Raw genomic sequence first — 48,362 nt, 5'->3', positions numbered from 1 at the left:
CCACACAGATTGTCTGATAAATTGTTAAAGAGCAGTGCCGCTTCGCTTTTCGCAGCGGCGCGGGGTGTGCATATTACGCTTTCCCGCTTCAGAGTCAAGCGTTTATTTTCGCTTTTCTCTGTTGGCGTTCATCTCTGAACCCCGCTAACCCGGCGGCCTGTAAGCCGTTGTTCCGTGTCAGTGGAGGCGCATTATAGGGAGTTATTCTGACGTGACAAGAGGAAATTTAAAAAAACTTTTCATCCGCGTTTTTTTTCACCAACAGACGTGAAATCAAGCTACAAATTGTTCTATTTGATGTATCTGCAACCACAATCACATTCGAGGTGGCATAATTATCAGCATGAATCTTTAAGGAATGAACGCGATGCCATTAAGCGCACAACAGCTGGCCGCCCAAAAAAACCTGTCGTATGTGCTGGCAGAAAAGCTGGCTCAGCGGATTTTAGCGGGTAAATATGCCCCGGGTAGCATCCTGCCGGGCGAAATGGAGCTGGGTGAGCACTTTGGGGTGAGCCGGACCGCCGTGCGCGAAGCGGTGAAAACCCTGACGGCAAAAGGTATGGTGCTTCCACGTCCTCGCATTGGCACACGCGTGATGCCACAGAGCAACTGGAATTTTCTCGATCAGGAGCTGCTCTCCTGGTGGATGACGGAAGAGAACTTTCATCAGGTCGTCGATCACTTTCTGGTGATGCGCAGCAGCCTTGAACCTCAGGCGTGTCTGCTTGCCGCCACGCTAGGAACGGCAGAGCAAAAAGCGCAGCTTAACGCGTTGATGGAAGAGATGGTGTTCCTGAAAAAAAACTTCAACCGCGAACGCTGGGTTGAGGTCGATATGGCCTGGCATGAACATATCTATATAATGAGCGCCAATCCGTTCCTCACCTCTTTTGCCTCTTTATTCCATTCGGTGTATCACACCTACTTTACCTCTATTACGCACAACGAAGTGGTAAAACTGGATTTGCATCAGGCGATAGTGGATGCCATTCAGGAAAGCGACGGGCAGCGAGCCCTGAGCGCGTGCCAGGCATTGCTGGCCGCGCCCACCCACCAGCAGGTAAATAAATGACGAAGAAAAAAGCGCGCAGCATGGCCGGATTGCCGTGGATTGCAGCCATGGCGTTTTTTATGCAGGCACTGGATGCCACCATCCTCAACACCGCCCTTCCCGCTATTGCGCAAAGCCTCAACCGTTCCCCGCTGGCGATGCAGTCCGCCATCATCAGCTACACCCTGACGGTCGCCATGCTGATCCCGGTCAGCGGCTGGCTGGCCGACCGCTTCGGCACCCGCAGAGTTTTCATGCTGGCCGTCACGCTCTTTACGCTCGGTTCGCTGGCCTGTGCGCTCTCCTCGTCCTTAACGGAGCTGGTCATCTTCCGCGTATTACAGGGTATTGGCGGCGCGATGATGATGCCGGTGGCGCGCCTTGCCCTGCTGCGCGCCTATCCAAGAAGCGAACTGCTTCCCGTGCTCAACTTCGTCACCATGCCGGGACTTGTCGGCCCGATACTTGGCCCGGTACTCGGCGGCGTGTTTGTGACCTGGGCAAGCTGGCACTGGATCTTCCTGATTAATATTCCCATTGGCGTTGCGGGACTGCTGTATGCCCGCAAATATATGCCGAACTTCACCACTCCAAGGCGCAGCTTTGACATGGGCGGCTTTTTCCTGTTTGGCCTGAGCCTGGTGTTATTTTCCAGCGGGATGGAGCTGTTTGGCGAGAAGATCGTCGCGACGTGGATGGCGCTCTCCGTTATCCTCGGCGGTATTCTGCTATTCCTTCTTTATATACGTCACGCGCGCCGTCACCCGACGCCGTTAATCTCCCTGGGGCTCTTTAACACCCGAACGTTTTCCGTCGGGATTGCGGGCAACATCGCGTCTCGTCTGGGAACCGGCTGCGTACCGTTCCTGATGCCGTTGATGCTGCAGGTCGGTTTCGGCTACCCGGCCCTGATCGCTGGCTGCATGATGGCGCCCACGGCAATGGGCTCGATTCTGGCAAAATCCACCGTGACGCAGGTGCTGCGCTGGTTTGGCTATCGTAAAACGTTAGTTGGCGTGACGGTCTTTATCGGTCTGATGATCGCGCAGTTCTCGCTGCAGTCCGCCGCGTTACCCGTCTGGATGCTGATCCTGCCGCTGTTTGTGTTAGGCATGGCGATGTCGACGCAGTTCACGTCGATGAACACCATCACCCTCGCCGATCTGACTGACGAGAACGCCAGCAGCGGCAACAGCGTGCTGGCGGTAACGCAGCAGCTGTCGATCAGCTTAGGGGTTGCCGTGAGTGCAGCGGTGCTGAGGTTTTATGAAGGTTTCGACAGCGCAAATACCGTTGAGCAGTTCCACTATACCTTTATCACCATGGGCGCACTTACCGTGGTATCGGCGCTGGTCTTTATGCTGTTAAAACCGAAAGACGGCCGAAACCTGATTAAAGAGCGTCACAAAGAAAAGGCTAAACCGAACCGCGTTCCATCAGAACAGGAGTAAGCTGCAGGCGCTGCTGTTGCAGCGTGGGCTGCGCCATACGGTGGATCAGCACATCGATGGCCAGCTCGCCCAGTTCATCCTTCGGCTGATGAATGGTGGTCAGCGGCGGCGTCATGTAACGGGCAAGTTCGATATCATCGTAGCCAATCACCGCCATATCGTCCGGCACGCGTAGCCCCGCCTGATACAGTGCCTGATAGGCACCAAACGCCATCGCATCGTTACCAATAAAAACCGCCTGCGGACGCTGCGCCTGCGTCAGGAGTGTCTGCATGGCCTCGAAGCCACCGTTAAATTCAAAGTCGCCGGTGATCCGGTAGCCATCAGGAATGGCGAGCCCGGCTCGCTCCATAGCTGAGAGATACCCTTCCAGACGCAAACGCGCCGGGGTTTTGTCCAGCGGACCGGTAATACAGGCGATGCGGGTATAGCCTTTATCGATCAGATACTGAGTCGCCATATCACCGCCCAGCAGGGAGTTATCCTGAATGAGATCGCTGGTTCCGTCGAACGGCGCCCAGTCCATCATCACGGTGGGAATCGAAGGGTAGCGCTGAATAATCTCTTTCGAAGGCTGGTGCGTTTCGGTGCAGAGCAGCAGTAGCCCGTCGACGCGTTTTTGCATCAGCGTTTCCAGGTTGCGGTTCATGCGCTGCTCGTCCCCTTCGGTATTGCACAGCACCAGGCTGTACCCGCGCTCGAAGCAGCTGCGCTCCACGCCGCGAACCAGTTCTGAATAAAAGGGGTTGGTACTGGCGGTAATCAGCATACCGATGGTGCGCGTCTGGTTGAGCTTAAGGCTGCGCGCCAGCGCTGACGGCGCATAGTTGAGATCTTTTACCGCGGCTTCAACTTTCTCCCGAATCGCCTCGCTGACGAAGCGATCGTTGTTAATAACGTGAGAGACCGTCGAGGTAGAAACGCCCGCCATGCGGGCGACATCTTTCATTGTGGCCAAGCGTTACCCCTGCTGACTTAAGAATTCATCGATCTCTTTTCGCCACGGAACGGAAGGCTGGGCGCCCTTGCGCGTCACCGCAATCGCGGCGGCAGCGTGTGCGAAGCGGATAGCGTCATCCATTCTCTTGCCTTCCAGCAGCGCGGTCACCAGCGCACCATTGAAGGTATCTCCCGCTGCGATGGTGTCAATCGCTTTGACCTTAAAGCCCGGCACGCGGCGGCCTTCGCCATTGACGCTTGCCCACACCCCACGGCTGCCCAGGGTGATAATCACGGTGCCGATGCCCTTATCGTGCAGTGCACGCGCGGCTTTCGCGGCATCATCATCATTTTCAACGCGAATGCCCGTCAGCTTTTCGGCTTCGGTTTCGTTCGGCGTAATGATGTCCACCAGCGCCAGCAGCTCGTCTGATAATACACGCGCAGGGGCCGGGTTAAGTACGACAGTGGTATGATTTTCATGCGCAATGTTGGCGGCGGCCAGCACGCTTTCAACCGGTGACTCCAGCTGCATCAGCAGGGCTTCGGCTTCAGCGATGATTGTACGCTGCGCTTCAACGCGATCCGTCGTCAGTGCGGCGTTAGCGCCAGCATGAATACCGATGACATTCTCACCTTCAGCATTAACGAAAATCAGCGCCACGCCGGTAGATTCCCCTGCCACAACGCTAACCGGTGCGATATCAATGTTGTCGCTTGCCAGCTGTTTACGTACGCGCTCGCCGGTATCGTCATCCCCCGTACAGGCGATAAACGCAATATTCGCCCCGCTGCGACCGGCAGCGACGGCCTGGTTTGCGCCTTTACCGCCAAAAGCGACCTGATACTGGCTACCGGTGACGGTTTCGCCCGGGGTCGGGAACGATTCAAGGTTAAGAATGTGATCGGCATTGATGCTGCCAAGGACGACGAGGTTGCCTGCGGTTTTCATGGTTGGGTTGTCCATCTGAGAGCGCCACCGGTGTTACCCGGTGGCGTATGCCACACTTTTCTTTATTGGTGTCCCTCAGGCAGCCAGCGACTGCCTGATTCGCCTTTTACTGCTTGATGACCAGCTTCAGGTCAACCGGATATTTGGCCTGAACTTTTTCGCCCTTCAGCACTTTGTCGGCAGTTTCAACGCCAGTCGCGCCAATCTGCTCAGGCAGCTGAGCGATGGTCGCAGCCAGTTTGCCATCATTTACCGCTTTTTCACCATCCGGCGTGCCGTCAAATCCGACAACCATCACATCAGATTTACCTGCGGTCTGCAGGGCACGCAGCGCGCCCAGCGCCATTTCGTCGTTCTGGGCGAATACCGCCTGCACGTCAGGATGTGCGGTCAGCAGGTTCTGCATGACGTTCAGGCCTTTAGTACGGTCAAAGTCTGCTGGCTGGCTCGCCAGCACGTTGAATTTGTGCGCAGCCACGGCCTGCTGGAAGCCTTCACCACGCTCACGCGCGGCGGACGTACCGGCAATCCCCTGCAGTTCGATAACTTTCGCGCCTTCACCGGCTTTCTTCGCGATGTAATCACCGGCGATTTTACCGCCCAGCACGTTATCAGAAGCAATGTGGCTCACCACGTCGCCTTTGGTTGCCTGACGGTCCAGGGTGATGACCGGGATCTTCGCCTGGTTTGCCATCTTAACGGCGTTACCTACGGCGTCAGAGTCGGTTGGGTTGATCAGCAGAATTTTGGTGCCGCGAACGGTTAAGTCCTGAACGTTAGCGAGCTCTTTCGCCGGGTTGTTCTGGGAATCCAGCACCACCAGGTTGTAGCCCAGTTTGTCCGCCTCTTTCTGCGCACCGTCCTTCAGGGAGACGAAGAACGGGTTGTTAAGGGTAGAGACAACCAGCGCAATGGTATCTTTCGCCATGGCGTTAGCACTTACGGTTGCGCTCAGCGCGACAGCAGAAACCAGGGTAGCCAGTTTTTTCATGTTCATATCTAAGATGTCCTGTAGTGTCGTCAGTTACTGTTTTTTGTTGTCTACCAGTACCGCCAGCAAAATCACCACTGCCTTAACGATCATCTGGTAATAGGAGGAAACACCTAACAAATTCAAACCATTATTCAGGAAACCGAGAATCAGTGCGCCGATCAATGTCCCAACAATGCGACCTTTACCGCCCGCAAGACTCGTACCGCCCAGAACCACTGCCGCGATAGCATCCAGCTCATATCCCGTACCCGCCGTCGGCTGCGCGGAAGAAAGACGCGCCACTTCGATGATACCGGCCAGTGACGCCAGCAGGCCGCACAGGGAGTAAACGATAATTTTGACTTTATTAACGCTGATACCGGACAGGCGCGTTGCCGCTTCGTTACCGCCCAGCGCATAGATATAACGGCCCAGACGGGTGTGGTGCAGCATGTACCACGCCGCCAGGAAGACGATAGCCATGATCCAGACCGGCGTCGGAACGCCCAGCGGGCGACCAATACCGAACCAGCCAAACAGATCCGCGTTATCGGTGAAGCCGGTGTTGACCGGGCTGCCGTTGGTGTAAACCATGGTCACACCTCGCAGCAGCAGCATCATCACCAGCGTGGCGATAAACGCCTGAACGCGGCCTTTTGCCACAATCACGCCGGTGACGGCGCCAATCGCCGCGCCTGCCGCCAGGGCAGCAGCAACGGCCACCAGCGCGTTGACTTCAATGCCGACAATCGAAGCGGCGATCGCACCGGTGAGCGCCAGCAGGGAACCGACGGACAGATCGATACCCGAGGTCAAAATCACCAGCGTCATGCCGACCGCCATAATGGCGTTCACCGACGTTTGCTGCAGAATGTTGAACAGGTTATTCACGGTGAAGAAATTCGGGCTCATGGTCGACACAATCGCGATCAGCACCAGCAGGGCAATCAGCGATTTTTGCTCCATCAGCCACGCCTTTGTGAAATAGCGGCGACCAGAAACAGCCTGGGTAGTCATCTTCTTACTCCTGATTCACGCGATTAAGCTTGCCCACAGCGGCAGCCATCAGAACTTCCTGGGTGGCCTGCTCGCGAGTGAATTCACCGCCGAGATGCCCTTCATGCATGACGATAATGCGATCGCTCATGCCTAATACTTCTGGCATCTCGGAAGAGACCAGAATGATGCTCAGACCGTCGGCCTTGAACTGGTTAATCAGCTGATAGATCTCTTTCTTCGCCCCCACGTCCACGCCGCGGGTGGGCTCGTCGAGGATCAACACTTTCGGGCGCGTCATCAGCCCGCGGGCAATCGCCACTTTCTGCTGATTCCCGCCGGACAACAGGCCAATCGCCTGCTCCATCGACGGGGTTTTAACGTTAAAGAGGCGGATAAAATCGCTGACCGCCTGCTGCTCGTCTTTGTGCTTCAGGCTGCCGCCGCTATGGCTGAAATAGCGCAGCGCAGTCAGGGACATGTTCTCTTTAACCGACATGCCGAGCACCAGGCCGTCGCGCTTGCGGTCTTCGGAAATGTAGACGATGCCGTTTGCAAGACCATCCTGCGGGGAGCGGGTGACCACTTCATGACCGTCGAGGGTGACATAGCCGCTGGTGCGCGGCAGCGCGCCGTACAGCACTTTCATCAGCTCGGTACGTCCCGCGCCCATCAGGCCCGCCACGCCCAGGATCTCGCCCTGGCGCAGGGTAAAGGTCACGTCGTTCACGCCCGGACCGCAGAGGTTATCTACCTTCAGGCGGATCTCGCCAGGCAGCTTATCCAGATGCGGATACTGGTCTTCAAGCTTACGTCCCACCATCATTTCGATGAGCGTATCTTCGGTCAGCGTGGCCACTTCGCGCTCGGCAATAAATTGCCCGTCGCGGAAGACGGTGACGTCATCGCAGATTTCGAAGATCTCTTTCATGCGGTGAGAGATATAGACAATCCCGCGCCCCTGCGATTTCAGCTCGCGGATCACGCGGAACAGGGATTCGGTTTCGGTATCGGTCAGGGCGTCGGTCGGTTCATCCATGATGATGACTTTGGACTCAAAGCTCAGCACCTTCGCGATTTCCACCATCTGCTGGTCGCCAATAGAGAGATCGCCGACCAGGCGGTCGCTCTTAAAGCGCAGGTTTAGCTTCGCCAGCAGCTTGTCCGCTTCGGCATACATGGTTTTCCAGTCGATCTTGCCGAAGCGGTTCACAAACTCGCGGCCAAGGAAGATGTTCTCGGCAATCGTGAGCTGTGGGATCAGGTTCAGCTCCTGGTGGATAATGCCAATACCGGCTTCCTGAGAGGATTTCGGGCCATTGAAGGTGGTCTCTTTACCCAGCCATAGCAGCGAACCCGCATCGCGCTGGTAGATACCGGTCAGCACCTTCATCATGGTGGATTTGCCGGCGCCGTTTTCGCCCACCAGCGCCATCACGCGCCCGGGGTAGACGTTCAGCGCCGCGCCGGAGAGGGCTTTTACGCCCGGGAACGACTTATCGATCCCTTTGAGTTGCAGTAATGCGTCCATGATGGCCTCAGAAGGTGACGCCAGCACAGAGAATGATATTCGCATACGGGGAGCACTCCCCGCTGCGAATCACCGCCTGACTATCTGCGGTTTGTTGTTTGAACTGTTCGTGCGTCGTGTAACGAATTTCGATGGTGTTTCCCTGGTGTTGTTGCAGTTGCTCAATAAACTTAAGCAACGTTTCGTGGAGTTGCGGATTATGTTGTTTGATTTCCGCCGCGAGAATGGCCGCCTCAACCTGCATCTCCGCGGTCACGACTTCCAGTACCTGCATAAACGAAGGAACGCCCTGCGTTAACGCCATATCAATACGGGTTGTGCTGCGCGGAACCGGTAAGCCTGCATCGCAAACCACCAGCGTATCGGTATGCCCAAGACGGGAAATAACCGATGAGATTTCTGAGTTAAGTACCGTGCCTTTCTTCATTTTCTTGCTCCACTAGCGAAACGTTTCGCTGGAAGTAGTGTAGCGCCAGAAATGTTCAGAAAACCATCATCACGTAACAGAATTGTGATCAACGTCGAAACGTTTCGCTAAGTGAAATATGGAGACAATTATCGTGGGTTGGCAAGGGGTTTGGTAGGCCGGGTAAGCGAAGCGCCACCCGGCATTTTCAGAAGGGATTAGATCTCGACCTGCGTGCCCAGCTCAATCACGCGGTTAGGCGGGATCTCAAACTGGTCAGGCGCGCGCAGGGCGTTACGCTGCAGGATGAGATACAGCTTGCCGCGCAGGCGCAGATACCACGGCCGCTTGCCGATGATCAGCGACTCGTGCGACATAAAGAACGACGTCTCCATCATGCGGCAGCTCAGCCCTTCCAGGCCGCAGCGGTGGAACACCTCTTCCACGTTTGGCGTTTCACGCCAGCCGTAGCTCGCCACCACGCGCCAGAAGGTCGGAGAAAGCTGCTCAATCTGAACGCGACGCACGTTGTGAACGTAAGGTGCATCTTCGGTGCGCAGCGTCAGCAGGATCACGCGCTCGTGCAGGACCTTGTTGTGCTTGAGGTTATGCATCAGCGCAAACGGGATGACGTTCAGCGCGCGAGACATATACACCGCGGTGCCCGGCACGCGGACCGGCGGGGATTTTTCCAGAGAAGCGATCATCGCCTCCAGAGAGTTCCCGTGCTCGTGCATGCGGCGCAGCAGGCGGAAACGCTCGCTTTTCCAGGTGGTCATAACGATGAACATCACCAGACCGAGCGTCAACGGCAGCCAGCCGCCGGAGACAATCTTGTCGAGGTTCGCAGAGAACAGCGGCACGTCGATGCACAGGAAGCCCACCAGAATCATCGCCACAAGGAATTTATTCCAGTGCCAGTTTCGGTACGCCACCGTGGTGGAAAGAATCGATGTCAGCACCATCGTACCGGTTACCGCAATACCGTACGCCGCCGCCAGGTTGCTGGAGTGCTCGAAGCTGACGATCACAATCACCACCGCGAAGTAGAGCAGCCAGTTAACGAACGGGATGTAGATCTGGCCCGACTCCATCTCAGAGGTATGGATGATGCGCATCGGTGAGAGATAACCCAGACGCACGGCCTGGCGCGTCAGAGAAAACACCCCGGAAATCACCGCCTGAGAGGCAATGACGGTCGCCAGCGTCGCCAGGATCAGCATCGGCACCAGCGCCCAGTCGGGCGCCAGCAGGAAGAACGGGTTCTTAATCGCTTCCGGGTTCTTGAGCAGCAGCGCGCCCTGGCCGAAGTAGTTCAGAACCAGCGAAGGCAGCACCACGATAAACCATGCCACGCGAATTGGCAGTTTCCCGAAGTGGCCCATGTCAGCATACAGCGCTTCCACACCGGTGATGGAGAGCACGACGGCACCCAGCGCCACGAAGGAGACCACTTTATATTCGAGGAAGAAATGCACGGCCCAGTAAGGGTTTAGCGCATGCAGCACTTCCGGGTTGGCGATAATGCTGCGCAAGCCAAGCGCCGCCAGGATCAGGAACCAGGCCAGCATAATGGGTGCAAACAGTTTGCCCACCAGCCCCGTACCGTGCTTCTGGATCGCAAACAGCAGCGTCAGCACGATTATCGCCAGCGGGACGACCCACGTATCAAGCTGCGGCGCGATAATCTCCAGCCCCTCTATCGCCGAGAGGACCGAAATCGCGGGCGTTATCACCACTTCCCCGTAGAAGAAACTGCCGCCAATCAGGCCGATAATCACCAGCACGGAGGTCATTCTGGCCGAAGTATTGCGTCCGGCAAGGGACATCAGAGTCAGGATCCCACCTTCACCTGCGTTATCAGCACGCATAACGAAGGAGAGATATTTAACGGAAACCACCAGGATCAGTAGCCAGAAAATGAGGGACAGGAAGCCAAACACGGCATCGCGTTCAACACCAAAACCAAACTGGCCGGACAGACATTCACGAAGCGTATAAAGCGGGCTGGTGCCAATATCACCGTAGACAACCCCGATCGCCGCAAGCGTTATTGCGGGTAATGATTGCTTATTATCAGTGCTCATAGACTAGTCTTTTCGTTTAAATAACAAATGTGTTCCTGGTCCCTTGGTCCACAAAAAGCGCACAGTATGCACGATTCATTGCAAAATCGTACCCCTAAATGCAACCGCATTAATGTAGCGCAAAGAAAATTGCGCCGCACTTCAGTCTATTACCAGCCCTGACTGAAACGTCTATACTCGCTTCAATTAGCCGCCACGACGGCGAAAGGATGCAAAACTATTATGGCTCACTCACATTTATTAGCAGAAAGAATTTCCCGCCTCAGCAGCGCGCTGGAGAAAGGCCTTTTCGAGCGTAGCCACGCCATTCGCCTCTGTTTACTGGCGGCGTTGAGCGGTGAAAGCGTGTTTCTGCTTGGGCCGCCGGGCATCGCCAAAAGCCTGATTGCCCGCAGGCTTAAGTTTGCTTTTCAGAACGCCCGCGCGTTTGAATACCTGATGACCCGCTTCTCCACCCCGGAAGAGGTGTTTGGCCCCCTTTCTATTCAGGCGTTAAAAGATGAAGGGCGCTATGAGCGTCTGACGGCGGGATATCTGCCTGAAGCTGAAATTGTCTTTCTGGATGAGATCTGGAAAGCGGGACCGGCTATTCTGAACACCCTGCTGACGGCAATAAACGAACGTCGGTTCCGCAACGGGGCCACCGAAGCAAAAATCCCGATGCGCCTGCTGGTGGCCGCCTCAAACGAACTGCCCGAAGCCGACAGCAGCCTGGAAGCGCTGTACGACCGCATGCTTATCCGCCTGTGGCTGGACAAGGTCCAGGACAAATCCAACTTCCGCTCGATGCTGGTCAGCCAGCAGGATGAAAATGAAAATCCGGTCTCCGCATCCCTTCAGGTTTCGGATGAGGAGTATGAGCAGTGGCAGCAGGACATTGGCAAAATCAAGCTGCCCGACGCCGTATTCGAGCTCATCTTCATGCTGCGCCAGCAGCTCGACCTGCTGCCTTCGGCGCCGTACGTCTCGGACCGTCGCTGGAAAAAAGCGATTCGCCTGCTGCAGGCCAGCGCCCTGTTCAGCGGTCGTGATGCCGTAGCCCCTATCGATCTGATCCTCCTCAAAGATTGCCTGTGGCATGACGCAGAAGGCATGAACCTGATGCAGCAGCAGCTAGAAGTTTTGATGACCGGACACGCGTGGGGCCAGCAGTCAATGCTGAACCAGCTGGGTGCAATTACCCAGCGCCGGATCCAGCTTCAGCAGCAGCAAAGTGATAAAACGGCGCTGAAAGTGAATCGCCTTGGGGGCATGTTCGCCCGCAAACCGCACTACGAGCTTCCTGCCGATCTAACCGGAACGACGCTAACGCTGCTGCTTCAGCAGCCGCTCAAGCTGCACGATATGCAGGTGGTACACATTACGGTTGAGCGCGAGGCGCTGTCCCAGTGGCTCGACAAAGGCGGCGAGATCCGCGGCAAGCTCAACGGGATCGGCTTTGCGCAGCCGCTCACGATGGAAGTGGACAGCAGCCAGCACCTGGTGATCCGCGACGTCAGCCTGCAGGGCTCGCGTCTTGCGCTTCCCGGCACCGCCTCTGACAGCGTGCCGGAAGAGATCAAACAGCAGCTGGACGCGCTCGATACCGAATGGCACCAGCAGCACACCCGCTTTAGCGAGCAGCAAAAGTGCCTCTTTATTCATAGCGACTGGTTAGGTCGCATCGAAGCCAGCCTGCAGGACGTCAGCGCGCAGATCAAACAGGCGCGTCAATGCTAACGCTGGATACGCTCAACGTCATGCTGGCCGTCAGCGAGGAGGGGTTGATCGAAGAAGTGGTCATTACGCTGCTGGCATCGCCGCAGCTGGCAGCCTTCTTTGAAAAATTCCCGAAGCTCAAAAAGGCGATGACCGACGATCTCCCGCGCTGGCGGGATAATCTGCGGCAGCGATTCAAAGAGACTGAAGTTCCGCCGGAGCTGACGGAGGAAGTCTCGGCCTATCAGCAGTGCCAGCGGCTCTCCACGACGCAGTTTATCGTCCAGCTCCCGCAAACCCTGACGCTGCTCGAAAAGGTCCACTCTCCGTTTGCCGGCCAGGCCCGGGCGCTGGTCACGGATAACGCCACCTTTACTCCCGCCCTGCATACCCTCTTTTTACAGCGTTGGCGCCTCAGCCTGGTGGTTCAGGCCACGACGCTAAACCAGCAGCTGCTGGACGAAGAGCGCGAACAGCTGCTCAGTGAAGTACAGGAACGTATGACCCTGAGCGGCCAGCTCGAACAGGTGCTGGTGGAGAATGAAAACGCCGCCGGTCGTCTCTGGGACATGAGCGCCGGTCAGCTCCGACGCGGGGATTACCAGCTGATCGTCAAATATGGCGATTTTCTGGCGCAGCAGCCCGAGCTGATGAAGCTTGCAGAGCAGCTGGGGCGCTCAAGGGAGGCAAAGTCGGTCCCAAAGAAAGATGCCCCGATGGAAACCTTCCGCACCCTGGTGCGCGAACCGGCTACCGTACCGGAGCAGGTCGACGGCCTCCAGCAGAGCGACGACATTCTGCGACTGCTGCCCACCGAGTTAAGCACGCTGGGCATGACCGAGCTGGAGTATGAGTTTTACCGTCGGCTGGTGGAGAAACAGCTTCTCACCTACCGCCTGCACGGCGAAGCCTGGCGCGAAAAGCTGAGCCAGCGGCCGGTCATCCATCAGGATTTTGATGAACAGCCGCGCGGGCCGTTCATTGTTTGCGTGGATACGTCCGGATCGATGGGCGGGTTTAACGAGCAGTGCGCAAAGGCGTTCTGTCTGGCGCTGATGCGCGTGGCGCTCGCCGACCGCCGTCGCTGCTTCATCATGCTGTTCTCCAGCGAGGTGGTGGGCTATGAGCTGACGAACCAGCAGGGTATCGAGCAGGCAATCCGCTTCCTGAGCCAGCGTTTTCGCGGCGGCACGGATCTTGCCAGCTGCTTTCGCAGCATCGTGGAGCGTATGCAGGGCGGCGACTGGTACGACGCCGACGCGGTGGTGATTTCTGATTTTATCGCCCAGCGGCTGCCGGATGACGTGGTCAATAAGGTGAAGGAATTACAGCGGGTGCATCAGCACCGTTTCCATGCGGTGGCGATGTCCGCCCATGGAAAACCCGGCATCATGCGCATCTTCGATCATATCTGGCGCTTTGATACCGGGCTGCGTAGCCGCCTGCTCAGACGCTGGCAGCGTTAATTACAGAAGAGAGCCGACGCTTTCGCGTACCTGCTGCGGCCAGACGCCGCACTGAACCTGACCGATATGGGGTAATTGCAGGAGCAGCATGGTCAGGCGGGACTGGCCGATACCGCCACCAATCGTCTGCGGCATTTCCCCGCGCAGCAGCGCCTGGTGCCACTCTAATTTGAGACGATCTTCATCGCCGGTGGTCGCCAGCTGGCGCTTCAGCGCGTCAGCATCCACGCGGATACCCATTGAAGAGAGCTCGAATGCGTCTTCCAGCACCGGGTTCCAGACCAGAATATCCCCGTTCAGCCCGGCAAAGTCGCCTTCACCCGCGGTGCTCCAGTCATCATAATCCGGCGCACGAACGTCGTGACGTTTGCCATCAGACAGCTTCCCGCCGATACCGATCAGGAATACGGCTCCTAATTCCTTGGCGATCGCACGCTCACGCCCTTTGGCATCAAGATCCGGGAAGCGGGTCAGTAATTCCTGGCTGTGAACAAAGTGGATCGTTTCCGGCAGGAACGGTGCCAGGCCAAACTCTTTGCTTACGGCGGCTTCGGTTGCTTTGATCCCGGCGTAGATCGCCTCAACGGTGGATTTCAGCGTGCCGACGTGGCGCTCGCCATCCCCCATCACGCGTTCCCAGTCCCACTGGTCGACGTAAACGGAATGAATAGGCGAGAGGCGGTCTTCATCGGGGCGAAGGGCTTTCATGTGCGTGTAAAGCCCTTCGCCCGCGCTGAAGTCGTGTTGTCCCAGGGTTTGACGCTTCCACTTCGCCAGGGAATGAACCACTTCGAACTGGGCGTCTGGCAGTGTTTTCACTTTTACCTGTACCGCTTTTTCGCATCCAGACAGGTTATCCTGGGTCCCGTCACCCACGCGGCTCAGAATCGGGGCCTGAACTTCAATCAGCCCAAGCTTCTCTTCCAGCTGGCGGGAAAAATGGGATTTAACGAAACTGATCTGGCGTTGTTTTGCGATGTAAGCGGTTTTCATTATTTATACTCCTGCGTCCTGTTGCTATTGATTAAGCAACAGAAATGGCACCTTATTCAATAACCATTCAACAAAAAGCCATCTTCACTTTTGATTCGCTAAAATCAGGCGCTAGAATAGAGAGATTCATTAATCTTCATAAGAAAAAGCTATGGAAAATTATCAGATCGACAATCTCGACCGCGGCATTCTGGAGGCATTGATGGCCAATGCCCGTACCGCCTATGCCGAACTGGCAAAACAGTTTGGCGTCAGCCCGGGAACCATTCACGTTCGCGTAGAGAAGATGAAGCAGGCGGGGATCATTACCGGCGCGCGCATAGACGTCAGTCCTAAACATCTGGGTTATGACGTCTGCTGCTTCATCGGCATCATCCTGAAAAGCGCCAAAGACTACCCTTCCGCCCTGGCGAAGCTGAACGCGCTGGATGAAGTCACCGAGGCGTATTACACCACCGGGCACTACAGCATCTTTATTAAAGTCATGTGCCGATCCATCGACGCGCTCCAGCAGGTACTTATCAACAAGATCCAAACAATCGATGAAATTCAGTCCACCGAGACGCTGATCTCCCTGCAAAACCCGATCATGCGTACCATCCGCCCGTGATCGGGCAAATTCATTCCCACATTTTCCACAGGTAGATCCCAGCTCGTTCACAGCGTACAATGGCCGTCTCTTTATCTGGGCGAGCGATCAATGGCGGACATTACCCTTATCAGCGGCAGCACTCTTGGTGGTGCGGAATACGTTGCGGAACACCTGGCTGAAAAGCTGGATGAGGCAGGCTTTTCTACGGAAACCCTGCACGGCCCGTTGCTTGAAGATCTCCCGACTGACGGGGTCTGGCTGCTGATCACCTCCACGCACGGCGCAGGCGATCTGCCCGATAACCTGCAACCTTTCTATGACGAACTGCTGGAACAGCAGCCTGACCTGTCAAACGTCCGTTTTGGCGCGGTGGGGATCGGCAGTCGTGAATATGACACCTTTTGCGGGGCAATAGAGAAAGTTGAAGCCGCTGTCACCTCTTGCGGAGCAAAACAGCTGGGTGAAACGCTCAAGATCAACATCCTCGATCATGATATTCCGGAGGATCCAGCCGAGATCTGGCTCGCGGAATGGAAAAATTTACTCAAAAACGATTAAAGATCGTGCGATCAGATGTGGATAACTCTGGTTAAAAGCTCGTATTAACCCGTAGTTATCCAAAGAACAACCGTAGCTTCGTTTTTGACCTGTGTATAAAGTCGCGATCTGATCCCAGCTTATACGGTCCAGGATCACCGATCATTCACAGCAAACGATCCTTTCTAACCCCATGATCTTCTTTATGAGATCGGACTTATCCACACAGGTTCGCGATCCTAATAAGAGATCACAATAGAACAGATCTCTAAATAAAAAGATCTTCTTTTTAATAGCCCAGGATCCCAATGCTTTCTCGAAAGACTAAAGTTGAGTAGAATCCACGGCCCGGGCTTCAATCCATTTTCATACCGCTTTACGCGAGGCAGACCACCATGTTTTATCAGGATCCTTTTGACGTCATCATCATTGGCGGGGGTCACGCAGGCACTGAGGCCGCAATGGCCGCGGCACGTATGGGTCAGCAGACCCTGCTTTTGACACACAATATCGACACGCTGGGACAAATGTCCTGTAATCCGGCGATTGGCGGCATTGGGAAAGGACACCTGGTAAAAGAAGTGGATGCACTTGGCGGCCTGATGGCGAAAGCGATCGATCGGGCTGGCATCCAGTTTAGGATACTAAACGCGAGTAAAGGCCCCGCCGTACGTGCGACCCGTGCTCAGGCAGACCGCGTCCTGTACCGTCAGGCGGTGCGTACCGCGCTGGAGAATCAGCCGAACCTGATGATCTTCCAGCAGGCGGTTGAAGATCTTATCGTTGAGAACGATCGCGTCGTGGGCGTTGTAACCCAGATGGGCCTCAAGTTCCGCGCGAAAGCCGTGGTGCTGACCGTAGGCACATTCCTGGACGGTAAAATTCATATCGGTCTGGATAACTACAGCGGTGGCCGTGCGGGCGATCCGCCGTCTATTCCACTGTCTCGTCGTCTGCGTGAACTGCCGCTGCGCGTCAGCCGCCTGAAAACCGGTACGCCGCCGCGTATCGACGCGCGCACCATTGATTTCAGCGTGCTGGCCCAACAGCACGGCGATAACCCAATGCCGGTCTTCTCGTTCATGGGCAATGCGGCACAACATCCGCAGCAGGTACCGTGCTATATCACGCATACCAACGAGAAAACCCATGACGTGATCCGCAATAACCTCGATCGTAGCCCCATGTATGCCGGCGTGATCGAAGGGATCGGCCCACGCTACTGCCCGTCGATCGAAGACAAAGTGATGCGCTTTGCCGATCGTAACCAGCACCAGATCTTCCTGGAGCCGGAAGGGCTGACCTCAAACGAAATTTATCCGAACGGCATCTCCACCAGCCTGCCGTTCGACGTGCAGATGCAGATTGTTCGCTCAATGCAGGGGATGGAGAACGCAAAAATCGTTCGCCCTGGCTACGCTATTGAGTACGATTTCTTCGATCCGCGTGACCTGAAGCCAACCCTGGAGAGCAAATTCATCCACGGTCTGTTCTTCGCGGGGCAGATTAACGGCACCACCGGTTACGAAGAAGCGGCCGCGCAGGGTCTGCTCGCCGGTCTTAACGCCGCGCGCTTCTCAGCTGAGAAAGAGGGCTGGGCACCGGGCCGTTCTCAGGCGTACCTGGGCGTGCTGGTTGACGATCTCTGCACGCTGGGTACCAAAGAACCGTACCGTATGTTCACCTCTCGCGCGGAATATCGCCTGATGCTGCGTGAAGACAACGCCGACCTGCGCCTGACGGAAAAGGGTCGCGAGCTGGGTCTGGTCGATGACGAGCGCTGGGCGCGCTTCAACGAGAAGCTGGAACGCATTGAACAGGAACGTCAGCGTCTGAAAACCACCTGGGTGAATCCGCAGGCGGAAACTGCAGCCGAAGTAAACGCTCACTTAACAGCGCCGCTGTCGCGCGAGGCCAGCGGGGAAGATCTGCTGCGCCGTCCTGAAGTCACCTACGAGAACCTGGTCAAACTGGCCGCGTTCGCGCCGGGCCTGGAAGACGCTGAAGCGGCCGAGCAGGTCGAGATCCAGGTGAAGTACGAAGGCTACATCGCGCGTCAGCAGGATGAGATCGAAAAACAGCAGCGCAACGAAAACACGCTGCTGCCGGAAATGCTGGACTACCGTCAGGTCACGGGCCTGTCCAACGAGGTCATCGCCAAGCTGAACGACCACAAACCGGTGTCGATTGGCCAGGCGTCCCGCATCTCGGGCGTTACCCCTGCAGCGATTTCGATCCTGCTGGTGTGGCTGAAAAAGCAGGGCATGCTGCGCCGCAGTGCGTAATGCCCATAACATTGCCCGGTGGCGCTGCGCTTACCGGGCCTACTGAACCCGTAGGGCGGGTAAGCGAAGCGCCACCCGCCACCTAAGTTTTCAACAGGTATTCACCGTGCTCAACAAACTCTCTCGTCTGCTGGATCAGGCAGGTATTTCGCTCACCGATCACCAGAAAAATCAGCTGGTGGCCTATGTCGATATGCTGAACAAATGGAACAAAGCGTACAACCTGACGTCGGTACGCGACCCCAACGAGATGCTCGTGCGCCATATTCTCGACAGCATCGTGGTGGCGCCGTATCTAAAAGGCGAGCGTTTTATCGACGTGGGGACGGGCCCTGGTCTGCCGGGCGTTCCGCTGTCGATTGTTCGCCCTGAGAGCCATTTCACGCTGCTGGACAGCCTGGGCAAGCGCGTGCGCTTTTTACGTCAGGTCCAGCATGAGCTGAAGCTTGAGAACATCACGCCCGTGCAGAGCAGGGTAGAGGAATTCCCGGCAGAGCCGCCGTTTGACGGGGTGATCAGCCGCGCATTTGCGTCGCTCAACGATATGGTGAGCTGGTGCAAGCACTTACCTGCGCAAAATGGCCGCTTCTATGCGCTGAAAGGGCAGTTGCCAGGCGATGAGATTGAACAGCTTCCGGACGGTTTTGCCGTCGAGTCTATTGAGAAATTACAGATTCCCCAGCTCGAAGGCGAACGTCATCTGGTGATAATTAAGCCAAACAATTTTTAAAAAATTAATAAAAAATGTGGAATTCGTGCTGTTCTTATCATGTTAAAAAACAGCACAACTACCGGGGATTTACCGGTGAGCTTTTAACCTCTGCTTCACTAAGGTTTTTCTTCCGGTTAACCTGGCACCTATTATTCACCAGTAAGATAGTCATCTTTGAAAATATAAGTCTGCTAAAAGTGGAAGGCAGTAACCAGAACGTAATGTTAATTGTTTATTAAGAATGTCAATAAAAGGTTTTTATTGTGTACTGGGCTGTTTTGAAAATAGTTACGACGTTTTGCTTTTAATTTCATAAAGATAAATTTCTGCGATTTGAGTCTTTGATAAATACAACCTTATCGCAAATGTGTGTTTTGTGATCTCGTGCACGCTTTATCACCAACGTTTTCGCGCTGTTTGCAGTTTTGGTCGAAGGTTGGCGCTTAAAGCGAAAGTTAAAAAATAGCGGCGGGGAAAAATATTTAAACATTTATTCACCTTTTCGCTACTTAATGTTTGAAATCACGGGTGCGCACCGTATAATTTGACCGCTTTTTGATGCTTGACTCTGAGCCTTAAAGGACGTTTTATACGACACGCGGCATACCTCGAAGGGAGCAGGAGTAAAAACGTGATGTCTGTGTCGCTCTTGAGTAGAAACGTTGCTCGTAAGCTTCTGTTCATTCAGTTTCTGGCTGTGATAGCAAGTGGACTGCTGTTTAGCCTCAAAGACCCCTTCTGGGGCATCTCCGCCGTGTGCGGGGGTTTGGCGGTAGTGCTGCCAAACGTGTTGTTTATGATTTTTGCCTGGCGTCATCAGGCGCATACACCCGCCAAAGGCCGCGTGGCCTGGTCCTTCGCCCTCGGCGAAGTCTGTAAGGTGTTGCTGACCTTTGCTCTACTGGTGATGGCGCTGGCGGTTTTGAAAGTGGTCTTCATGCCGCTGATAGCAACGTGGGTTTTGGTGCTGGTGGTACAAGTTCTGGCTCCAGCTGTAATCAATAACAAAGGGTAAAAGGCATCATGGCTTCAGAAAATATGACGCCGCAGGATTACATAGGTCACCATCTGAATAACCTTCAGCTGGACCTGCGTACATTCTCGCTGGTGGATCCACATAACCCCCCGGCCACCTTCTGGACGATCAACATCGACTCCATGTTCTTCTCGGTGGTTTTGGGTCTTCTGTTCCTGGCCATGTTCCGCGGTGTTGCTAAACGAGCGACCAGCGGTGTTCCAGGGAAATTCCAGACGTTCGTTGAGATGATCATCGGCTTCGTCCATGGCAGCGTGAAAGACATGTACCATGGTAAGAGCAAGCTGATTGCTCCGCTGGCCCTGACCGTGTTCGTTTGGGTCTTCCTGATGAACCTGATGGACCTGCTGCCAATCGATCTGCTGCCGTTTATCGGCGAGCACATCTTCGGCCTGCCTGCGCTGCGTGTGGTACCGTCTGCGGACGTGAACATCACCCTGTCGATGGCGCTGGGCGTGTTTATCCTGATTCTTTTCTACAGCATCAAAATGAAAGGCGTAAGCGGCTTTGTGAAAGAGCTTACCTTGCAGCCGTTCAACCACTGGGCGTTTATTCCGGTCAACCTGATCCTGGAAGGCGTTAGCCTGCTGTCCAAACCTGTTTCACTGGGTCTGCGACTGTTCGGCAACATGTATGCGGGTGAGCTGATTTTCATTCTGATCGCGGGTCTTCTGCCGTGGTGGTCACAGTGGGTTCTGAATGTGCCGTGGGCCATTTTCCACATCCTGATCATTACGCTGCAAGCCTTTATCTTCATGGTTCTGACGATCGTCTATCTGTCGATGGCGTCTGAAGAGCACTGATTTTTTACCAACACTACTACGTTTTAATTGAAACAAACTGGAGACTGTCATGGAAAACCTGAATATGGATCTGCTGTACATGGCTGCCGCTGTGATGATGGGTCTGGCGGCTATCGGTGCTGCGATCGGTATCGGCATCCTCGGGGGCAAATTCCTGGAAGGCGCAGCGCGTCAACCTGATCTGATTCCTCTGCTGCGTACTCAGTTCTTTATCGTTATGGGTCTGGTGGATGCTATCCCAATGATCGCTGTAGGTCTGGGTCTGTACGTGATGTTTGCTGTCGCGTAGTAGTAGTTTTAAAACCCTAAGCCACAGATATTAAAGAGGTATTGTGCTGTGAACATGAACGCAACAATCCTCGGCCAGGCCATCGCGTTTATTCTCTTTGTCTGGTTCTGCATGAAGTATGTATGGCCGCCTTTAATGGCTGCCATCGAAAAACGTCAGAAAGAAATTGCTGACGGTCTGGCTTCTGCAGAACGCGCTAAGAAAGATTTGGACCTTGCACAGGCCAACGCGACAGACCAGCTGAAAAAAGCGAAAGCGGAAGCTCAGGTTATCATCGAACAGGCTAACAAACGCCGTTCGCAGATCCTGGACGAAGCCAAAGCTGAAGCAGAACAGGAACGTACTAAGATCGTGACACAGGCTCAGGCTGAAATTGAAGCTGAGCGTAAACGTGCTCGTGAAGAACTGCGTAAGCAGGTTGCGATTCTGGCTGTTGCTGGCGCCGAGAAGATCATCGAACGTTCCGTGGATGAAGCTGCTAACAGCGACATCGTGGACAAACTTGTCGCTGAACTGTAAGGAGGGAGGGGCTGATGTCTGAATTTGTTACGGTAGCTCGCCCCTACGCCAAAGCAGCTTTTGACTTTGCTATCGAACACCAAAATGTCGATCGCTGGCAGAATATGCTGGCGTTTGCCGCTGAGGTGACGAAAAACGAACAAATGGCCGAATTGCTTTCCGGTGCGTTAGCACCTGAAACTCTCGCCGCGTCGTTTATCGCCGTGTGCGGAGAGCAACTGGATGCCAACGGCCAGAACCTGATTAAGGTGATGGCAGAAAATGGTCGTCTCCGTGTGCTCCCGGATGTTCTCGAGCAGTTTGAGCACTTACGTGCCCTTAGTGAAGCTACCGCTGAAGTCGAAGTGACTTCTGCAACTGAACTGAGTGACGAACAGCTTGCGAAAATCACCGCCGCGATGGAAAAACGTCTGTCACGCAAAGTTAAGCTGAATTGCAAAATCGATAAGTCTGTAATGGCAGGCGTAATCATCCGCTCGGGTGATATGGTCATTGATGGCAGCGTACGCGGCCGTCTTGAGCGCCTTGCAGACGTCTTGCAGTCTTAAGGGGACTGGAGCATGCAACTGAATTCCACCGAAATCAGCGAACTGATCAAGCAGCGCATTGCTCAGTTCAATGTTGTGAGTGAAGCTCACAACGAAGGTACTATTGTTTCTGTAAGTGACGGTGTTATCCGCATCCACGGCCTGGCCGATTGTATGCAGGGTGAGATGATTTCCCTGCCGGGTAACCGTTACGCTATCGCACTGAACCTGGAGCGCGACTCCGTTGGTGCAGTTGTGATGGGTCCATACGCTGACCTCGCCGAAGGCATGAAGGTTAAGTGTACTGGCCGTATTCTGGAAGTGCCGGTTGGCCGTGGCCTGCTGGGTCGCGTTGTTAACACCCTGGGTGCGCCAATCGACGGTAAAGGTCCGGTTGAGCACGATGGCTTCTCCCCAATCGAAGTTATCGCACCAGGCGTTATCGATCGTCAGTCCGTCGATCAGCCTGTTCAGACAGGTTATAAGTCCGTTGATGCCATGATCCCAATCGGTCGTGGTCAGCGTGAACTGATCATCGGTGACCGTCAGACCGGTAAAACCGCGATGGCTGTTGACGCCATCATCAACCAGCGTGACTCCGGTATCAAATGTGTGTACGTGGCCATCGGCCAGAAAGCGTCCACCATTTCCAACGTGGTTCGTAAACTGGAAGAGCACGGCGCGCTGGCTAACACCATCGTTGTTGTGGCTACCGCTTCTGAATCTGCTGCACTGCAATACCTGGCGCCATACGCCGGTTGCGCAATGGGCGAATACTTCCGTGACCGCGGTGAAGATGCGCTGATCGTATACGATGACCTGTCTAAACAGGCTGTTGCTTATCGTCAGGTTTCCCTGCTGCTCCGTCGTCCACCTGGACGTGAAGCATTCCCTGGCGACGTATTCTACCTCCACTCTCGTCTGCTGGAGCGTGCTTCCCGCGTTAACGCGGAATACGTCGAGAACTTCACCAAAGGTGAAGTGAAGGGTAAAACGGGCTCACTGACCGCTCTGCCGATCATTGAAACCCAGGCGGGTGACGTTTCTGCGTTCGTTCCGACCAACGTAATCTCCATTACCGATGGTCAGATCTTCCTGGAAACCAACCTGTTTAACTCCGGTATTCGTCCGGCAGTTAACCCGGGTATCTCCGTATCCCGTGTTGGTGGTGCTGCTCAGACCAAGATCATCAAGAAACTGTCCGGTGGTATCCGTACCGCGCTGGCACAGTATCGTGAACTGGCTGCGTTCTCTCAGTTCGCATCCGATCTGGACGAAGCAACCCGTAAACAGCTGAGCCACGGTCAGAAAGTGACCGAGCTGCTGAAGCAGAAACAGTACGCACCTATGTCTGTTGCTCAGCAGGGCCTGGTACTGTTCGCGGCTGAACGCGGTTACCTCGAAGATGTGGAACTGGCGAAAATCGGTAGCTTCGAAGCCGCTCTGCTGGCTTACGTCGACCGTGATCACGCTCCGCTGATGCAAGAGATCAACCAGACCGGTGGCTATAACGACGAAATCGAAGGCAAGCTGAAAGCTATCCTCGATTCCTTCAAAGCAACCCAATCCTGGTAATCGTCCGGCGGCTTGTCTCAGGACAAGCCGCCTGGCATTGAGGAGAAGCTCATGGCCGGCGCAAAAGAGATACGTAGTAAGATCGCAAGCGTCCAGAACACGCAAAAGATCACTAAAGCGATGGAGATGGTCGCCGCTTCCAAAATGCGTAAATCGCAGGATCGCATGGCGGCCAGCCGTCCTTATGCAGAAACCATGCGCAAAGTGATTGGTCACCTTGCAAACGGTAATCTGGAATATAAGCACCCTTACCTGGAAGAACGCGACGTTAAGCGCGTGGGCTACCTGGTGGTGTCGACCGACCGTGGTCTGTGTGGCGGCTTGAACATTAACCTGTTCAAAAAACTGCTGGCGGATATGAAAGCATGGTCTGAAAAAGGCGTTCAGTGCGATATCGCAATGATCGGCTCTAAAGGCGTCTCTTTCTTTAACTCCGTTGGTGGCAACATTGTCGCTCAGGTGACCGGTATGGGTGATAACCCGTCCCTGTCCGAACTGATCGGCCCGGTTAAAGTGATGTTGCAGGCCTACGATGAAGGCCGTCTGGACAGACTGTACGTTGTCAGCAACAAATTTATTAACACCATGTCTCAGGTGCCTACGATCACTCAGATGCTGCCTTTACCGGCATCAGAAGATGACGAGCTGAAGCACAAAGCCTGGGATTACCTGTATGAACCCGATCCGAAACCGCTGCTGGATACCCTGCTGCGTCGTTACGTTGAATCACAGGTTTATCAGGGCGTTGTAGAAAACCTGGCCAGCGAGCAGGCCGCACGAATGGTGGCGATGAAAGCCGCGACCGATAATGGCGGCAGCCTGATTAAAGAGCTGCAGTTGGTTTACAACAAAGCTCGTCAGGCCAGCATTACTCAGGAACTCACCGAGATCGTCTCGGGGGCCGCCGCGGTTTAACCAGGTTTACGAATTACGTAGAGGATTCAAGATGGCTACTGGAAAGATTGTCCAGGTAATCGGCGCCGTGGTGGACGTCGAGTTCCCTCAGGACGCCGTACCACGCGTGTACGACGCGCTTGAGGTACAGAATGGTAACGAGAGCCTGGTGCTGGAAGTTCAGCAGCAGCTCGGCGGCGGTATCGTGCGTACCATCGCGATGGGTTCTTCCGACGGTCTGCGTCGTGGTCTGGAAGTTAAAGACCTTGAGCACCCGATCGAAGTCCCGGTAGGTAAAGCAACACTGGGTCGTATCATGAACGTATTGGGTCAACCAATCGACATGAAAGGCGACATCGGTGAAGAAGAGCGTTGGGCTATCCACCGTGCGGCACCTTCCTACGAAGAGCTGTCCAGCTCTCAGGAACTGCTGGAAACCGGTATCAAAGTTATCGACCTGATGTGTCCGTTCGCGAAGGGCGGTAAAGTCGGTCTGTTCGGTGGTGCGGGTGTAGGTAAAACCGTAAACATGATGGAGCTGATCCGTAACATCGCGATCGAGCACTCCGGTTACTCTGTGTTTGCGGGCGTAGGTGAACGTACTCGTGAGGGTAACGACTTCTACCACGAAATGACCGACTCCAACGTTCTGGACAAAGTATCCCTGGTTTACGGCCAGATGAACGAGCCACCTGGAAACCGTCTGCGCGTTGCGCTGACCGGTCTGACAATGGCTGAGAAGTTCCGTGACGAAGGCCGTGACGTTCTGCTGTTTGTTGATAACATCTATCGTTACACCCTGGCCGGTACGGAAGTATCTGCACTGCTGGGTCGTATGCCTTCAGCGGTAGGTTATCAGCCTACGCTGGCGGAAGAGATGGGTGTTCTTCAGGAACGTATCACCTCTACCAAAACCGGTTCTATCACCTCCGTTCAGGCGGTATACGTACCTGCGGATGACTTGACTGACCCATCTCCAGCCACCACCTTTGCGCACTTAGACGCAACCGTGGTACTGAGCCGTCAGATCGCGTCTCTGGGTATCTACCCGGCCGTTGACCCGCTGGACTCCACCAGCCGTCAGCTGGATCCACTGGTTGTGGGTCAGGAACACTACGACACCGCGCGTGGCGTACAGTCCCTGCTGCAGCGTTACCAGGAACTGAAAGACATTATCGCCATCCTGGGTATGGATGAGCTGTCTGAAGAAGACAAACTGGTGGTAGCACGCGCGCGTAAGATCCAGCGCTTCCTGTCCCAGCCGTTCTTCGTTGCGGAAGTATTCACCGGTTCTCCAGGTAAATACGTTTCTCTGAAAGACACCATCCGTGGCTTCAAAGGCATCATGGAAGGCGAATACGATCACCTGCCGGAGCAGGCGTTCTACATGGTTGGTTCCATCGAAGAAGCAGTGGAAAAAGCCAAAAAACTTTAACGCCTTAATCGGAGGGTGATATGGCAATGACTTACCACCTGGACGTCGTCAGCGCAGAGCAACAAATGTTCTCTGGTCTGGTCGAGAAAATCCAGGTAACGGGTAGTGAAGGTGAACTGGGTATTTTCCCGGGTCACGCACCGCTGCTCACCGCCATTAAGCCTGGTATGATCCGCATCGTTAAACAGTTCGGTCACGAAGAGTTTATCTATCTGTCCGGCGGCATTCTTGAAGTGCAGCCTGGCAGTGTGACCGTTCTGGCCGATACCGCTATTCGTGGCCAGGATCTCGACGAAGCGCGAGCCCTGGAATCGAAGCGTAAGGCTGAAGAGCACATTAGCAGCTCTCATGGTGACGTGGATTACGCTCAGGCGTCTGCGGAGCTGGCCAAAGCGATCGCGAAACTGCGCGTTATCGAGTTGACCAAAAAAGCGATGTAACACCGGCTTGAAAAGCACAAAAGCCAGTCTGGATACCAGGCTGGCTTTTTTTTTACAAGCTTAATTCATGATGAAAAAGATGTAGAATTTTAAGCATTAAACGTTTTTACTTCACACTCAAACTACCGTCAGGATGCGTATGTCAAACAGTGCGATGAGCGTGGTGATCCTTGCCGCTGGCAAAGGGACCCGCATGTATTCCGATCTGCCGAAGGTGCTCCACACGCTTGCAGGAAAGCCAATGGTGCAGCATGTCATTGATGCAGCGAATGAACTGGGTGCCCGCCAGGTTCACCTGGTCTACGGCCACGGCGGCGATCTGCTTAAAGAAACGCTGAGCGACGACAAGCTCAACTGGGTGCTTCAGGCCGAACAGCTGGGTACTGGCCATGCGATGCAGCAGGCAGCGCCCTTCTTTGCGGATGACGAAGACATTTTGATGCTCTACGGCGATGTCCCGCTGATCTCCGTTGAGACCCTGACCCGCCTGCGTGAAGCCAAACCGCAGGGCGGCATCGGTTTGCTGACCGTCGTGCTGGACGATCCCAGCGGTTATGGCCGCATCACCCGTGAAAACGGCAGCGTAACGGGGATCGTTGAACACAAAGATGCCAGCGACGAACAGCGTCAGATTCAGGAGATCAACACCGGTATCCTGATTGCCAACGGCGCGGATATGAAGCGCTGGCTGTCGAATCTCAACAACAATAACGCGCAGGGTGAATACTACATCACCGACATCATCGCGATGGCGTACCGTGAAGGGCGCGAGATTGCGGCGGTTCATCCGGCGCGTATTAGCGAAACCGAAGGGGTGAATAACCGCCTTCAGCTTTCCCGTCTGGAGCGCGTTTATCAGTCCGAACAGGCTGAAAAACTGCTGCTGGCAGGCGTGATGCTGCGCGATCCGGCGCGTTTCGATCTGCGTGGTTCGTTATCTCACGGGCGTGACGTTGAAATTGATACTAACGTTATCCTCGAAGGTCACGTCACGCTGGGCAACCGCGTCAAAATTGGCGCCGGCTGCGTGATTAAAAACAGCGTTATCGGCGACGACTGCGAAATCAGCCCGTACAGCGTGGTGGAAGACGCCCGTCTGGATGCAGCCTGCACCATCGGCCCGTTCGCGCGCCTGCGCCCGGGGGCTGAGCTGCTGGAAGGCGCTCACGTGGGTAACTTCGTCGAAATGAAAAAAGCGCGTCTGGGGAAAGGCTCAAAGGCCGGCCATCTGACCTATCTGGGCGACGCGGAAATTGGCGACAACGTGAATATTGGTGCAGGGACGATCACCTGTAACTATGACGGCGCGAATAAATTTAAAACCATCATCGGTGATGATGTATTCGTGGGCTCGGATACGCAGCTGGTGGCGCCTGTTACCGTGGGTAACGGGGTAACGATTGCTGCCGGGACGACGGTGACGCGAGACGTCGCCGATAATGAGCTGGTGCTCAGCCGCGTGCCGCAGGTTCACAAGCAGGGCTGGAAACGCCCTGTGAAGAAAAAGTAACAACAAGGCGGGTGGCGCTACGCTTACCCGCCCTACGATTGAGTAGGCCTGATAAGGCGTAGCCGTCATCAGGCAAACCCGGGAGAGGAGATAAATATATATTTCCCCCCACAAGTAGTACCCATAAAAATAACCCCACTCTCTACAAGGCTCGGGGCGCCCGGAAAGGGCATTACCCAAAGGATTTCGCGCTGTGGCAAGGCGGCAAGCGTATGAGTCCATGGGAGCTTACTTAAGTAAGTGACCGTGGCGAGTACGAGAAGCCAACGCAGCCGCAGCGTGAAAGACGTAGGGTAAATACAGGTCAGCGACAACGCAGGCATAATGCCTAAATTCGGAATCTAAAATATGTGTGGAATTGTTGGCGCAGTTGCGCAGCGTGATATTGCTGAAATCCTTCTCGAAGGTTTACGTCGTCTGGAATACCGTGGTTACGACTCTGCCGGTCTGGCCGTCGTCGATGCAGAAGGTCACATGACCCGTCTGCGCCGTCTCGGTAAAGTGCAGATGCTGGCCCAGGCCGCGGAAGAACATCCGCTGCACGGTGGTACCGGTATTGCGCACACCCGCTGGGCGACGCACGGCGAACCGTCTGAAGGTAACGCGCACCCGCATGTGTCTGAACACATCGTGGTGGTGCATAACGGCATTATTGAAAACCACGAACCGCTGCGCGAAGAACTGAAAGCGCGCGGCTACACCTTCGTCTCTGAAACCGACACCGAAGTGATTGCTCACCTGGTGCACTGGGAGCTGAAGCAGGGCGGTACACTGCGTGATGCGGTGCTGCGCGCTATCCCTCAGCTGCGCGGTGCGTACGGTACGGTGATCATGGATTCCCGCGATCCGTCCACGCTGCTGGCAGCGCGTTCCGGTAGCCCGATGGTGATCGGTCTGGGCATGGGCGAAAACTTTATCGCGTCTGACCAGCTGGCGCTCCTGCCGGTTACCCGTCGCTTTATCTTCCTTGAAGAGGGTGATATCGCGGAAGTGACCCGTCGCAGCGTTACCGTCTTCGATACCAAAGGCGAGCAGGTGAAGCGTCAGGAGATCGAATCGAATCTGCAGTACGACGCGGGCGACAAAGGCGCTTACCGTCACTACATGCAGAAAGAGATCTACGAGCAGCCGAACGCCATCAAAAACACCCTCACCGGGCGCATCAGCCACGGTGAAGTGGATCTGAGCGAGCTGGGCGCAAACGCGAACGAACTGCTCGGCAAGGTAGAGCATATTCAGATCGTGGCCTGCGGTACTTCGTATAACTCCGGTATGGTTTCTCGCTACTGGTTTGAATCCCTGGCGGGCGTGCCGTGCGATGTGGAAATCGCGTCTGAATTCCGCTACCGCAAGTCAGCGGTACGCCGTAACAGCCTGATGATCACTCTTTCCCAGTCTGGCGAAACGGCGGACACGCTGGCCGCGCTGCGTCTCTCTAAAGAGCTGGGTTACCTGGGCTCGCTGGCCATCTGTAACGTTCCGGGCTCTTCCCTGGTGCGTGAATCCGATCTGGCGCTGATGACCAAAGCAGGCACCGAAATCGGCGTGGCCTCCACCAAAGCGTTTACTACTCAGCTGACCGTTCTGCTGATGCTGGTGGCGAAGCTGGCGCGCCTGAAGGGCGAAGATGCTTCCGTTGAGCATGATATCGTTCACGGCCTGCAGGCGCTGCCGAGCCGTATTGAGCAGATGCTGTCTCAGGACAAACGCATTGAAGCCCTGGCGGAAGATTTCTCTGACAAACATCACGCCCTGTTCCTGGGTCGTGGCGATCAGTATCCAATTGCGCTGGAAGGCGCGCTGAAGCTGAAAGAGATCTCCTACATTCACGCTGAAGCATACGCGGCAGGCGAGCTGAAGCACGGCCCGCTGGCGCTGATTGATGCAGACATGCCGGTGATCGTTGTTGCGCCGAACAACGAACTGCTGGAGAAACTGAAATCTAACATCGAGGAAGTACGCGCCCGCGGCGGTGTCCTGTACGTCTTCGCCGACAAAGATGCCGGTTTTGTCAGCAATGACAACATGCACATCATCGAGATGCCGCATGTGGAAGAGGTGATTGCGCCGATCTTCTACACCGTTCCGCTGCAGCTTCTGGCCTATCACGTGGCGCTGATCAAAGGCACCGACGTTGACCAGCCGCGTAACCTGGCGAAATCCGTTACCGTAGAATAATCCCTTCAGGCTCCACCTTCGGGTGGAGCTTTTTTATCCCGCCCGGCTTGTTTTTCATCACTCCTTTCTCGTTTTTAATAATGACAATTTGTCATCTTCAGCTACTTTTTTGAGTGTCACATAAAGAAAATATTTCTGAAAACGTCTTGTCATAAAAGTGGCTAACGTAATGAAATTTAAGGTTTATTTTGCTTTTTTTTAAGTTAAATTTCCGTTGTCATAAAACTGTCATAATTCGTACATTTATCTGTCACCTGTTTGTCCTATTTTGCTCATCGTAGCCACTAAACAACGATTTACGAAAATCTTGCAGGAGACATTATGAAAGTTATGCGTACCACTGTCGCAACTGTTGTCGCCGCGACCTTATCTCTGAGCGCGTTCTCTGTATTTGCAGAAGCAAGCCTGACTGGCGCTGGTGCAACCTTCCCTGCGCCGGTGTATGCCAAATGGGCGGATACCTACCAGAAAGAAACCGGTAACAAGGTTAACTATCAGGGTATCGGCTCCTCCGGTGGCGTGAAACAAATTACCGCGAACACGGTTGATTTCGGCGCATCTGATGCTCCGCTGTCTGATGACAAACTGGCTCAGGAAGGCCTGTTCCAGTTCCCTACCGTGATCGGTGGCGTGGTTCTGGCCATCAACCTGCCGGGCGTGAAGTCGGGCGAGCTGGTGCTGGACGGCAAAACCCTGGGCGACATCTACCTGGGCAAAATCAAAAAATGGGATGACGAAGCGATCGCTAAACTCAACCCAGGCCTGAAGCTGCCTTCTCAGAACATCGCCGTGGTGCGCCGCGCGGATGGTTCCGGTACCTCTTTCGTGTTCACCAGCTACCTGGCGAAAGTGAACGAAGAGTGGAAATCTAAAGTCGGCTCCGGCTCTACCGTTAACTGGCCTACCGGTCTGGGCGGTAAAGGTAACGACGGTATCGCCGCGTTCGTTCAGCGTCTGCCGGGTTCCATCGGCTACGTAGAGTATGCCTACGCGAAGCAGAACAACCTGTCCTACACCAAACTGGTTTCCGCCGACGGCAAACCGGTTAGCCCGACCGAAGAGAACTTTGCTAACGCCGCCAAAGGCGCTGACTGGAGCAAATCCTTTGCGCAGGATCTGACTAACCAGAAGGGCGAAGGTGCATGGCCAATCACCTCTACCACCTTCATCCTGGTGCACAAAGAGCAGAAGAAACCTGAGCAGGGCGCAGAAGTGCTGAAGTTCTTCGACTGGGCATACAAAAACGGCGGCAAACAGGCTAACGCTCTGGATTACGCCACCCTGCCAGACAACGTGGTTGAGCAGATTCGCGCTGCATGGAAAACCAACGTGAAAGACAGCAGCGGTAAAGCATTGTATTAATTTAGCATTCTGACGAAAATGGCGGGTGGCGCTTATGCTTACCCGCCCTACGGTTCCGACTGTAGGCCGGGTAAGCGTAAGCGCCACCCGGCGATTTCGTAAACGCGTTTAACAGAAGAGTAATTTATGGCTGCAACCAAGCCTGCATTTAACCCTCCGGGTAAAAAAGGTGACATGATTTTCAGCGCGCTGGTCAAACTGGCTGCGCTGATTGTGCTATTGCTGCTGGGCGGCATTATCGTGTCTCTGATTTTCTCCTCATGGCCGAGCATCCAGAAATTCGGTTTCTCCTTCCTGTGGACCAAAGAGTGGGACGCGCCGAACGACGTTTACGGTGCGCTGGTGCCCATTTACGGTACGCTGGTGACCTCGTTCATCGCCCTGCTGATTGCGGTTCCGGTGAGCTTTGGTATTGCCCTGTTCCTGACGGAGCTGGCGCCAGGCTGGCTGCGTCGCCCGCTGGGTATCGCCATTGAACTGCTGGCGGCCATTCCGAGTATCGTCTACGGCATGTGGGGCCTGTTTATCTTTGCTCCGCTGTTCGCCACGTACTTCCAGGAGCCGGTTGGCAATGTGCTTTCCGCCATTCCGTTTGTCGGGGCGCTGTTCTCTGGCCCGGCGTTCGGTATCGGCATTCTGGCGGCTGGGGTGATCCTCGCCATCATGATTATTCCGTACATTGCGGCGGTCATGCGCGATGTCTTCGAACAAACGCCGGTGATGATGAAAGAGTCGGCCTACGGCATCGGCTGCACCACCTGGGAAGTGATCTGGCGCATTGTCCTTCCGTTCACCAAAAATGGGGTGATCGGCGGCGTGATGCTGGGCCTGGGTCGTGCGCTGGGTGAAACCATGGCGGTGACCTTTATCATCGGTAACACCTACCAGCTCGACAGCGCGTCGCTCTACATGCCGGGTAACAGTATTACCTCGGCGCTGGCGAATGAATTTGCGGAAGCGGAATCGGGGCTGCACGTGGCGGCGCTGATGGAGCTGGGCCTGATTCTGTTCGTTATCACCTTCATTGTTCTGGCGATTTCCAAACTGATGATTATGCGCCTCGCTAAAAATGAGGGAGCACGCTAATGGCCACTCTCGAAATGCAAGCTACCGCTGAACTGGCGGAATCCCGCCGCAAAATGCAGGCCAGACGCCGCATGAAAAACCGTATTGCGTTGACGCTCTCTATGGCGACAATGGCATTCGGCCTGTTCTGGCTGGTCTGGATCCTCTTCTCGACGGTCGTTCGCGGGATAGACGGGATGTCCCTGTCGCTGTTCACCGAAATGACGCCGCCGCCAAACACGGCGGGCGGTGGCCTGGCGAATGCCCTGGCGGGCAGCGGCTTGCTGATCCTCTGGGCAACGGTCTTCGGCACGCCGCTGGGCATCATGGCCGGTATCTACCTGGCTGAATACGGTCGTAAATCCGTGCTCGCGGAAGTCATTCGCTTCATCAACGACATTTTGCTGTCTGCACCGTCTATCGTCGTGGGTCTGTTTGTTTACACCGTGGTGGTGGCGCAGATGGAACACTTCTCCGGCTGGGCTGGCGTGATTGCGCTGGCGCTGCTGCAGGTGCCGATTGTCATTCGTACTACCGAGAACATGTTGAAACTGGTGCCGGACAGCCTGCGTGAAGCGGCTTATGCGTTGGGTACGCCGAAATGGAAGATGATTTCTGCGATTACGCTGAAAGCGTCCGTTTCCGGGATCATGACCGGTATTCTGCTGGCCGTTGCGCGTATTGCCGGTGAAACGGCGCCGCTGCTGTTTACCTCCCTCTCCAACCAGTTCTGGAGCACGGACATGATGCAGCCGATCGCCAACCTGCCGGTGACGATCTTTAAATTTGCGATGAGCCCCTTCGCGGAATGGCAGCAGCTGGCCTGGGCCGGCGTGCTGATCATTACCCTTTGCGTACTGTTGCTGAACATTCTGGCGCGCGTCATTTTCGCGAAGAAGAAACACGGTTAATTTTTTACGGCGCGGCAGCTCGCGGCGCCGAATGAGGAAATGAGTCAATGAGTATGGTTGATACTGCCCCGGGTAAGATTCAGGTTCGTGATTTGAACTTCTACTACGGCAAATTCCATGCCCTGAAGAACATCAACCTGGATATCGCGAAGAACCAGGTCACGGCATTTATCGGTCCGTCCGGCTGTGGGAAATCCACGCTGCTGCGTACCTTTAACAAAATGTATTCGCTCTATCCGGAGCAGCGCGCTGAAGGTGAAATTATCCTCGACGGCGAAAACATTCTGACCCAGGCGCAGGATATCGCCCTGCTGCGCGCGAAAGTGGGGATGGTGTTCCAGAAACCCACGCCGTTCCCGATGTCCATTTATGACAACATCGCCTTTGGCGTTCGCCTGTTTGAAAAGCTCTCCCGTGCCGATATGGACGAGCGCGTGCAGTGGGCATTGACCAAGGCCGCATTATGGAACGAAACCAAAGATAAACTTCACCAGAGCGGTTACTCTCTCTCCGGTGGTCAGCAGCAGCGTCTGTGCATTGCGCGCGGTATTGCGATTCGCCCGGAAGTGTTGCTGCTGGATGAGCCGTGTTCAGCGCTGGACCCGATCTCAACCGGCCGTATTGAAGAGCTGATCACCGAGCTGAAGCAGGATTACACCGTGGTTATCGTGACCCACAACATGCAGCAGGCTGCGCGTTGCTCCGATCATACGGCGTTTATGTACCTGGGCGAGTTGATTGAGTTCAGTAACACGGACGATCTGTTCACCAAGCCCGCTAAAAAGCAAACAGAAGACTATATCACCGGTCGTTACGGTTGATTCAGGAGCGCGCGATGGACAATCTCAATCTTAATAAACACATTTCAGGCCAGTTCAACGCAGAGCTGGAAAGTATTCGCACGCAGGTAATGACCATGGGCGGCATGGTTGAGCAGCAGCTTTCCGATGCGATTACGGCAATGCACAACCAGGACAGCGAGCTGGCGAAGCGCGTCATTGAAGGCGACAAAAACGTCAACATGATGGAAGTCGCGATCGACGAAGCCTGCGTGCGCATTATCGCGAAACGTCAGCCGACGGCGAGCGACCTGCGTCTGGTGATGGCGATCATCAAAACCATCGCCGAGCTGGAGCGTATTGGTGACGTTGCCGATAAAATCTGCCGCACCGCGCTGGAGAAGTTCTCTCAGCAGCACCAGCCGCTGCTGGTGAGCCTGGAGTCGCTGGGCCGCCACACCGTGCAGATGCTGCACGACGTGCTGGATGCCTTTGCGCGTATGGATCTGGACGAAGCGGTACGTATTTACCGTGAAGACAAGAAGGTCGACCAGGAGTATGAAGGCATCGTGCGTCAGCTGATGACCTACATGATGGAAGATTCACGCACGATCCCAAGCGTGCTGACGGCCCTGTTCTGCGCGCGCTCTATCGAGCGTATCGGCGACCGCTGCCAGAACATTTGCGAATACATTTTCTACTTCGTGAAGGGTCAGGACTTCCGTCACGTCGGCGGCGACGAGCTGGACAAGCTGCTGGCGGGTAAAGACCCGAAAGAGTGATGATTGCGGCGGGTGGCGCTAGCGCTTACCCGCCCTACGCATCCTGTAGGCCGGATAAGCGCTAGCGCCATCCGGCTTTGTTTTTTCAGCGAGTAATATCCCACCCGCGCGCCTTCCACAGCTCGGGCAACTGCGCCAGATCGGTAAAGGTCGTTACTTTTGGATGAACGATCGGCTTGTTGTGCGGATCGGCACAGAAGTAAAACACCTCCATCCCGGCATCAATGCCCGACTGCGCGCCCGCGGACGAGTCATCCACCAGAATGCAGTTCTCCACGTTGACGTTCATCGCTTTCGCCGCATGGAACATCAGCGCCGGGTCCGGCTTCCAGCGCTGGATATCGTAGCCGCTGAACAGCTTTTCCGGGAAGTGGTGCAGCATATTAAGCTTGCCGAGCGAGTGCTGCATTTTGCTGACCGGACCGTTGGAGACGACGCAGACTGGCACCGTCATGGCCTCCAGCAGCGCGTTTGCGCCCGGAATCACCTCCAGCTCCGAATCGAACAGGCGTGCAACCTCGGCGCGGTAGACCGGCTCCAGCTCCGCTTTCGCCAGATCCACGCCGTGTTCTTCGTTAATGATGTCGATGATCTCGTAGAGCTTTACGCCCTTAAAGCGCTTAAACACCTCTTCAAGTTCCAGCGTAATGCCAAATTCCTGGAACATGGTGACATACGCGCGGGAACAAATGACCTCACTGTCGACCAGCGTTCCGTCGCAGTCGAAAAATACCGCTTCAATTCCGGACATGCCTTTCCCTTTTAACCAGTTTAACGTTTACGTACGGCAGTTCACCGGCACGCAATCGTTGCCGTATAAGCAAATTCAATGAAAAAAGTATCACGTAACCGCCACTATTGTCGCATTTTGGTATAGGATAGCGACGAATTTTCCCTCCTTGTTCGGAAATTGATGATGAGTCAACAACACACTACCCAGACATCTGGTCAGGGTCTGCTTGAGCGCGTGTTTAAACTGCGCGAGCACGGCACAACGGCACGCACCGAAGTGATCGCCGGTTTCACCACCTTCCTGACGATGGTCTATATCGTTTTTGTGAACCCTCAAATTCTGGGCGTCGCTGGCATGGATACCAGCGCCGTCTTCGTAACCACCTGTCTGATTGCGGCGCTTGGCAGCATCCTGATGGGCGTGTTCGCTAACCTGCCGGTTGCGCTGGCACCAGCAATGGGCCTGAATGCGTTCTTCGCGTTCGTGGTGGTTCAGGCGATGGGCCTGCCGTGGCAGGTGGGCATGGGCGCCATCTTCTGGGGCGCGATTGGCCTGCTGCTGCTGACCATTTTCCGCGTGCGTTACTGGATGATTGCGAACATTCCCGTGAGCCTGCGCGTGGGCATCACCAGCGGTATTGGTCTGTTCATCGGGATGATGGGGCTGAAAAACGCCGGCGTGATCGTCGCTAACCCGGACACGCTGGTGAGCATTGGCCACCTGACCTCGCATAACGTGCTGCTGGGCGTGCTGGGCTTCTTTATCATCGCGATCCTGGCCTCCCGCAATATTCACGCGGCGGTGCTGGTGTCCATCGTGGTTACCACCCTGCTGGGCTGGATGCTGGGCGACGTTCACTATAACGGCATCGTCTCCGCGCCGCCGAGCGTCGCAACCGTAATTGGTCACGTTGACCTGGCGGGTTCCCTGAACCTGGGCCTGGCGGGCGTGATTTTCTCCTTCATGCTGGTGAACCTGTTTGACTCCTCCGGTACGCTGATTGGCGTGACGGACAAAGCGGGCCTGGCGGACGAGAAAGGGAAATTCCCGCGCATGAAGCAGGCGCTGTTTGTGGATAGCATCTCTTCCGTCGCGGGCTCTTTCATCGGCACGTCGTCTGTTACCGCGTACATTGAATCCTCTTCCGGCGTGTCCGTGGGCGGCCGTACCGGCCTGACGGCGGTGGTGGTGGGTATTCTGTTCCTGCTGGTGATCTTCCTCTCTCCGCTGGCGGGTATGGTTCCTCCGTATGCGGCGGCTGGCGCGCTGATCTACGTTGGGGTGCTGATGACCTCCAGCCTGTCACGCGTGAAGTGGGATGATTTAACCGAAGCGGTGCCGGCGTTTATTACCGCCGTGATGATGCCGTTCAGCTTCTCGATTACCGAAGGTATCGCGCTGGGCTTTATCTCTTACTGCGTCATGAAGATCGGTACCGGCCGCTTCCGCGACCTCAGCCCGTGCGTGATTGTTGTTGCACTGCTGTTTGTGCTGAAGATTGTGTTTATTGACGCGCACTAAGGTGCGGTTTGTGGTGTCAGGTGGCGCTTCGCTTACCTGACCTACTGACGAGTGTAGGCCCGGTAAGCGCTAGCGCCACCGGGCTTTTTTATCAGGCTTTAACCCGCTTAATATAATCCCCGAACGCCGTCAGCTGGCCAGAGAGATGATCGCGCGTGCTCTGATCCACCACCTCGCCCGTCTGCGGGTCGACCTTGTTCTGAATCACGCCGCCCATAAACTCCGGCTTGTTCATCACCATCGCATCGAGGAACACCAGGATCTGGCGCAGATGATACTGGCAGCGCGCGCCGCCAATGGCGCCCATCGAGCTGGTCTGGATGAGCACCGGTTTGCCCGCCAGCGGCTGTTCAGGTAAACGGGACAGCCAGTCGATGGCATTCTTCAGGCCACCGGGTACAGAGTAGTTGTACTCCGGCGTGACGATGACCACGCCGTCGGCCTGGCGGATCTGCTCTGCCAGCGCCTCAACGCTCTGCGGGAATCCTTCTTCCTGCTGAACGTCAGCGTCATACAGCGGAATATCGCCAATAGACGGCAGGGCGCTAATCTCCATTCCTGCAGGTGCCAGCTGCGGCAGCGTGCGGGCAACCATCCCGTTAAATGAACCTTTGCGCAGGCTTCCCAGTAACGTAACGACTTTCAACGTTTCAGACATGATTACTCCTTTTTCATCATGATGACCCTGAATGGATCAGCTAAGGGTGAATGCTTTTTCTGCCGGTAAACTGGTTAAACGCATCAGGCGTGCGGCGGACTCGTTGGCGCGCTCGGGCACATCAGGAAGGCTACGCCATCCCTGTTGGCTGTCAAATTCCCAGATCTTCATGCGTTCGATGGCGGGGGTCACCGCGATGGACCAAATGAGCACATCCTCTGCGTCGCAGAGCGCTTCTACCAGCGTGGCCTGAGCGGCACGCAGACGACCGGAGCCTGGCAACAGCTGCAGCAGGCTGGCATCGTCTGAGGCGCATCCACAGAGCTTGCGAATGCTCTGGCGCAAGGTAATGAGCTGGGCTCTGGCTTCGACAGGATCGTTCTGGTTGCGGACCCACAGATTCTCGTTGCTGGAGAGCGGATACTCTTCATGCGCATTGCCCCCGTGGAAGCTGCGCGTCGCGCGCTGAAGTTCCATATCCAGCCCACAATCCCCTTCGGTGGTCAGCGCAACGCCAATGATATTGCCCGCGTAGGCAATCGAAAAACGAGGGAGATCCGGGTCGGCGAAGACCGGGCGGCCTTCGGGTTGGGTGGTGATGTCCGGCAGCTCGCTGGTGCCGTACAGCATAAACATCAGCTCTGCGAGAAGCGCCCGGGACGCTAAAAACCGCGACCTGCGGTGTTCCGCAAGCGTGAGTGCTTCACGGTGGCAGGCTGAAGAAATTCTTGCCGATACGAGACGTCCTTCCGTAAGTATCCCTCTTGCAAAGTGCGTAGCCATTTTTCGCTCCTTGATAATGGTCGTAATCGGTTAAACGGTTACATGATTATCGCTTAACTTGCCTCCTGTTTTAATCAGTAAATGGGAGTAAGAGAAGCCTTAGGACCGAACTTTACATTTTCTTAGGCAAAAATTGGACCGCTCGCACCGTACAGCGCCTTGATGGTCTCCCGCAGCCAGAGGATTTTTGGGTTATGGCTGTTCCGTTTATGCCAAATCAGCGTGAACGGCACGGTCAATTTTTCCGCCTGCTCCTCATCAATGGGAATGGGAAGCGCGATCAGCTTGCGCTGGTGGAGTTCATTGTAGTGCTGGCAGTAGTGCGGCGCGGTGGCGATATAGTGATGCCCGGGCTGCGCTGCCATAAACATCGCCTGTTCAAAGCCCGGCAGGCACATGGCAATATTACGTTCACGGCCCATCTCCTTTAGCACCTCATCCAGCGCCCAGGTGTCGCTGCGTTCCCAGAAGATGCTGATATGCGGATAGCGCAGGAAGGTCTCCAGATTCCACTCTTGCTCAAGCGCCGGATGGTCCTCGCGCAGATAGACGCAGGGGCGGTCGCTGAACAGGATTTCATAGTCGATAAACCACGGCAGCAGCTTCAGCAGCTCGCGGGAGCGCGGATGTGTTTCTCGCCCGGTAAAGCCAAGATCCACCTCGCCACGGGTAATGGCGTCCAGCGAGTCGTAATCCCAGTGGCGCATCTTCACCGTCGCCTGCGGATAGCGCTGGTTCACCTGCTCCAGCAGGGTATTGAAGCGGATCAGCATCAGCGGCGTTTCGGCGGCCAGCACGAACGTCAGCCCGCCCGGCGAATCATGATGAAATTTATCGAGGATCTGGTTGCCGATTTGCATCCAGTCAGCCAGGTCCTGCTCAAGACTCACCGTCAGCGGCGTGGGGAGCAATCCTAACGGCGTTTTAACAAACAGCGGGTCGTCGAACCAGTCGCGCAGCTTGGCCAGCGATTTACTCACCGCCGACGGCGTCACGTTCATCCGCTTCGCCGCCTTGGTGACGCTACGCTCCTGCAGCAAAAGCTGCAGGCACAGCAACAGGTTAAGATCGAGACTGCTGATGGGCTTCTTCATAATGTGCCGCGGGCTGGATGGCCATAAGTAAGGTAATGCACAGTATGCTACAGCCAATCAGAACCCCGATCAGCATATTCAGCGCGTTAAGCCCGATGACCGCCGCCAGCCAGATCCACAGCGACGAGCCGCAGACCTGCGCTATCCCCAGCACCGAGCTCGCCACGCCTGCCCGCAGCGAGAACGGGCCGAGCGCCTGACTCATCGCCACGCCAAAGCCAACCGAGAACCCGGCACAAATGAGCGTAATACCCACCAGCATCACCGCGTGTGAGGTGGCCGTCGCCAGGATTGCGCCTGCAGCGAGGAATAAAACCTGGGAGGTCAGCATCAGCGTGCGCTGGCTAAAAATATTCAGCGCAAAGGGGGTGGAGAACGAGACGGCCATACTGACCATGGCGGTTAACGCCATCACCGTTGAGTACTCACCGCGATCGAAGCCCATGGTTTCCATCAGTAAAACCGGGGAAACGTTTACATAGGTGAGGATCACCGCCACGCTTAGCGTGGTTACGGCCAGACGACTGAGGAAAAAGCGGTTAAGCAGCTTCTCTGCCGGGTGAATTGTTGGGGTGTGACCGGTATTTTGCGAGCCCGGGTGGGTCTCTTTCAGCACGGCGATCGACAAGATAAACACCAGCGCGCCCATCGCCGCCATGGTCCAGAACAGGCTCTGCCACGGGAATTTCAGCATGATCAGATATCCCACGACTGGCGCCAGCACCGGGATGATGCAGGTAATACCGTTCAGCATGGAGAGCACCTTGGCGCGACGCTGGGCGCTTAAGGTATCGCGCAGGATCGCAAAGGCAACCACGTAGCAACCACCCGCCCCAATGCCCTGAATAAAGCGCCCGGCCAGGAACAGGGTGCTGTTTTGCGCCTGCGAGCAGAGAAGGGACGCCAGGGCAAAAATGATGGCGCCGGTTATCGCCACTGGCTGACGGCCCGCTTTATCCGCGATCTTCCCGGCAAACACCATCGACGACGCCATTCCCGCGAGATAGGCGGAAAACGCAATGTGCAGCTGCGCTTCGCTGGCACCGAGATCGCGGGCGATGTGCGGTAATCCCACCAGATACATATCAATGCCGGACGGATAAAGCAGAACGAGCGCAAAACTACAAAAAAGAAAACGAGCCATAAATCCCCCATGGATGCAGGGAAGCAGAATAGGGGGTGAAAAGGGATTAGGCGAGTTGCCATTTGGACAATGGTGATTTCCTGGGAGGAAAACTCTTTTCTAACTGTTTTAAGTATCCGACCTGCGCGAGAAGATGCTCAGAGGTAACATGGAGAGAAAGTTATGAATTGTCTGTTTAAGTTATTTTGTTACAGTAGTATTTTAATTAATGAACGTTTCCTTCGTAGGAAGGAGATAAAAATAAACGACTCATTACAAAATTTTTAAATAGTTCTGCTCTGAAATCGATAATTTAAGAAAATATATTTTCACTACAAAAAGCTAATCCTCAAGGACATAAAAATGGAAGAAACCGAGTTTTACAGAAATGGGAATGTGAGCATTACTAATGCAAGATTTATTGTAGGTTCAACAACCTATGCAATGAATGGTGTGACGTCAGTTAAACGTGGCCAAACAGACCCTTCCAGGCTTGGGCCAATTGTTTTGGCACTGATTGGTCTCGCAATGGTATTCATCGCCGCATCTTTATTAACGAAAGCAATTGGTGTTGTCATTGTGGTGGTCGCTATTGCGTGGTTTAAAGCAATCAGGCCTGATTATATTGTTTACCTGAATAGTTCCTCTGGAGAGTCACAGGCACTGACCAGTCAAGATAAGCAATATATTGACGATGTGATTAATTCCTTGAACAAGGCCATAATTCATCGCGGTTAATATAACTTCAGGCGACTTATAAACACGTGATTATCATAAGTCGCCTCTAGAGATTGCCCCCTGTAAGGGATTACTTACCAATACAGAAGCTCGAGAAGATCCTTCCCAGCAGATCGTCCGACGTAAACTCCCCGGTGATCTCGCTCAGGTTCTGCTGCGCCAGCCGCAGCTCTTCCGCCAGCAGTTCACCTGCCCACGCGCCGATCAGCTGTGCTTTGCCCTGGTCGAGATGACGGGCCGCCTCTTCCAGCGCCTGCAGATGACGACGGCGCGCCAGGAAGCCGCCCTCCATGCTGGTGTCAAAGCCCATGCTCTGCTTGAGGTGGTTACGCAGGTCGTCCACGCCCTCACCGGTGCGCGCCGACAGGCGAATAAGTGAGTGACCATTCACATCGCTGATACCGAGCGTTTCGCCCGTCACGTCTGCCTTATTACGCACCACGGTGATCGGCAGCTTAGCCGGGAGACGGGCGATAAAATCGGGCCAGATATCGGCCGGGTCAACGGCGTCGGTCGTGGTGCCGTCCACCATAAACAGCACGCGATCGGCCTGCTCGATCTCCTGCCAGGCGCGCTCGATACCGATGCGCTCAACCTCGTCGCTGGCATCGCGCAGACCGGCGGTATCAATGATGTGCAGCGGCATCCCGTCGATGTGGATATGCTCGCGCAGCACGTCGCGGGTGGTGCCGGCAATGTCGGTCACGATGGCGGCTTCACGGCCCGCCAGGGCGTTCAGCAGGCTCGATTTCCCGGCGTTCGGGCGTCCGGCAATGACCACCTTCATCCCTTCACGCAGCAGGCTGCCCTGGCGCGCTTCGGCGCGAACGGCGTCGAGATCGGCCATCACCTGGTTGAGCTGGGCTTCAATTTTGCCGTCAGAGAGGAAGTCGATCTCCTCGTCCGGGAAGTCGATAGCCGCTTCCACGTAGATGCGCAGGTGAGTAAGTGCTTCCACAAGGTGGTTCACGCGCGCGGAGAATGCCCCCTGCAGCGAGTTCAGGGCGGAACGCGCCGCCTGTTCGGAACTGGCGTCGATCAGGTCAGCAATCGCCTCGGCCTGCGCCAGATCGAGCTTGTCGTTGAGGAAGGCACGCTCGGAAAACTCGCCCGGCTTGGCGATGCGCAGGCCAGGCAGGGTCAGAATACGTTTTAACAGCAGGTCGAGGATCACCGGGCCGCCGTGGCCCTGTAGCTCCAGCACGTCTTCCCCGGTAAAGGAGTTTGGACCCGGAAACCACAGCGCAATGCCCTGGTCCAGCGGCGTGCCGTCAGCGTCTTTAAACGGCAGATAATCCGCGTAGCGCGGCTTTGGCAGTTTACCCAGCACCGCTTCGGCGACCTCGCGCGCCTTCAGGCCGGAGATACGCAGAATGCCTACACCACCGCGTCCCGGTGGGGTTGCCTGGGCGACGATAGTGTCGTTATGGCTCATGGTTGCTCTCGTTCAATACAAATAAAAAAGGCGGTCAATCGACCGCCCTTATTTTAGCGTTAACTTATCGGATCAGGACTTTTTCTTTTCGCGGCTATGCAGGCCACGTTTTTCCAGACCACGGTAAATCAGCTGCTGCTGGATGATGGTCACCAGGTTGCTGACGATATAGTACAGCACCAGACCTGACGGGAACCACAGGAAGAACACGGTGAAGATGACCGGCATAAAGGTCATGATCTTCTGCTGCATCGGGTCGGTCACGGTGGTCGGCGACATCTTCTGGATGAAGAACATCGTCACGCCCATCAGGATCGGCAGGATGTAGTACGGGTCCTGTGCGGACAGGTCATGGATCCACAGGGCGAACGGCGCGTGGCGCAGCTCAACGGAACCCATCAGCATGTAGTACAGCGCAAGGAAGATTGGCATCTGAATCAGCAGCGGGAAGCAGCCACCCAGCGGGTTCACTTTCTCTGCTTTATACAGGGCCATCATTTCCTGGCTCTGACGCTGTTTGTCATCGCCCAGACGCTCACGCATTGCCTGAATCTTCGGCTGCAGCATGCGCATCTTCGCCATGGAGGTGTACTGCGCTTTAGTCAGCGGGTACATGATGCCACGAACGATGAAGGTGATAACGATGATGGAGAAGCCCCAGTTACCCAGGAAGCTGTGGATGAACTTCAGCAGCTTGAACAGCGGCTGAGAGATGAACCACAACCAGCCGTAATCCACGGTCAGATCCAGGTGCGGCGCAACGGCGGCCATTTTGTCCTGGATTTCCGGGCCGACCCACAGGGTGCTTGCCAGCTTACCGGTTTGACCCGGCTGCACCAGAACCGGCTGAGACTTGTAGCCGATGGCTGCAATACCGTTGCCCAGGTTCGCGGTGTAGAAGTTGTTGGTACCGTCGTTATTTGGCACCCATGCAGTCGCGAAATACTGCTGCAGCATCGCCACCCAACCGCCTTTAGCGCTGACGTTCAGGTTTTCGTTATCGGCAATGGTGTCGAATTTGTATTTCTCGTACTTCGCGTCAGGCGTGGAGTACGCCGCGCCACGGAAGGTATGCAGCGCAAAGTTGCTGCTTCCGGTGTCACGGTGAGACGGCAGATTGATGGACTGCTTCAGCTGACCGAAGGTAGACAGTTCCAGCGGTTTCGCACCGGTGTTCTGTACGCTGTAGCCCACGTTCACCGCATATTCACCGCGCTTCAGGGTGAAGGTTTTGGTGAAGGTGTTGCCTGCGGCGTCGGTGTAGGTCATCGGGATAACGAGCTCGTTCTGACCATCAGCCAGTACAAACGTGTCGTTCTCGACGTTATACAGTGGACGCGCGCCGTTAGCCGGGTTATCCGGGCCGTCACGACCGGTCAGGCCGCTCTGCGCCTGGTAGATAAACTCAGGCGTGGTTTCCAGTAACTGGAACGGTTCGTTAGACTTCAGCTCTTTCGGGTAGGTCAACAGCAGCGCCTGCTCAACATCACCACCACGGGTGTTGATAGTCAGCTCAAGCACGTCGGTTTTAACCGTAATCTGTTTCCCCTGGCCACTGGCCGGTACGCCCTGGTCGGCGGCGCTACCCGCTGCGGTGGTCGTAGTCTGCGTGGTCTGCTGCTGGGGTTGAGGATTTTTATCCTGCTCCCATGCCTGCCAGATCATGAAAGACACGAACAACAAAGCGATGATAAGAAGATTGCGTTGCGAATCCATCGTTAGTGTTCTCTGGTATCAAAGGGTCCTGGGGGGACGGGGTCGTCTCCACCGGGGTGTAAAGGGTGGCATTTTAATACGCGTTTCACCGTCAACCAACTGCCTTTTATCACTCCAAACCTGCGCAATGCCTCAATTCCGTAGCTTGAGCATGTTGGTGTGAAACGGCAGTGCGGCCCGAGTAGCGGACTAATCAGGCGTTGATAGACCCGAATGAGGGCTATCAGGACCCGTGAGCCAGGCGACAGTGGCGGCGCCATAATTTTTCCAACGCTTCCGAGAGAGCACGGTTATCGAGGTCGGCAACCCCTTTCTTCGCCACCACCACGAAATCCATTGAAGGCAGTTCGTGCTGACGTAAACGGAAGCTTTCACGCGTCAGACGTTTAATCCGATTGCGTTCATGCGCACGCTTAACATTTTTCTTGGCGACTGTGAGACCGATGCGGGGATGCCCCAGCGAATTTTGGCGGCCGAGGATGGTGATTTGCGGCGTGCCAGCCCGTAGTGGCTGCTGGAAGACGAAAGTGAAATGAGCGGGAGTTAACAAACGTAACTCCCTGGGAAATGCGAGCTTAACCACTCAGGGGTTAGCTTTATTACTTGGAAACGGTCAGACGAGCGCGGCCTTTAGCACGACGACGTGCCAGAACCTGACGACCATTTTTAGTAGCCATACGAGCACGGAAGCCGTGAGAACGGTTGCGCTTCAGTACAGACGGTTGAAAAGTGCGTTTCATGGCGATTTCTACCTAAACTTGAATAAATTCACTGACTTTTGCGTATACCCGAACGAGTTTCGAACGACTAACGCCTCAGCGTGGGTGATTAAAGAGGCCGGATTGTAATAATTGTACACTCCGGAGTCAATTCTCTTTCCTTATTTCCCGCGTATTTCCGCACGTTTTCGCGTGGAAAATGAGCAACGGACGACGCAGGAAGATGAGCATCACGCGCCGGGTCGAGGATTATACGGGCTCACCAACAAAGCGCAAGGATCGTCCTGGATCTTCGTTAGATCATTTAAGCAATAAATTGTCTGTGCTCATTAATTTTTCCAATATGCGGTCTAAATCGCGGGGCACGCGCGCCAGGATCGTTTACACTTACCCGGTTCCGGATCTTCCTGTGGATAAATCGGGAAGAATCTGTGAGAAACAGAAGATCTCTGGCTCAGTTTAGGCTATGATCCGCGGTCCCGATCGGGATCCCAGGATCCTGGTCAGGATAAATTGCAGATAGCAATTCGCACGTCACCCTTTGCACAGGGTCATGTCGATGTGCGCCAACAATCATGAATATTCAATAGTTTTCTTTTATTGTTCGAGTGGAGTCCGCCGTGTCACTTTCGCTTTGGCAGCAGTGTCTTGCCCGATTGCAGGATGAGTTACCAGCCACAGAATTCAGTATGTGGATCCGCCCGTTGCAGGCGGAACTGAGCGATAACACGCTGGCTTTGTATGCGCCAAACCGTTTTGTGCTCGATTGGGTAAGGGACAAGTACCTTAACAACATCAATGGACTGCTGAACGATTTCTGCGGGTCAGATGCCCCACAGCTGCGCTTTGAAGTGGGCACAAAGCCGGTCACCCAAACCGTTCGTGAAACCGTCAACGTCGCCGCGCCTGCTCAGGCTGCTCCTGCTCCAGCGCCTCGCGTTGCTCCCGCTCGTCAGGGCTGGGATAATGTCCCTGCACCGGCTGAGCCAACCTACCGCTCTAACGTTAACGTGAAGCACACGTTCGATAACTTCGTTGAAGGTAAGTCGAACCAGCTGGCGCGCGCGGCGGCTCGCCAGGTGGCTGATAACCCCGGTGGGGCCTACAACCCGCTGTTCCTCTATGGCGGCACGGGTCTGGGTAAAACGCACCTGCTGCATGCGGTGGGTAACGGCATTATGGCGCGCAAGCCCAATGCCAAAGTGGTGTATATGCACTCCGAGCGCTTCGTTCAGGACATGGTAAAAGCCCTGCAAAACAATGCGATCGAAGAGTTTAAACGCTACTACCGTTCCGTTGACGCGCTGCTGATCGATGACATCCAGTTCTTTGCCAACAAAGAACGATCGCAGGAAGAATTTTTCCACACCTTCAACGCCCTGCTGGAAGGCAATCAGCAGATCATTTTGACTTCAGATCGTTACCCAAAAGAGATCAACGGCGTTGAAGATCGTCTGAAATCCCGCTTCGGCTGGGGCCTGACCGTGGCGATCGAGCCACCGGAGCTGGAAACCCGCGTCGCGATCCTGATGAAGAAAGCTGATGAAAACGACATTCGCCTGCCGGGTGAAGTGGCGTTCTTCATTGCCAAGCGTCTGCGCTCCAACGTGCGTGAGCTGGAGGGGGCGCTGAACCGCGTTATCGCCAATGCCAACTTCACCGGTCGTGCGATCACTATCGATTTTGTGCGTGAAGCGCTGCGTGATTTGCTGGCATTGCAGGAAAAACTGGTCACAATCGACAATATTCAAAAGACGGTGGCCGAGTACTACAAGATCAAAGTGGCAGATTTACTGTCTAAACGTCGTTCCCGCTCGGTGGCGCGTCCGCGTCAGATGGCGATGGCGCTGGCAAAAGAGTTAACCAACCACAGCCTGCCGGAAATCGGCGATGCGTTTGGTGGCCGTGACCATACGACCGTGCTGCACGCGTGCCGCAAGATTGAGCAGTTACGCGAAGAAAGCCACGACATAAAAGAAGATTTCTCCAATTTAATCAGAACATTATCATCGTGACGCTATGAAATTTACCGTTGAACGTGAACATTTATTAAAACCGCTGCAACAGGTGAGTGGCCCATTAGGCGGCCGCCCAACGCTGCCTATTCTCGGAAACCTGCTGCTTCAGGTCGCGGACGGTACGCTGTCGCTGACCGGTACAGATCTGGAAATGGAAATGATCGCGCGCGTTACGCTGACGCAGCCTCACGACGCGGGCGCGACCACGGTTCCGGCACGTAAATTCTTTGACATCTGCCGCGGGCTGCCGGAAGGCGCTGAAATCGCCGTGCAGCTGGAAGGCGACCGTATGCTGGTGCGCTCTGGCCGCAGCCGCTTCTCGCTCTCCACGCTGCCTGCCGCAGACTTCCCGAACCTGGACGACTGGCAAAGTGAAGTTGAATTCACCCTGCCGCAGGCAACGATGAAGCGTCTGATTGAAGCCACGCAGTTCTCCATGGCGCACCAGGACGTCCGTTACTACTTAAACGGCATGCTGTTCGAAACCGAAGGCGAAGAGCTGCGTACCGTGGCCACCGACGGCCACCGTCTGGCGGTCTGTTCAATGCCGATTGGCGATTCGCTGCCGAACCATTCGGTGATCGTGCCGCGTAAAGGGGTGATTGAGCTGATGCGTATGCTCGACGGTGGCGATACGCCGCTGCGCGTGCAGATCGGCAGCAACAACATCCGCGCGCACGTGGGCGATTTTGTCTTCACCTCGAAGCTGGTTGACGGTCGTTTCCCGGATTATCGCCGCGTATTGCCGAAGAACCCGGACAAGACGCTGGAAGCGGGCTGCGATAGCCTCAAGCAGGCGTTTGCGCGTGCGGCCATTCTCTCTAACGAGAAATTCCGCGGCGTGCGTCTGTACGTGAGTGAAAACCAGATCAAAATCACCGCCAATAACCCGGAGCAGGAAGAGGCAGAAGAGATTCTGGACGTCACCTACGCCGGGGCTGAGATGGAAATTGGCTTCAACGTCAGCTACGTGCTGGACGTGCTGAACGCGCTGAAATGCGAAAACGTGCGCATTCTGCTGACCGACTCCGTTTCGAGCGTACAGAT

The 48,362-nt window shown here is 55.4% G+C and carries 46 protein-coding genes (1 of these 46 cut by a window edge); 28 read left to right on the top strand and 18 right to left on the bottom strand.

Going from position 1 to position 48,362, the window contains the following annotated elements; translation table 11 throughout:
* Positions 1 to 367 precede the first annotated feature (367 nt).
* Positions 368 to 1,075, top strand: a complete 708-nt coding sequence (locus tag ACJBF3_RS20200; RefSeq protein ID WP_045331236.1) for a FadR/GntR family transcriptional regulator — start codon at positions 368 to 370, stop codon at positions 1,073 to 1,075.
* Complete coding sequence (mdtD, locus tag ACJBF3_RS20195; RefSeq protein ID WP_045331234.1) at positions 1,072 to 2,505, top strand: multidrug transporter subunit MdtD; 1,434 nt, start codon at positions 1,072 to 1,074, stop codon at positions 2,503 to 2,505. The genes ACJBF3_RS20200 and mdtD overlap by 4 nt, the downstream gene beginning before the upstream one ends.
* On the opposite strand, the gene rbsR is transcribed toward mdtD, so the two are convergent.
* The 7 genes from rbsR to kup form a co-directional block, all read right to left on the bottom strand.
* The gene (gene rbsR, locus ACJBF3_RS20190; protein ID WP_072265588.1) at positions 2,471 to 3,463 is read right to left on the bottom strand and encodes a ribose operon transcriptional repressor RbsR; all 993 of its coding nucleotides are present in this window, start codon (positions 3,461 to 3,463) and stop codon (positions 2,471 to 2,473) included. The genes mdtD and rbsR overlap by 35 nt on opposite strands.
* A gap of 3 nt (positions 3,464 to 3,466) precedes the next feature.
* Positions 3,467 to 4,396, bottom strand: a complete 930-nt coding sequence (gene rbsK, locus ACJBF3_RS20185; RefSeq protein WP_045331238.1) for a ribokinase — start codon at positions 4,394 to 4,396, stop codon at positions 3,467 to 3,469.
* A 106-nt stretch (positions 4,397 to 4,502) separates the two neighbouring features.
* Positions 4,503 to 5,393: a ribose ABC transporter substrate-binding protein RbsB gene (gene rbsB / locus ACJBF3_RS20180; RefSeq protein WP_008503498.1), complete on the bottom strand. Its 891-nt coding sequence runs from the start codon at positions 5,391 to 5,393 to the stop codon at positions 4,503 to 4,505.
* 27 nt (positions 5,394 to 5,420) lie between these two features.
* Entirely contained in the window at positions 5,421 to 6,386 is a 966-nt protein-coding gene (gene rbsC / locus ACJBF3_RS20175) for a ribose ABC transporter permease (protein ID WP_006808742.1), read from the bottom strand.
* Positions 6,387 to 6,390: 4 nt separating this feature from the next.
* The gene (rbsA, locus tag ACJBF3_RS20170) at positions 6,391 to 7,896 is read right to left on the bottom strand and encodes a ribose ABC transporter ATP-binding protein RbsA (RefSeq protein ID WP_045331232.1); all 1,506 of its coding nucleotides are present in this window, start codon (positions 7,894 to 7,896) and stop codon (positions 6,391 to 6,393) included.
* Between the two features lie 7 nt (positions 7,897 to 7,903).
* A complete protein-coding gene (rbsD, locus tag ACJBF3_RS20165; protein WP_045331229.1) occupies positions 7,904 to 8,323 on the bottom strand; it encodes a D-ribose pyranase in 420 nt (139 codons plus the stop codon).
* 197 nt (positions 8,324 to 8,520) lie between these two features.
* Complete coding sequence (gene kup, locus ACJBF3_RS20160) at positions 8,521 to 10,389, bottom strand: low affinity potassium transporter Kup (RefSeq protein WP_032644282.1); 1,869 nt, start codon at positions 10,387 to 10,389, stop codon at positions 8,521 to 8,523.
* Between the two features lie 222 nt (positions 10,390 to 10,611).
* Here kup and ravA point away from each other — a divergent pair, with 222 nt between their 5' ends.
* Both ravA and viaA read left to right on the top strand, forming a co-directional pair.
* Positions 10,612 to 12,108 carry an ATPase RavA gene (ravA, locus tag ACJBF3_RS20155; protein WP_045331228.1) on the top strand — a complete coding sequence of 499 codons (1,497 nt, stop codon included), beginning with the start codon at positions 10,612 to 10,614 and terminating at the stop codon, positions 12,106 to 12,108.
* The gene (gene viaA / locus ACJBF3_RS20150) at positions 12,102 to 13,553 is read left to right on the top strand and encodes an ATPase RavA stimulator ViaA (RefSeq protein ID WP_045331226.1); all 1,452 of its coding nucleotides are present in this window, start codon (positions 12,102 to 12,104) and stop codon (positions 13,551 to 13,553) included. Before ravA ends, viaA begins: the two co-directional genes overlap by 7 nt.
* On the opposite strand, the gene asnA is transcribed toward viaA, so the two are convergent.
* Positions 13,554 to 14,546, bottom strand: a complete 993-nt coding sequence (gene asnA / locus ACJBF3_RS20145; protein WP_045331225.1) for an aspartate--ammonia ligase — start codon at positions 14,544 to 14,546, stop codon at positions 13,554 to 13,556.
* Between the two features lie 151 nt (positions 14,547 to 14,697).
* On the opposite strand from asnA, the gene asnC reads away from it, so the two are divergent.
* The 20 genes from asnC (at position 14,698) to phoU (ending at position 34,777) form a co-directional block, all read left to right on the top strand.
* The gene (asnC, locus tag ACJBF3_RS20140) at positions 14,698 to 15,156 is read left to right on the top strand and encodes a transcriptional regulator AsnC (RefSeq protein WP_023333916.1); all 459 of its coding nucleotides are present in this window, start codon (positions 14,698 to 14,700) and stop codon (positions 15,154 to 15,156) included.
* A 90-nt stretch (positions 15,157 to 15,246) separates the two neighbouring features.
* Positions 15,247 to 15,696 (top strand): FMN-binding protein MioC, encoded by a 450-nt coding sequence (gene mioC / locus ACJBF3_RS20135; RefSeq protein ID WP_045331222.1) that lies wholly within the window; start codon positions 15,247 to 15,249, stop codon positions 15,694 to 15,696.
* Positions 15,697 to 16,070: 374 nt separating this feature from the next.
* Positions 16,071 to 17,960 (top strand): tRNA uridine-5-carboxymethylaminomethyl(34) synthesis enzyme MnmG, encoded by a 1,890-nt coding sequence (gene mnmG, locus ACJBF3_RS20130; RefSeq protein WP_045331221.1) that lies wholly within the window; start codon positions 16,071 to 16,073, stop codon positions 17,958 to 17,960.
* 106 nt (positions 17,961 to 18,066) lie between these two features.
* Positions 18,067 to 18,690 (top strand): 16S rRNA (guanine(527)-N(7))-methyltransferase RsmG, encoded by a 624-nt coding sequence (gene rsmG, locus ACJBF3_RS20125; RefSeq protein ID WP_045331219.1) that lies wholly within the window; start codon positions 18,067 to 18,069, stop codon positions 18,688 to 18,690.
* 616 nt (positions 18,691 to 19,306) lie between these two features.
* Entirely contained in the window at positions 19,307 to 19,687 is a 381-nt protein-coding gene (gene atpI / locus ACJBF3_RS20120) for a F0F1 ATP synthase subunit I (RefSeq protein WP_008500194.1), read from the top strand.
* Positions 19,688 to 19,695: 8 nt separating this feature from the next.
* A complete protein-coding gene (atpB, locus tag ACJBF3_RS20115; protein ID WP_032644273.1) occupies positions 19,696 to 20,511 on the top strand; it encodes a F0F1 ATP synthase subunit A in 816 nt (271 codons plus the stop codon).
* A gap of 49 nt (positions 20,512 to 20,560) precedes the next feature.
* The gene (gene atpE / locus ACJBF3_RS20110; RefSeq protein ID WP_000429386.1) at positions 20,561 to 20,800 is read left to right on the top strand and encodes a F0F1 ATP synthase subunit C; all 240 of its coding nucleotides are present in this window, start codon (positions 20,561 to 20,563) and stop codon (positions 20,798 to 20,800) included.
* Positions 20,801 to 20,848: 48 nt separating this feature from the next.
* A complete protein-coding gene (atpF, locus tag ACJBF3_RS20105) occupies positions 20,849 to 21,319 on the top strand; it encodes a F0F1 ATP synthase subunit B (protein WP_003862370.1) in 471 nt (156 codons plus the stop codon).
* 14 nt (positions 21,320 to 21,333) lie between these two features.
* Complete coding sequence (gene atpH / locus ACJBF3_RS20100; protein WP_008500192.1) at positions 21,334 to 21,867, top strand: F0F1 ATP synthase subunit delta; 534 nt, start codon at positions 21,334 to 21,336, stop codon at positions 21,865 to 21,867.
* Between the two features lie 12 nt (positions 21,868 to 21,879).
* Positions 21,880 to 23,421, top strand: a complete 1,542-nt coding sequence (gene atpA / locus ACJBF3_RS20095) for a F0F1 ATP synthase subunit alpha (RefSeq protein ID WP_045331218.1) — start codon at positions 21,880 to 21,882, stop codon at positions 23,419 to 23,421.
* Between the two features lie 51 nt (positions 23,422 to 23,472).
* Complete coding sequence (gene atpG, locus ACJBF3_RS20090; protein ID WP_032644272.1) at positions 23,473 to 24,336, top strand: F0F1 ATP synthase subunit gamma; 864 nt, start codon at positions 23,473 to 23,475, stop codon at positions 24,334 to 24,336.
* 31 nt (positions 24,337 to 24,367) lie between these two features.
* Entirely contained in the window at positions 24,368 to 25,750 is a 1,383-nt protein-coding gene (gene atpD / locus ACJBF3_RS20085) for a F0F1 ATP synthase subunit beta (RefSeq protein ID WP_003862362.1), read from the top strand.
* Between the two features lie 20 nt (positions 25,751 to 25,770).
* Entirely contained in the window at positions 25,771 to 26,190 is a 420-nt protein-coding gene (locus ACJBF3_RS20080) for a F0F1 ATP synthase subunit epsilon (RefSeq protein ID WP_006177560.1), read from the top strand.
* Positions 26,191 to 26,329: 139 nt separating this feature from the next.
* Positions 26,330 to 27,700 carry a bifunctional UDP-N-acetylglucosamine diphosphorylase/glucosamine-1-phosphate N-acetyltransferase GlmU gene (glmU, locus tag ACJBF3_RS20075; RefSeq protein ID WP_045331215.1) on the top strand — a complete coding sequence of 457 codons (1,371 nt, stop codon included), beginning with the start codon at positions 26,330 to 26,332 and terminating at the stop codon, positions 27,698 to 27,700.
* A 348-nt stretch (positions 27,701 to 28,048) separates the two neighbouring features.
* The gene (gene glmS, locus ACJBF3_RS20070) at positions 28,049 to 29,878 is read left to right on the top strand and encodes a glutamine--fructose-6-phosphate transaminase (isomerizing) (protein ID WP_045331214.1); all 1,830 of its coding nucleotides are present in this window, start codon (positions 28,049 to 28,051) and stop codon (positions 29,876 to 29,878) included.
* A gap of 321 nt (positions 29,879 to 30,199) precedes the next feature.
* Positions 30,200 to 31,240 (top strand): phosphate ABC transporter substrate-binding protein PstS, encoded by a 1,041-nt coding sequence (gene pstS / locus ACJBF3_RS20065; protein ID WP_008500186.1) that lies wholly within the window; start codon positions 30,200 to 30,202, stop codon positions 31,238 to 31,240.
* 126 nt (positions 31,241 to 31,366) lie between these two features.
* Entirely contained in the window at positions 31,367 to 32,326 is a 960-nt protein-coding gene (gene pstC, locus ACJBF3_RS20060) for a phosphate ABC transporter permease PstC (RefSeq protein WP_032644260.1), read from the top strand.
* The gene (pstA, locus tag ACJBF3_RS20055; protein ID WP_032644259.1) at positions 32,326 to 33,216 is read left to right on the top strand and encodes a phosphate ABC transporter permease PstA; all 891 of its coding nucleotides are present in this window, start codon (positions 32,326 to 32,328) and stop codon (positions 33,214 to 33,216) included. Before pstC ends, pstA begins: the two co-directional genes overlap by 1 nt.
* A gap of 47 nt (positions 33,217 to 33,263) precedes the next feature.
* The gene (pstB, locus tag ACJBF3_RS20050) at positions 33,264 to 34,037 is read left to right on the top strand and encodes a phosphate ABC transporter ATP-binding protein PstB (protein ID WP_008500183.1); all 774 of its coding nucleotides are present in this window, start codon (positions 33,264 to 33,266) and stop codon (positions 34,035 to 34,037) included.
* A gap of 14 nt (positions 34,038 to 34,051) precedes the next feature.
* Positions 34,052 to 34,777: a phosphate signaling complex protein PhoU gene (gene phoU, locus ACJBF3_RS20045; RefSeq protein WP_008500182.1), complete on the top strand. Its 726-nt coding sequence runs from the start codon at positions 34,052 to 34,054 to the stop codon at positions 34,775 to 34,777.
* Between the two features lie 85 nt (positions 34,778 to 34,862).
* On the opposite strand, the gene yieH is transcribed toward phoU, so the two are convergent.
* Positions 34,863 to 35,528, bottom strand: coding sequence for a 6-phosphogluconate phosphatase (yieH, locus tag ACJBF3_RS20040; protein ID WP_045331212.1), 666 nt, complete (start codon positions 35,526 to 35,528; stop codon positions 34,863 to 34,865).
* Between the two features lie 165 nt (positions 35,529 to 35,693).
* Here yieH and adeP point away from each other — a divergent pair, with 165 nt between their 5' ends.
* Entirely contained in the window at positions 35,694 to 37,031 is a 1,338-nt protein-coding gene (gene adeP / locus ACJBF3_RS20035; protein WP_145974510.1) for an adenine permease AdeP, read from the top strand.
* Positions 37,032 to 37,122: 91 nt separating this feature from the next.
* Here adeP and ACJBF3_RS20030 read toward each other — a convergent pair whose 3' ends face one another.
* The 4 genes from ACJBF3_RS20030 to ACJBF3_RS20015 form a co-directional block, all read right to left on the bottom strand.
* A complete protein-coding gene (locus tag ACJBF3_RS20030; RefSeq protein WP_045331208.1) occupies positions 37,123 to 37,689 on the bottom strand; it encodes an NADPH-dependent FMN reductase in 567 nt (188 codons plus the stop codon).
* Positions 37,690 to 37,725: 36 nt separating this feature from the next.
* On the bottom strand, positions 37,726 to 38,472 hold the full coding sequence (locus tag ACJBF3_RS20025) for a 4'-phosphopantetheinyl transferase superfamily protein (RefSeq protein ID WP_045331206.1): 747 nt from the start codon (positions 38,470 to 38,472) through the stop codon (positions 37,726 to 37,728).
* A 122-nt stretch (positions 38,473 to 38,594) separates the two neighbouring features.
* Positions 38,595 to 39,566, bottom strand: a complete 972-nt coding sequence (yidZ, locus tag ACJBF3_RS20020; protein WP_045331204.1) for an HTH-type transcriptional regulator YidZ — start codon at positions 39,564 to 39,566, stop codon at positions 38,595 to 38,597.
* Entirely contained in the window at positions 39,535 to 40,710 is a 1,176-nt protein-coding gene (locus tag ACJBF3_RS20015; RefSeq protein ID WP_047716341.1) for an MFS transporter, read from the bottom strand. Before ACJBF3_RS20015 ends, yidZ begins: the two co-directional genes overlap by 32 nt.
* A 342-nt stretch (positions 40,711 to 41,052) precedes the next feature.
* Here ACJBF3_RS20015 and ACJBF3_RS20010 point away from each other — a divergent pair, with 342 nt between their 5' ends.
* On the top strand, positions 41,053 to 41,427 hold the full coding sequence (locus tag ACJBF3_RS20010; RefSeq protein ID WP_045328699.1) for a DUF6232 family protein: 375 nt from the start codon (positions 41,053 to 41,055) through the stop codon (positions 41,425 to 41,427).
* A 70-nt stretch (positions 41,428 to 41,497) separates the two neighbouring features.
* Here the strand turns inward: ACJBF3_RS20010 and mnmE are convergent, their stop codons facing one another.
* The 5 genes from mnmE to rpmH form a co-directional block, all read right to left on the bottom strand.
* Positions 41,498 to 42,862, bottom strand: coding sequence for a tRNA uridine-5-carboxymethylaminomethyl(34) synthesis GTPase MnmE (gene mnmE, locus ACJBF3_RS20005; protein ID WP_045328697.1), 1,365 nt, complete (start codon positions 42,860 to 42,862; stop codon positions 41,498 to 41,500).
* A 72-nt stretch (positions 42,863 to 42,934) separates the two neighbouring features.
* On the bottom strand, positions 42,935 to 44,578 hold the full coding sequence (gene yidC / locus ACJBF3_RS20000) for a membrane protein insertase YidC (RefSeq protein WP_045328695.1): 1,644 nt from the start codon (positions 44,576 to 44,578) through the stop codon (positions 42,935 to 42,937).
* A 2-nt stretch (positions 44,579 to 44,580) separates the two neighbouring features.
* Positions 44,581 to 44,838: a membrane protein insertion efficiency factor YidD gene (gene yidD / locus ACJBF3_RS19995; protein WP_001307474.1), complete on the bottom strand. Its 258-nt coding sequence runs from the start codon at positions 44,836 to 44,838 to the stop codon at positions 44,581 to 44,583.
* A complete protein-coding gene (gene rnpA, locus ACJBF3_RS19990; RefSeq protein ID WP_032640303.1) occupies positions 44,802 to 45,161 on the bottom strand; it encodes a ribonuclease P protein component in 360 nt (119 codons plus the stop codon). The genes yidD and rnpA overlap by 37 nt, the downstream gene beginning before the upstream one ends.
* Positions 45,162 to 45,177: 16 nt before the next feature.
* A complete protein-coding gene (gene rpmH, locus ACJBF3_RS19985; RefSeq protein WP_000831330.1) occupies positions 45,178 to 45,318 on the bottom strand; it encodes a 50S ribosomal protein L34 in 141 nt (46 codons plus the stop codon).
* 599 nt (positions 45,319 to 45,917) lie between these two features.
* On the opposite strand from rpmH, the gene dnaA reads away from it, so the two are divergent.
* Together dnaA and dnaN are read left to right on the top strand one after the other, a co-directional pair.
* Complete coding sequence (dnaA, locus tag ACJBF3_RS19980; RefSeq protein ID WP_010426558.1) at positions 45,918 to 47,312, top strand: chromosomal replication initiator protein DnaA; 1,395 nt, start codon at positions 45,918 to 45,920, stop codon at positions 47,310 to 47,312.
* 4 nt (positions 47,313 to 47,316) lie between these two features.
* Positions 47,317 to 48,362 carry the 5' portion of a DNA polymerase III subunit beta gene (dnaN, locus tag ACJBF3_RS19975; protein WP_008500170.1) on the top strand. The gene runs 55 nt beyond the window's last position, so only the first 1,046 of its 1,101 coding nucleotides appear in the window; the start codon lies at positions 47,317 to 47,319; its stop codon lies beyond the right edge, outside the window.

Source organism: Enterobacter sp. PP-008-ECC_S150, assembly GCF_045257065.1.
GTDB classification, from domain to species: domain Bacteria; phylum Pseudomonadota; class Gammaproteobacteria; order Enterobacterales; family Enterobacteriaceae; genus Enterobacter; species Enterobacter chengduensis.
The sequence above is the reverse complement of the archived record's forward strand: the minus strand, read 5'-3'. Positions and strand labels throughout refer to the sequence as shown.

What these genes read in the sequence shown, in the direction of transcription:
- ACJBF3_RS20200 (WP_045331236.1), top strand. Translation starts at nt 368, where the DNA reads ATGCCATTAAGCGCACAACAGCTGGCCGCCCAAAAAAACCTGTCGTAT.
- mdtD (WP_045331234.1), top strand. Translation starts at nt 1,072, where the DNA reads ATGACGAAGAAAAAAGCGCGCAGCATGGCCGGATTGCCGTGGATTGCA.
- rbsK (WP_045331238.1), bottom strand. Translation starts at nt 4,396, where the DNA reads ATGAAAACCGCAGGCAACCTCGTCGTCCTTGGCAGCATCAATGCCGAT.
- rbsB (WP_008503498.1), bottom strand. Translation starts at nt 5,393, where the DNA reads ATGAACATGAAAAAACTGGCTACCCTGGTTTCTGCTGTCGCGCTGAGC.
- rbsC (WP_006808742.1), bottom strand. Translation starts at nt 6,386, where the DNA reads ATGACTACCCAGGCTGTTTCTGGTCGCCGCTATTTCACAAAGGCGTGG.
- rbsA (WP_045331232.1), bottom strand. Translation starts at nt 7,896, where the DNA reads ATGGACGCATTACTGCAACTCAAAGGGATCGATAAGTCGTTCCCGGGC.
- rbsD (WP_045331229.1), bottom strand. Translation starts at nt 8,323, where the DNA reads ATGAAGAAAGGCACGGTACTTAACTCAGAAATCTCATCGGTTATTTCC.
- kup (WP_032644282.1), bottom strand. Translation starts at nt 10,389, where the DNA reads ATGAGCACTGATAATAAGCAATCATTACCCGCAATAACGCTTGCGGCG.
- ravA (WP_045331228.1), top strand. Translation starts at nt 10,612, where the DNA reads ATGGCTCACTCACATTTATTAGCAGAAAGAATTTCCCGCCTCAGCAGC.
- viaA (WP_045331226.1), top strand. Translation starts at nt 12,102, where the DNA reads ATGCTAACGCTGGATACGCTCAACGTCATGCTGGCCGTCAGCGAGGAG.
- asnA (WP_045331225.1), bottom strand. Translation starts at nt 14,546, where the DNA reads ATGAAAACCGCTTACATCGCAAAACAACGCCAGATCAGTTTCGTTAAA.
- asnC (WP_023333916.1), top strand. Translation starts at nt 14,698, where the DNA reads ATGGAAAATTATCAGATCGACAATCTCGACCGCGGCATTCTGGAGGCA.
- mioC (WP_045331222.1), top strand. Translation starts at nt 15,247, where the DNA reads ATGGCGGACATTACCCTTATCAGCGGCAGCACTCTTGGTGGTGCGGAA.
- mnmG (WP_045331221.1), top strand. Translation starts at nt 16,071, where the DNA reads ATGTTTTATCAGGATCCTTTTGACGTCATCATCATTGGCGGGGGTCAC.
- atpI (WP_008500194.1), top strand. Translation starts at nt 19,307, where the DNA reads ATGTCTGTGTCGCTCTTGAGTAGAAACGTTGCTCGTAAGCTTCTGTTC.
- atpB (WP_032644273.1), top strand. Translation starts at nt 19,696, where the DNA reads ATGGCTTCAGAAAATATGACGCCGCAGGATTACATAGGTCACCATCTG.
- atpE (WP_000429386.1), top strand. Translation starts at nt 20,561, where the DNA reads ATGGAAAACCTGAATATGGATCTGCTGTACATGGCTGCCGCTGTGATG.
- atpH (WP_008500192.1), top strand. Translation starts at nt 21,334, where the DNA reads ATGTCTGAATTTGTTACGGTAGCTCGCCCCTACGCCAAAGCAGCTTTT.
- atpA (WP_045331218.1), top strand. Translation starts at nt 21,880, where the DNA reads ATGCAACTGAATTCCACCGAAATCAGCGAACTGATCAAGCAGCGCATT.
- atpG (WP_032644272.1), top strand. Translation starts at nt 23,473, where the DNA reads ATGGCCGGCGCAAAAGAGATACGTAGTAAGATCGCAAGCGTCCAGAAC.
- atpD (WP_003862362.1), top strand. Translation starts at nt 24,368, where the DNA reads ATGGCTACTGGAAAGATTGTCCAGGTAATCGGCGCCGTGGTGGACGTC.
- ACJBF3_RS20080 (WP_006177560.1), top strand. Translation starts at nt 25,771, where the DNA reads ATGGCAATGACTTACCACCTGGACGTCGTCAGCGCAGAGCAACAAATG.
- glmU (WP_045331215.1), top strand. Translation starts at nt 26,330, where the DNA reads ATGTCAAACAGTGCGATGAGCGTGGTGATCCTTGCCGCTGGCAAAGGG.
- glmS (WP_045331214.1), top strand. Translation starts at nt 28,049, where the DNA reads ATGTGTGGAATTGTTGGCGCAGTTGCGCAGCGTGATATTGCTGAAATC.
- pstS (WP_008500186.1), top strand. Translation starts at nt 30,200, where the DNA reads ATGAAAGTTATGCGTACCACTGTCGCAACTGTTGTCGCCGCGACCTTA.
- pstC (WP_032644260.1), top strand. Translation starts at nt 31,367, where the DNA reads ATGGCTGCAACCAAGCCTGCATTTAACCCTCCGGGTAAAAAAGGTGAC.
- pstA (WP_032644259.1), top strand. Translation starts at nt 32,326, where the DNA reads ATGGCCACTCTCGAAATGCAAGCTACCGCTGAACTGGCGGAATCCCGC.
- pstB (WP_008500183.1), top strand. Translation starts at nt 33,264, where the DNA reads ATGAGTATGGTTGATACTGCCCCGGGTAAGATTCAGGTTCGTGATTTG.
- phoU (WP_008500182.1), top strand. Translation starts at nt 34,052, where the DNA reads ATGGACAATCTCAATCTTAATAAACACATTTCAGGCCAGTTCAACGCA.
- yieH (WP_045331212.1), bottom strand. Translation starts at nt 35,528, where the DNA reads ATGTCCGGAATTGAAGCGGTATTTTTCGACTGCGACGGAACGCTGGTC.
- adeP (WP_145974510.1), top strand. Translation starts at nt 35,694, where the DNA reads ATGAGTCAACAACACACTACCCAGACATCTGGTCAGGGTCTGCTTGAG.
- ACJBF3_RS20030 (WP_045331208.1), bottom strand. Translation starts at nt 37,689, where the DNA reads ATGTCTGAAACGTTGAAAGTCGTTACGTTACTGGGAAGCCTGCGCAAA.
- ACJBF3_RS20025 (WP_045331206.1), bottom strand. Translation starts at nt 38,472, where the DNA reads ATGGCTACGCACTTTGCAAGAGGGATACTTACGGAAGGACGTCTCGTA.
- yidZ (WP_045331204.1), bottom strand. Translation starts at nt 39,566, where the DNA reads ATGAAGAAGCCCATCAGCAGTCTCGATCTTAACCTGTTGCTGTGCCTG.
- ACJBF3_RS20015 (WP_047716341.1), bottom strand. Translation starts at nt 40,710, where the DNA reads ATGGCTCGTTTTCTTTTTTGTAGTTTTGCGCTCGTTCTGCTTTATCCG.
- ACJBF3_RS20010 (WP_045328699.1), top strand. Translation starts at nt 41,053, where the DNA reads ATGGAAGAAACCGAGTTTTACAGAAATGGGAATGTGAGCATTACTAAT.
- mnmE (WP_045328697.1), bottom strand. Translation starts at nt 42,862, where the DNA reads ATGAGCCATAACGACACTATCGTCGCCCAGGCAACCCCACCGGGACGC.
- yidC (WP_045328695.1), bottom strand. Translation starts at nt 44,578, where the DNA reads ATGGATTCGCAACGCAATCTTCTTATCATCGCTTTGTTGTTCGTGTCT.
- yidD (WP_001307474.1), bottom strand. Translation starts at nt 44,838, where the DNA reads ATGGCGCCGCCACTGTCGCCTGGCTCACGGGTCCTGATAGCCCTCATT.
- rpmH (WP_000831330.1), bottom strand. Translation starts at nt 45,318, where the DNA reads ATGAAACGCACTTTTCAACCGTCTGTACTGAAGCGCAACCGTTCTCAC.